The sequence below is a fragment of the Streptomyces sp. NPDC051051 genome, assembly GCF_040682975.1.
In the GTDB taxonomy this organism is placed as follows: Bacteria; Actinomycetota; Actinomycetes; order Streptomycetales; family Streptomycetaceae; genus Streptomyces.
Window position 1 is genome coordinate 1 of the sequence record NZ_JBFBCB010000047.1, and the last position, 57,671, is coordinate 57,671.

Below are 57,671 nucleotides of genomic sequence, written 5' to 3' on the forward strand. Positions count from 1 at the left end.
TCGGGGCGACCCTCCGCCTTGCGATCGCACGCACCAGACGCCGCCGGGCCTGCCCTTCGGGCAGACGACGCTACTTTCGAAACACGCCCTAGCCCCGCCCGGTCCCGCCCCAGTCGGTCCCGTCTCGTCCCGCATGCCGGCCCCAGCATGCGGGACGGAACCGTGCAAGAGTGCCTTCCCGGTCATCCGGCCCGCTCCGGTTCGTACCCGGCGGAGCCCTCCGGTTAGGCTCATGACATGCATGCCTGGCCCGCTTCCGAGGTCCCCGCCCTGCCTGGTCAGGGCCGCGACCTGAGGATCCACGACACCGCGACCGGCGGCCTCGTCACCCTCGACCCCGGTCCCGTCGCCCGTATCTACGTCTGCGGCATCACGCCGTACGACGCGACCCACATGGGTCACGCGGCGACCTACAACGCGTTCGACCTCGTTCAGCGCGTGTGGCTCGACACCAAGCGGCAGGTTCACTACGTCCAGAACGTCACCGACGTCGACGACCCGCTCCTGGAGCGCGCGGAGCGGGACGGCGTCGACTGGGTCGCCCTCGCCGAGAAGGAGACGGCGCTCTTCCGCGAGGACATGACGGCCCTGCGGATGCTGCCGCCGCGGCACTACATAGGCGCCGTCGAGGCCATACCCGGCATCGTCCCGCTCGTCGAGCGGCTGCGCGAGCTCGGCGCCGCCTACGAACTCGAGGGGGACGTCTACTTCTCCGTCGGGTCCGACCCGAACTTCGGCAAGGTCTCCGGCCTGGACGCCGCCGCCATGCGGCTGCTGTCCGCCGAGCGCGGTGGGGACCCGGACCGGCCCGGCAAGAAGAACCCGCTCGACCCGATGCTGTGGATGGCGGTCCGCGAGGGCGAGCCGAGCTGGGACGGCGGCTCGCTGGGCCGCGGCCGGCCGGGCTGGCACATCGAGTGCGTCGCCATCGCCCTGGACCACCTCGGCATGGGCTTCGACGTGCAGGGCGGCGGCTCCGACCTCGCCTTCCCGCACCACGAGATGGGAGCCTCGCACGCCCAGGTGCTCACCGGCGAGTTCCCCATGGCCAAGGCGTACGTCCACGCCGGCATGGTCGCGCTGGACGGCGAGAAGATGTCCAAGTCCAAGGGCAACCTCGTCTTCGTCTCGAAGCTGCGCCAGGACGGCGTCGACCCCGCCGCGATCCGGCTCACGCTCCTCGCCCACCACTACCGGGCCGACTGGGAATGGACCGACCAGGTCCTCCAGGACGCCGTGGACCGGCTCGGGCGCTGGCGCGCGGCCGTCTCCCGGCCCGACGGTCCGCCCGCCGAGGCCCTGGTGGACGAGATCCGCGCGGCCCTGGCGAACGACCTGGACGCCCCGGCCGCGCTGGCCGCCGTCGACCGCTGGGCCGCACTCCAGCAGGAGCGGGGCGGCACGGACATCGGGGCGCCCGGCGTGGTGTCGCGAGCGGTGGACGCGCTGCTGGGCGTGGCGCTGTAGCCCACCGGAGCCGTACGCCGGGGCGCCTCCTCCGCGCGGGGAGGCGCCCCGGCCGTGTGTCCGGCCCCGGGCGGTCCCCGTCGTGCGACGGGGCGGTGCGCCCCCGCACCGCCCCGTTCACATCCGTTCACATTTGTCCGGCCGCGCGCGGCAGCCGACTCCGCTCAGTTGGCCTCGTCCGTCCGGCCGCGCGCGGCCGATCCGCTCAGTCCTCCGACGAATCGTCCTCGTCGGCGCTGTCCCCGCTCGGCCTCGGCGGCTTCGGAGGCCGCGTCCGCTCCCCGGGGCCGGGCGGCCCGCCGCCGTCCCGGCGCCGCAGATACCGCTCGAACTCCCGGGCGATCGCCTCACCCGAGGCCTCCGGCAGCTCCGCGGTGTCACGGGCCTCCTCCAGCGTCTGGACGTACTCCGCGACCTCGCTGTCCTCCGCGGCCAGTTGGTCCACCCCCACCTGCCAGGCGCGCGCGTCCTCGGGCAGTTCACCCAGCGGGATGCGCACGTCGATCAGGTCCTCCAGCCGGTTGAGGAGAGCCAGCGTGGCCTTCGGGTTCGGCGGCTGCGACACGTAGTGCGGTACGGCGGCCCAGAGGCTGACCGCCGGCACGCCCGCGTGCGTGCACGCCTCCTGGAGGACACCGACGATGCCCGTGGGGCCCTCGTACTTCGTCTCCTCCAGGTCCATGCGCCGGGCCAGGTCCGCGTCGGACGTGGTCCCGCTGATCGGCACCGGACGGGTGTGCGGGGTGTCGCCCAGCAGGGCGCCCAGGATGACGACCAGTTCCACGCCCAGCTCGTGCGCGAAGCCGAGCAGCTCGTTGCAGAACGAGCGCCAGCGCATGGACGGTTCGATGCCGCGCACGAGCACCAGGTCGCGCGGCTTCTCGCCGCCGACGCGCACCACCGACAACCTTGTCGTCGGCCACGTGATCTTGCGTACTCCGGCGTCCATCCACACCGTGGGCCGGTTCACCTGGAAGTCGTAGTAGTCCTCGGCGTCCAGCGCCGCGAACACCTCGCCCTTCCACTCCCGCTCCAGATGCGCGACCGCGGTGGAAGCGGCGTCGCCGGCATCGTTCCAGCCCTCGAACGCGGCCACCATGACCGGGTCGATCAGCTCGGGAACCCCCTCGAGCTCGATCACCCAGCGCCTCCTTCCGACGTGCCCTCGCCTGACCACCCAACCTTACGGCGTCCGGCGGGGGCGCCCGCAGCCCCCTTGCGCGGGCCAGTGAACGGATCACTGCCCCGTTCACCACCCCCGGACACCCCTCGTAGGACGCCGCTCACAGGCTCGACCTCAGCCACTGTTCCACGCTCGCGATGTGCACCGTCGCCCACGATCCGGCCGCCTCCGCGTCCCGGTCGCGCAGCGCCGAGAGGATCGCCCGGTGCTCGCGCAGGGTGCCCGCGACCGCGTCCTCCTGGGTCAGACCGCGCCAGATCCGGGCCCGCGTGGTGGGCCCGGACAGACCGTCGAGGAGGGAGCACAGCACCGAGTTGCCGGCGCCGCGCACGATGCCCCGGTGGAACTCCACATCGCAGGCGACCAGTTCGGCCACCGAAGGCGTGCTGCCCAGTCCGTCCAACTGGGCTTCCAGGGAGTCCAGTTGCTGATCACTGAGACGCAGGGCGGCCATCGCCGTCGCGGCCGGCTCCAGAATGCGGCGCACGGCCAGGAACTCCAGGACCGTGTCGTCGCGGTGGAAGTCGACGACGAAGCTCATTGCCTCCAGCAGCAGTTGGGGATCGAGACTGGTCACGTACGTGCCGTCGCCCTGCCGCACGTCCAGGATCCGGATCAGCGACAGGGCGCGCACCGCCTCGCGCAGGGAGTTGCGGGACAGGCCCAGTTCGGCGGCCAGCTCGCTCTCCTTGGGAAGCCGGTCCCCGGGGCGCAGCGCACCGGAGACGATCATGCCCTTGATCTTCTCGATCGCCTCGTCGGTGACTGCCATGACCGGCCTCCCTGTCGCGCGTCGCCGCTGTCCCGTGCCCAGACATCGGATGTCTGGCAGACATTACGGTGTCGTGCGGTCGCGTCGGCAGTCGATCCGTCTCCTCCCGCCGCAGGAGCCACAGGAGCCACAGGAACACGGGGGGACACGAAAAAGGGACGGCCCCTCACTGGAGGGGCCGTCCCTTTCCCGCCGCAGCGGCTACTTCTTGTCGAGCAGGTCCTGCACCTTCGCGCGGACCTCGTCCGTGGCCAGGCCGCGGATCGTCAGGGTCGTGCGGCGGCGCAGCACGTCGTCCTGCGTCTCGGCCCACTCGTGGTCCCGGGCATACACGACCTGCGCCCAGATCTCCGGGGCGTCGGGGTGCACGCGCTCGCCCAGCTCCGGGTTCTCGTTCGCCAGCCGGGCGATGTCGAAGGCCAGTGAACCGTAGTGCGTGGCCAGGTGCCTGGCGGTGTCGGCCGCCATGCGCGGACCCGGCGCCGGGTGGTCGACGAGCAGCCGGTGGGCGACCGCGCGCGGGTTGGCGACTCCGGGCAGCGGCAGCTTCTTCGGCAGCGCGGAGATCGGCTCGAAGTCGTCACCGAGCGGGTGGCCCGGCAGCGCCTCCAGCTTCTGCATGACCGTCCGCCCGATGTGCCGGAAGGTCGTCCACTTGCCGCCCGCGACCGACAGCATGCCGCCCTTGCCCTCGGTCACCACCGTCTCCCGCTTGGCCTTCGCGGTGTCGCCGGGACCGCCCGGCAGCACCCGCAGACCGGCGAACGCGTACGTGATCAGATCACGGTCGAGCTGCTGGTCACGGATGGAGAACGCGGCCTCGTCGAGTATCTGCGCGGTGTCCTTCTCGGTGACCGAGACGTCCGCCGGGTCGCCCTCGTACACCTCGTCGGTCGTGCCGAGCAGCAGCATGTCCTCCCAGGGGAGGGCGAAGGTGATCCGGTACTTGTCGATGGGGGTCGCCAGCGCGGCCTTCCACGGGGACGTCCGCTTCAGGACCAGGTGCGCGCCCTTCGACAGCCGGATCGACGGCGCGGCCTGGGGGTCCTCCATCCGGCGCAGGTGGTCCACCCACGGCCCGGTCGCGTTGAGCACCAGCCGGGCGTTGACGCCGAACTCGTCGCCGGAGAGACGGTCGCGAAGCTCGGCGCCCGTCACCCGGCCCTTGGTGAAGCGCAGTCCGGTCACCTCGGCGTGGTTGAGCACCACCGCGCCCGCCTCGACGGCCGCGCGCACCGTCATCAGCGCCATCCGGGCGTCGTTCATCTGGTCGTCGCCGTACACGGCCACGGCCTTGAGGTTCTCGGTGCGCAGCTCGGGCACGTCCTGCCGGGCCTTGGCCGGCGACAGCAGGTGACCCACGCCGTCGCCGAAGGCCGACAGCGCGGAGTAGGCGAACACGCCCGCCCCGAGCTTCGCCGCGCCGTGCGGCCCGCCCTTGTACACGGGGAGGTAGAACGTGAGCGGGTTCGCCAGGTGGGGGGCCACCTGACGGGACACCGCACGGCGCTCGAAGTGGTTCTCCGCCACCAGCTTCACCGCGCCGGTCTGCAGGTAGCGCAGACCGCCGTGGAGCAGCTTGGAGGAGGCGGAGGACGTGGCGCCGGCGAAGTCGCCGGCATCGACCACTGCCACCCTGAGGCCGGACTGCGCGGCGTGCCAGGCGGTGGAGATGCCCAGGATGCCGCCGCCGATCACGAGGAGGTCGTACGACGCCTTGGCGAGCTGCTCCCGGGTCTCGGCACGGCTCGGGTTCGAGCCGGAGGCCGGGCGCGTACCGAGGGCAGGCACGGACTTCAGGGTGGACTCAGTGGTCATTGCGGTTCTTACTCCTCGTCAGTCTTCATCGGCGATCCAGCCCATGGTCCGCTCGACGGCCTTGAGCCAGCTCTTGTACTCACGGTCGCGGGTTTCCGCGTCCATGCGGGGGGTCCACTCGGCGGCCCGCCGCCAGTTGGCGCGCAGGTCGTCGGTGCTGGTCCAGAAGCCGACGGCGAGGCCGGCGGCGTAGGCGGCGCCGAGGCAGGTCGTCTCGGCGACCATCGGGCGCACGACCGGCGCGTCCAGGAAGTCCGAGAGGGTCTGCATCAGCAGGTTGTTGGAGGTCATGCCGCCGTCGACCTTGAGGGCCGCCAGCTCGACGCCGGAGTCCTTGGTCATGGCGTCGCTGATCTCACGGGTCTGCCAGGCGGTCGCCTCCAGGACGGCGCGCGCGAGGTGCGCCTTGGTGACGTACCGGGTGAGGCCGGCGATCACACCGCGGGCGTCGGGGCGCCAGTAGGGGGCGAACAGGCCGGAGAAGGCCGGCACGAAGTACGCGCCGCCGTTGTCCTCGACCGACAGCGCGAGGGTCTCGATCTCGGCGGCGGTGGAGATCAGGCCCATCTGGTCGCGCATCCACTGCACCAGCGAACCGGTGACGGCGATGGAGCCTTCCAGGGCGTAGACCGGCTTGTCGTCGCCGATGCGGTAGCCGACGGTGGTCAGCAGGCCGGAGTACGAGTTGATGATCTTGTCGCCGGTGTTCATCAGCATGAACGTGCCGGTGCCGTACGTCGACTTGGCCTCGCCCTCCGCGAAACAGGTCTGGCCGAACAGGGCCGCCTGCTGGTCGCCGAGCGCGGAGGCGACCGGGATGCCGCCTAGCAGATCGCCCAGCTTGCCGCTGGTGATCTCGCCGTAGACCTCGGCGGAGGAGCGGATCTCCGGGAGCATCGCCAGCGGAACGCCGATGGACTCGGCGATCTTCGGGTCCCACTCCAGGGTGTGCAGGTTCATCAGCATGGTGCGCGAGGCGTTGGTGACGTCGGTGACGTGCCGGCCGCCGTTGACGCCGCCGGTCAGGTTCCAGATGACCCAGCTGTCCATGGTGCCGAACAGGATGTCCCCGGCCTCGGCGCGCTCGCGCAGGCCCTCGACGTTGTCGAGCAGCCAGCGGGCCTTCGGGCCGGCGAAGTACGAGGCCAGCGGCAGGCCGGTCTCGCGGCGGAAGCGGTCCTGGCCGACGTTGCGGCCGAGTTCGCGGCAGAGGGCGTCGGTACGGGTGTCCTGCCAGACGATGGCGTTGTGGACGGGCTCACCGGTGTTCTTGTCCCACAGGAGAGTGGTCTCGCGCTGGTTGGTGATGCCGATGGCCTTGATGTCGTCGCGGGTGATGCCGGCCTTCGCGATGGCGGAGGCGACGACCTCCTCGACGTTGGCCCAGATCTCGGTGGCGTCGTGCTCGACCCAGCCCGGCTTCGGGAAGATCTGCTCGTGTTCCTTCTGGTCGACGGAGACGATCCGGCCGTCGCGGTCGAAGACGATGCAGCGCGAGGAGGTGGTGCCCTGGTCGATCGCGGCGATGAACGGGCCGGCGGTGTGGGCGTCGGTCACAGTGTGCTCCAGGAGATTCCGTGGTTGAGGGGCAGTACGTACGGCGCGCGCTCGGGGTGCGGCGTGAAGCTCATGTTCCTAAGCGAATGCGACGTTGTAGATACCTGCGGCGATCGCTCCGCCGATCAGCGGACCGACCACCGGGATCCAGGCGTAGCCCCAGTCGGAACCACCCTTGTTGGGCAGGGGCAGGAGGGCGTGCACGATGCGCGGACCCAGGTCACGGGCCGGGTTGATCGCGTAGCCGGTCGGGCCGCCGAGGGACAGGCCGATCGAGACGACCACGAGCGCGGTGATCAGCGCGCCCAGGGTGCCCAGGCCGTTGCCCTTGTCGTTCAGGCCCTGCGTGAGGACGGCGAGCACCAGCACGACGGTGCCGATGATCTCCGTGGCGAGGTTCTGCACCGTGTTGCGGATCTCCGGGCCCGTGGAGAAGACGCCGAGCACCGGGCCGGCACCCTTCTCCTGGGCCTCGACGGCCTTGGCCGTCGTGTCCTGCGCGCCGGGACCGCCGACGATCTCGCGGTCGGTGAGGTGCGCCTGGAACTGGCCGTAGTAGGCGACCCACACCAGGGCCGCGCCGATGGCGGCGCCGAGCAGCTGACCGGCCCAGTAGACCGGGACGTTGCCCCAGTCGCCGTCCTTGATCGCGAGCGCCAGGGTCACGGCCGGGTTCAGGTGGGCACCCGACAGCGGCGCCGAGGTGTAGACCGCCGTGAGGACGGCGAAGCCCCACCCGAAGGTGATGGCGAGCCAGCCGGCGTTCCGGGCCTTGGAGGCCTTCAGCGTCACGGCGGCGCAGACTCCACCGCCGAGCAGGATGAGTATGGCGGTACCGATGGTCTCGCCGATGAAGATGTCGGAGCTGGACACCCGCGACTCCTTTGTCCTTCGTCCAGGGGACCGAACCCCGGGTCCCTCCGGGAGTTCGAGCTGCCCTCGGGGTGAGAGCGATGTCGGCCCTTGGCGTTGTCACACTCTAACGCGTATTGCCGGTAGGTGTTCGACAATGCCGACCGATGGACGGGAGTCTCGCTCTGGCGTCGCGGGTGCGTCAAGAGTCCTGTTATCGAAAGCACGATCGTTATTGATCGCGGGTGCCTATCGGTCCGGGCGGCGGGACCTCGCCCACCGGAGCCGCACGGGGGCGACCGTCTCGCCCCGAATGTCCCTCATCGGGGACGGCGACGGCCGGAACGCCGTCCCGGCACCGGGTACGACGACGGCCGGAACGCCGTCCCGGCGTCCCGGTGCGCTTCTGCCCGGCCCTCAGAACCGCCCGGCGCCCAGGTCCCGCGACACGGCGCGGGCGCAGTCCCGCACGGCCGCGATCAGCTCGGGCCGCACCTCGCCGTCCCGGCACACGCGCTCCACGGCGCCGGTGATGTCGACCGCCCCCACCGGCATGCGCCGCCGGTCGTGGATGGGCGCGGCGACGGAGGCGACGCCCTCCCAGGTCTCCTCGACGTCCGCCGCGTACCCCCGCGCGCGCGTGAGGTCGAGGAGCTGCTCGAAGTCCTCCGGCTCGCACACCGTGCGTTCGGTGAACGGCTTGCGGTCGGCCTCCATGGCCTCGCTGTGCGCGACCGGGTCGTACGCCGACAGCACCTTGCCCAGGGCCGTCGAGTGCAGCGGCTGCATGGCCCCGATCTCCAGGACCTGCCGGCTGTCGTCGGGCCGGAAGACGTGGTGCACGATCAGCACGCCCTGCTGGTGCAGCACACCCAGGTGCACGCTCTCGCCGCTGGAGCGGGCCAGGTCGTCCGTCCACACCAGGGCACGCGCGCGCAGCTCGTGCACGTCCAGGTAGGTGGTGCCCAGGCGCAGCAGCTCCGCGCCCAGCTGGTAGCGGCCGGAGGCGTCGTCCTGTTCGACGAAACCCTCGTGCTGGAGCGTGCGCAGAATGCCGTGGGCGGTGCCCTTGGCCAGGCCCAGGGCCGAGGCGATGTCCGACAGGCCCAGCCGCCGCTCACCGCCCGCGAGCAGTCGCAGCATCGCGGCCGCCCTTTCGAGCGACTGGATGTTCCGTGCCATCGCCGTTCCGCCTCCGTCCCCTTCGGCCGTCCACGCGCAGCCAGTACTGCCGTCGTTCGGCATTGTCGAACATTACCGGTCCATGCCGACCTCCCGCTAATGGTCGGTCGCTATCCCGTCATCTCGTCGTCCCGTCGCACCACGCGTCCCCCGCCGGCAACAGCAGGGGCAGATCCCGGTCCGTCCCGTGGACGCCCTGACCATAAGCCCCCGGTCCCGGCTACCCTGGCGGCGAGCGCCCCGCACGGGAAACTCCCCGACCGTCCCGCGGGACGGTCCGGGAGTGACCACGGGGCGCCGTGAAGCCGACAGCCGTCGCACCCGAGGGAGCCCTTACATGGCCTCTGTGCCGCCGACCCCTTCCGCCGACAGCCGGACCCGTGCGTCCGAGCTCCGCGAGGCCTTCGCCACCCGAGTGGTGGTGGCCGACGGAGCGATGGGCACGATGCTCCAGGCCCAGGACCCCACCCTGGAGGACTTCCAGAACCTCGAGGGTTGCAACGAGATCCTGAACGTCACCCGGCCCGACATCGTGCGCTCGGTGCACGAGGAGTACTTCGCCGCCGGAGTGGACTGCGTGGAGACGAACACCTTCGGCGCGAACTTCGCCGCCATGGCCGAGTACGACATCCCCGAGCGGGTCCACGAACTGTCCGAGGCGGGCGCCCGCATCGCCCGCGAGACGGCCGACTCCTTCGCGGCACGCGACGGCCGGACCCGCTGGGTCCTCGGCTCGATCGGCCCCGGCACCAAGCTGCCCACCCTCGGGCACGTCGCCTACACCACCCTGCGCGACGCCTACCAGCAGAACGCGGAAGGCCTCCTCGCCGGCGGCGCCGACGCCCTGATCGTCGAGACCACCCAGGACCTGCTCCAGACCAAGGCCGCCGTGCTCGGCGCCCAGCGCGCCCGCCGCAACGCCGGACTGGACGTGCCGCTCATCGTCTCCGTCACCGTGGAGACCACCGGCACCATGCTGCTCGGTTCCGAGATCGGCGCCGCCCTGACGGCCCTGGAACCGCTCGGCATCGACATGATCGGCATGAACTGCGCCACCGGCCCCGCCGAGATGAGCGAACACCTGCGCTACCTGGCCCGCAACGCCCGCATCCCGCTCGCCTGCATGCCGAACGCGGGCCTGCCGGTGCTCGGCAAGGACGGTGCCAGCTATCCGCTCACCGCCCCCGAACTGGCGGACGCCCAGGAGAACTTCGTCCGCGACTACGGCCTCTCCCTGATCGGCGGCTGCTGCGGCACCACCCCCGAGCACCTGCGCCAGGTCGTCGAGCGCGTCCGCGGCCTCGCCCCCGCCGAGCGCGACCCCCGCCCCGAGCCCGGCGCCGCCTCGCTCTACCAGAACGTCCCCTTCCGCCAGGACACCGCCTACCTCGCCATCGGCGAGCGCACCAACGCCAACGGCTCCAAGAAGTTCCGCGAGGCCATGCTGGAGGGCCGCTGGGACGACTGTGTGGAGATCGCCCGCGAGCAGATCCGCGAAGGCGCCCACATGCTCGACCTGTGCGTGGACTACGTCGGCCGTGACGGCGTCGCCGACATGGAGGAACTCGCCGGCCGCTTCGCCACCGCCTCCACCCTGCCGATCGTCCTGGACTCCACCGAGGTCGAGGTCATCAGGGCCGGCCTGGAGAAGCTCGGCGGCCGCGCGGTCATCAACTCCGTCAACTACGAGGACGGCGACGGCCCCGAGTCCCGCTTCGCCAGGGTCACCCGGCTGGCCCAGGAGCACGGCGCCGCGCTGATCGCCCTCACCATCGACGAGGAGGGCCAGGCCCGCACCCCCGAGAAGAAGGTCGAGATCGCCGAACGGCTCATCGACGACCTCACCGGGAACTGGGGCATCCGCGAGGAGGACATCCTCATCGACACCCTGACCTTCACCATCTGCACCGGTCAGGAGGAGTCGCGCGGGGACGGCGTCGCCACCATCGAGGCGATCCGCGAGCTGAAGCGCCGCCACCCCGACGTCCAGACCACGCTGGGCCTGTCGAACATCTCCTTCGGCCTCAACCCGGCCGCCCGCGTCCTGCTCAACTCGGTCTTCCTCGACGAGTGCGTCAAGGCCGGCCTGGACTCGGCGATCGTGCACGCGTCCAAGATCCTCCCGATCGCCCGCTTCACCGAGGAGGAGGTCACCACCGCCCTCGACCTCATCCACGACCGCCGCAGCGAGGGCTACGACCCCCTCCAGAAGCTCATGGCCCTGTTCGAGGGCGCCACCACCAAGTCCCTCAAGGCGGGCCGCGCCGAGGAACTGGCCGCCCTGCCGCTGGACGAGCGCCTCAAGCGCCGCATCATCGACGGTGAGCGCAACGGCCTGGAGGCGGACCTCGACGAGGCCCTCGCGAGCCGCCCCGCCCTGGAGATCGTCAACGAGACCCTCCTGGACGGCATGAAGGTCGTCGGCGAGCTGTTCGGCTCCGGCCAGATGCAGCTGCCGTTCGTCCTGCAGTCGGCCGAGGTCATGAAGACCGCGGTCGCCCACCTCGAACCCCACATGGAGAAGGTCGAGGGCGAGGAGGGCAAGGGCACCATCGTGCTGGCCACCGTCCGCGGCGACGTCCACGACATCGGCAAGAACCTCGTCGACATCATCCTGTCCAACAACGGCTACACCGTCGTCAACCTCGGCATCAAGCAGCCGGTCTCCGCGATCCTCGAGGCCGCCGAGGAGCACCGCGCCGACGTCATCGGCATGTCCGGGCTCCTGGTCAAGTCCACGGTGATCATGAAGGAGAACCTGCAGGAGCTGAACCAGCGCGGCCTGGCGGCGAACTACCCCGTCATCCTCGGCGGCGCCGCCCTGACCCGCTCCTACGTCGAGCAGGACCTGCACGAGGTCTACGAGGGCGAGGTCCGCTACGCCCGCGACGCCTTCGAGGGCCTGCGCCTGATGGACGCCCTCATCGGCGTCAAGCGGGGCGTCCCCGGCGCCGCGCTGCCCGAGCTCAGGCAGCGCCGGGTCCGCCCGAGCGCCACCGCCGTCGAGGTCGACGAACGCCCGGAGGAGGGACACGTCCGCTCCGACGTCGCCACCGACAACCCCGTCCCCGAGCCGCCGTTCCGGGGCACCCGCGTCATCAAGGGCATCCAGCTGAAGGAGTACGCCTCCTGGCTCGACGAGGGCGCCCTCTTCAAGGGCCAGTGGGGTCTCAAGCAGGCCCGCACCGGCGACGGCCCGACGTACGAGGAACTCGTCGACACCGAGGGCCGGCCGCGGCTGCGCGGACTGCTGGACAGGCTCCAGACCGAGAACCTGCTCGAAGCCGCCGTCGTCTACGGCTACTTCCCCTGTGTGTCCAAGGACGACGACCTGATCATCCTGGACGAGCAGGGCAACGAGCGGACCCGCTTCACCTTCCCCCGCCAGCGCCGCGGCCGCCGGCTGTGCCTGGCGGACTTCTTCCGCCCGGAGGAGTCGGGGGAGACCGACGTGGTCGGCCTCCAGGTCGTCACCGTCGGCTCCCGCATCGGCGAGGAGACCGCCAAGCTCTTCGAGTCGAACTCCTACCGCGACTACCTCGAGCTGCACGGCCTGTCCGTCCAGCTGGCGGAGGCCCTCGCCGAGTACTGGCACGCGCGCGTGCGGTCGGAGCTGGGATTCGCCGGCGAGGACCCGGCCGACGTCGAGGAGATGTTCGCCCTCAAGTACCGCGGCGCCCGCTTCTCCCTCGGCTACGGCGCCTGCCCCGACCTGGAGGACCGCGCCAAGATCGCCGAGCTGCTGCGGCCCGAGCGGATCGGCGTCCACCTCTCCGAGGAGTTCCAGCTGCACCCCGAGCAGTCCACGGACGCCATCGTGATCCACCACCCGGAGGCGAAGTACTTCAACGCGCGGTGAGGCGTCGGACACCGTCCGGTGCATCTCGTTCTGCACATTGATCGGACAAGTCGTACACTGGTCGGTCCACTGCAGGCCGGTTCCCCCGAGGGAACCGGCCTGCTCGTCCCTCAAGGAGGTACGTGGATGACCAGCACGGTCCCCGCGCTCGGAACCCGCACGGCCGAAGGTTCGGCCCTCGAGGCGGTGCTCCTCGACATGGACGGCACCCTGGTGGACACCGAGGGCTTCTGGTGGGACGTCGAGGCCGAGGTCTTCGCCGGGCTCGGCCACACCCTCGACGACTCCTGGCGCCACGTCGTGGTCGGCGGCCCCATGAGCCGCAGCGCCGGGTTCCTGATCGAGGCGACCGGCGCCGACATCACCCTCGCCGAACTCAGCGTCCTGCTCAACGACGGCTTCGAGCGGCGCATCGGACGCCACCTGCCCCTGATGCCGGGAGCCGCACGGCTGCTGGCCGAGCTGGCGGCGCACGAGGTCCCGACGGCCCTCGTCTCCGCCTCGCACCGCCGCATCATCGACCGCGTCCTGGCCTCGCTGGGCCCCCAGCACTTCGCGCTGACGGTGGCCGGCGACGAGGTGTCGCGCACCAAGCCGCACCCCGACCCCTACCTGTTCGCCACCGCCGGCCTCGGCGTGGATCCGACCAGATGCGCCGTCGTCGAGGACACCGCGACCGGGGTCGCCGCGGCCGAGGCGGCGGGCTGCCACGTCGTCGCCGTGCCCTCCGTGGCGCCCATCGCCCCGGCCCGCCGGCGGACCGTCGTCTCCTCGCTGGAACAGGTCGACCTGACATTCCTGCGCGGCCTGATGCCGCTCGAATGATCGCCGGGAAGATCAACCGTGAACCCCGATGACGGAAATGCGAGAGCCCTTCACCCAGCGTGCACCGCTGATAGCAAGAGAATTCGGCGCATGTGTGCGCGGTGAATTCATCCCGCCACGGACGGCCGAATTCCACTGCGCGCGGCCGTTGCCGGGTCTGTGAGCTTCGCCACGTCCGGGGGTCTCGACAGGGTCGCGTCGGCATGCAGTCCACCCCCGTGCGGGGGGTGCGGGCGTGTCCTTGTGTCCCGATTCGTGTGACGCTGCACGAATCATTCCGCTGTCGGGTTTTCGGTGCGTCCACGCCCGGTTTCGCTCCGTGATGAGCTTTCAACTCCGGTGGCTGCGAACCCTCGTGCAGGCGCGGACTAATCTCGTCGCGAGAACCTCGCCCCTACCCCCGTGATCCGCCGCGACACCCCTGCATGCCGGGTACACGGACCTGACAGCTCTGGAGAAACTCGAGCATGAACCGCAAGACTTTGGTGCTGCCGGCCGTGGCAGGTCTGCTCGCGCCCGTGCTCGCCGCCTGTGGCGGGTCCGACAGCGGCAGCGGCAGCGGCGACGCCATCGTCGTGGGCACCACCGACCGGTTCACCGCCACCAAGGACGCCCCAGCGCCCCTCGACCCGGCGTACTCCTACGACGTCGGCACCTGGAACATCCTGCGCCAGACCGTGCAGACCCTGATGATCCAGCCCAAGGGGGAGGGCGAACCCGTCCCCGAGGCCGCCGAGAGCTGTGGTTTCACCGACACCGGCAACGAGCGCTACGCCTGCAAGCTCCGCAAGGACCTGAAGTTCGCCAACGGCGACGCCGTCACCGCCGAGGACGTCAAGTTCTCCATCGACCGGGCCCGCGCCATCAAGGCCGACTCCGGCGTCTTCGCCCTCCTGTCGACCGTCGACACCGTCGAGGCGAAGGGTGACAACGAAGTCATCTTCCACCTCAACACCGCCGACGCGACCTTCCCGTTCAAGCTGTCGACCCCGGTCGCCGGCATCGTCAACCCCGACGACTACGACAAGGGCAAGCTGCGCGACGGCTTCGAGGTCGACGGCTCCGGCCCGTACACCCTCAAGGCCGAGACCGACGGCGACGAGATGACCCGCGCCGTCTTCACCAAGAACCCCAACTACAAGGGGGCCCTCGAGGTGAAGAACGACAAGGTCGAGATGGTCTCCTTCGCGGACGCCGAGGAGATGGGCACCGCCATCGACAAGGGCGACATCGACGTGATGACCCGCACCATGTCGCCCGAGCAGATCCAGAAGCTCTCCGACGCCTCCTCCGACAGCAGCGTCGACATCGTCGAACTCGCCGGCCTCGAGATCCGCTACCTCGCCTTCAACACCACCGCCCCGACGGTGAAGGAGAAGGCGGTCCGCCAGGCCATGGCCCAGATCGTCGACCGCGGCGAGCTCGTCACCGACGTGTACGGCTCCCAGGCCGAGCCCCTCTACTCGCTGGTCCCGGCCTCCGTCACCGGCCACTCCAACTCGTTCTTCAACAAGTACGGCGACGCCAACGTCGGCAAGGCCAAGAACCTGCTGTCCAAGGCCGACATCACCACCCCGGTGAAGCTGACGCTGCACTACACGACCGACCACTACGGTCCGGCCACGAAGAAGGAGTTCGAGCTGCTGAAGAAGCAGCTCAACGACAGCGGCCTGTTCGACGTCTCCGTCGAGGGCGCCGCCTGGGACGCCTTCGTCCCGGCCGAGCGCAAGGGCGAGTACGACGTCTGGGGCATGGGCTGGTTCCCCGACTTCGCCGACGGCGACAGCTACATCGCGCCGTTCCTCGACAAGGACAACTTCCTCAAGTCGCCGTACCAGAACCGCAAGGTCATCGACGAGCTCATCCCCGAGTCCCGCCGCGAGGCCGACCGCCTGTCCGCCGGCAAGACGCTGACGGAGATTCAGGACATCGTCGCCGAGGACGTCCCGATCCTGCCGCTGTGGCAGGGCAAGCAGTACGTCGCCTCCCGCGACGACGTCACGGGCACCGCCTACGTGCTCAACTCCTCCGCCACCCTCCAGCTGTGGGAGCTCTCCCGCGGCGTCAGCGAGTGACGGAATCCTCGTCCCCGGGGCCGTCCACGACGGCCCCGGAAGCACCGGCACGGTGGCGGGACACCCGCACGTGAACACGCGCGACCAGTGGCCGGTCCCGTCCGTCGCGGCGGGGCCGGCCTCTGGCCTGTCGAACGCCGAAGGGCGGCCGCACCGTCGGTGACGGCGACGCCGCGGCCGAGAGGCCCGCACGAACGCGGAGGGCGCCCCTTGTCAGGAAGGGGCGCCCTCCGTGCCGTACGGGACGGGGCCCGCTCTACTGCGCTCCGGGACGCACCAGACCGCTCTCGTAGGCGTACACCGCGGCCTGCACCCGGTCGCGCAGACCCAGCTTGGTCAGCACGTGCCCGACATGTGTCTTCACGGTCGTCTCGCTGACGAACAGGTCCGCGGCGATCTCCGCGTTCGACAGCCCCCGCGCCACCAGCTTGAGCACCTCGACCTCGCGGTCGGTGAGCGTGTGCAGCGTGTCCGGCACCGGTTCGTCGCCCGAGGGCAGATGCGTGGCGTACTTGTCGAGCAGCCGCCGGGTGATGCTCGGCGCGAGCATCGCCTCGCCGCCCGCCACCACCCGGATCGCCTGCACCAGCTCGTTGGCGGGCGCGTCCTTGAGCAGGAACCCGCTCGCCCCGGCGCGCAGCGCCTCCACCACGTACTCGTCGAGGTCGAAGGTCGTCAGCACCAGCACCTTCGCCGGGCCGTCCCGGCCCGGCCCGGTGATCTGCCGCGTCGCCTCCACCCCGTCCATGCGGGGCATACGGATGTCCATCAGAACCACATCGGGCTGCAGGGCCCGCACCTGGTCGAGGGCCTGGAGGCCGTCGCCGGCCTCACCGACCACCGCGATGTCCTGCTCCGCCTCCAGAATCATCCGGAAGCCGGTACGCAGCAGAGGCTGGTCGTCGACCAGTAGGACGCGGATGGCCACGTAAGTCTCCTTCGGTAGTCCGGCCCCATTCTGCCCTGCGCGACAACGCCGGACTCGGCCGCCCTCACCGACGGCCTACGCCGATGCGGTCCCCCCGCCCGCGGCCGGAGGAGCCCCGGCCGGCCGCACCGGCAGCGGATACGGCGGGGGAGTGCCGCCGAACTCCGGGCAGTGCGCCTGGTGGTCGCACCACCCGCACAGCTTCGTCGGACGCGGCCGCCAGTCGCCCGTCTCCGTCGCGAGCCGGATCGCCTCCCACAACGCGAGCAGCTTGCGCTCGACCCCCTCCAGATCGGCGCGCACCGGGTCGTACGTCAGCACGTCACCGCTGCCCAGGTACACCAGCTGGAGCCGCCGGGGGATCACGTTCTTCAGCCGCCACACCACCAGCGCGTAGAACTTCATCTGGAACAGCGCGCCCTCGGCGTACTCGGGCCGGGGCGCCTTGCCCGTCTTGTAGTCGACGATCCGCACCTCACCGTTGGGGGCCACGTCGACCCGGTCGATGATCCCGCGCAGCCTCAGCCCCGACTCCAGCTCGGTCTCCACGAACATCTCCCGCTCGGCGGGCTCCAGCCGCGTCGGGTCCTCCAGCGTGAACCACCGCTCGACCAGCCGCTCGGCCTCGGCCAGCCAGCCGGCCAGTCGCTCGCCCCCGGGGTCGTCGGCGAACAGCTCCAGGACCTCCGGCCGGGACTCGCGCAGCCGCTCCCACTGACCGGGGACCAGCGACCTGGCCCGCGGCGCGGTCCGCTCCGCGGCCGGCGCGTCGAACAGACGCTCCAGCACCGCGTGCACCAGCGTGCCCCTGGTGGCCGCCGCGCTCGGCTTCTCCGGCAGCCGGTCGATCACCCGGAACCGGTACAGCAGCGGACACTGCATGAAGTCCCCGGCGCGCGACGGCGACAGCGAGGCGGGCGCCGCCGGGACGACGGCCTTCTCACCGGCGGCCCGCACCGCCGCCCCGGCCGCCACCCCCGGCGGGCCCCCCACGCCGTCCTCGTCGCCGGACCGGGCGACACCCTCGCTGCTGCTCTCCATGCCACAGACCTTACGGCCCGCCACCGACAGCGACCCCGCACCGCCGCCGACAGAGGCGACAGCCGTGAAAACACAGGGGGTGCCGGAGCCTGACGCGTCCCGACGGACGCATACCATCGGTCCCAGACCCTCCCGCCCGGCAGGAGCGGGAGTCGCAACCAACGAGGGGACACCGTGGTGGAAAGCGGCGGGAGCGGGCGGCCGCGGCCGGGCAGCGAGGAGTCGGCCGGGCACCACGTGACACCTGCGCCCCCGGCCGCCTCCGAGGAGACCGCCGCCGAGGTCGACGGCACCTCCGCGGAGCGGCGGGCCGGTCCCGCGAAAGAGACGGCGGACGAGACGACGGACGAGACGGCCCGGGAGGAGCGGCAGGGCCGTGAGGGCCGTGAGGGCCGCGAGGGCCAGGAAGGCCAGGAGGCGCAGGAGACCGAGCGTGCCGGGACGGACCGGCAGGCGACGGAGCCGGCCGGAAAGGCCGGGACGCGACCCGGGAGCACCCCGGACCCGACGGCCCGCCGGACCCCGGACGTCCACGACCCCCACGACCCCCACGACCTCCACCCGGACCGCCCCCACGCCCACAGCACCCCGGCCCTCGGCGACGCCCCCACCCCCGCCAAGGGCCGCCGCCCCCCGCGCCCCCCGGAGTCCCGCGGCGGCCTGCTGATGGGACGCCCCTTCGGCGTCCCCGTCTACGTGGCCCCCAGCTGGTTCCTGGTCGCCGCGCTGATCACCTGGGTGTTCGGCGGCCAGCTCGACCGCGTGCTGCCCGAGCTGGGCGCCGCCCGCTACCTCGTCGCCCTCTTCTTCGCGGTCGCCTTCTACGCCTCCGTCCTCGTCCACGAGCTGGCGCACACCATCGCCGCCCTCCGCTTCAAGCTCCCGGTCCGCCGCATCCAGCTCCAGTTCTTCGGCGGCGTCTCCGAGATCGAGAAGGAGGCCGAGACGCCCGGCCGGGAGTTCGTGCTGGCCTTCGTCGGCCCCCTGCTCTCCCTGGTGCTCGCCGGCCTCTTCTACCTCGCCATGCAGACCGTGGAGCCCGGCACCGTCCCCGGCGTCCTGCTGGCCGGGCTGATGGTCTCCAACCTCATCGTGGCGGTCTTCAACCTCCTGCCGGGACTCCCGCTCGACGGCGGCCGTATGCTCCGCGCCGTCGTCTGGAAGATCACCGGCAAGCCCATGACCGGCACCGTCGCCGCCGCCTGGGTCGGCCGCGCCCTCGCCGTGTCCGTCCTGATCGGCCTCCCGCTCCTCACCCAGTCCGGGGCGCTCGGCTCCCAGGCCGAGGACAGCGTCGGCATGGACACCGTCCTGGACGCCCTGCTCGCCGCCATCCTCGCCGCGATCATCTGGACCGGCGCCGGCAACAGCCTGCGCATGGCCCGCCTGCGCGAGCACCTCCCCGACCTGCGCGCCCGCAAGCTGACCCGCCGCGCGGTCCCGGTCGAGACGAACACCCCGCTCTCCGAGGCACTGCGCCGAGCCAACGACGCGGGCGCCCGCGCCCTCGTCGTCGTCGACGCCCACGGCGAACCCCTCTCCCTGGTCCGCGAGGCCGCCATCGTCGGCGTACCCGAACACCGCCGCCCCTGGGTCGCGGTCAGCGGCCTCGCCCAGGACCTCACCGAAGGCATGCGGGTCTCCGCCGAACTCGCCGGCGAGGACCTCCTGGACGCCCTGCGCGCCACCCCCGCCACCGAGTACCTGGTGGTCGAGGAGACCGGCGAGATCTACGGCGTCCTCTCCGCGGCCGACGTCGAGCGCGCCTTCGTGAAGGCCATGGCCAGGCCCTCCTAGCCGCGGCCCCGGTGGTCGGCGACCCCCGCAAATCCCGGTAGGCTGTTCACATGTCCGAACCGACCGGTGCCGCCCGCAGGCGCGGGCCCTTCAAGGTCGGGGACCAGGTTCAGCTGACCGACCCCAAGGGCCGCCACTACACGTTCACGCTCGAGGCCGGGAAGAATTTCCACACCCACAAGGGTTCCTTCCCGCACGACGAACTGATCGGTGCTCCCGAGGGCAGCGTCGTCCGCACCACCGGGAACGTCGCCTACCTCGCGCTGCGCCCCCTGCTCCCCGACTACGTCCTGTCCATGCCCCGCGGCGCCGCCGTGGTCTACCCCAAGGACGCGGGGCAGATCCTCGCCTTCGCCGACATCTTCCCCGGCGCGCGCGTCGTGGAGGCCGGCGTCGGCTCCGGCTCGCTCAGCAGCTTCCTGCTGCGTGCCATCGGCGACCAGGGCATGCTGCACAGCTACGAGCGCCGCGAGGACTTCGCGGAGATCGCCCAGCAGAACGTGGAGCGCTACTTCGGCGGCCCGCACCCCGCCTGGCAGCTCACCGTCGGCGACCTCCAGGACAACCTCAGCGACACCGACGTGGACCGCGTCATCCTCGACATGCTCGCCCCCTGGGAGTGCCTGGAGGCCGTCTCCAAGGCACTCGTCCCCGGCGGCATCCTGTGCTGCTACGTCGCGACCACCACCCAGCTCGCCCGGACCGTCGAGTCCATCCGCGAGATCGGCTCCTTCAACGAGCCGACCTCCTGGGAGACGATGATCCGCAACTGGCACGTCGAGGGCCTGGCCGTGCGCCCCGACCACCGCATGATCGGCCACACCGGCTTCCTCCTCACCGCCCGCCGCCTGGCCGACGGCGTCGAGCCGCCGATGCGCCGCCGCCGCCCCGCCAAGGGCGCCTACGGCGAGGACTACACCGGCCCCAACGCCGACGGCGGCACCCGCTAGCCGCCGCCCGGGGCGGGCGAACGCCGCACCAACGAACCGGCGCCGTGGCCCAGTTCCCGTGAACCTGCGGAACTGGGCCACGGCGTCGTCGGTTTGGCACCGCCCGGGATCCCCGACCCCCCTGTTCCCCGCACTGTGACGTGTGGCACGATGCAGACCCCCCACCGGCACAGCCCCTACCGGCACAGCCCTCACAGGAGACGCTCCTCGTGCAGCAATCCGCCGTCCCGGAACTGGCACACACTCACACCCGGCCGATCCACTGGGTCGCGACGGCCACCGCCGTCGCCGGCGTCGTGGCCCTGTCCTCGGTGCTCCAGCCCGGCCCCGCGACCGCCGCCCAGGCGAGCGGCCCCGGCGCGGCCCCCGCGCCCGTCACCGTGGCCGCCCCGGCCACCACGGGCGTCGACTTCCCCATCGAGTGCGGCCCGGTGAAGGCACTGGTGATGAAAAGGGCCTCCGGGGACCTGGACGGCGACGGCAGGCCGGAAACAGTCGCCGCGGTCCACTGCGACGCCCCCATGGGCACCCCGCCCGACGGCGTCTACGTCCTCACCCAGGCCGCCGGCGCGACCGGCCCCCGGGTCGTCGCCACACTCGTCGACCCCAAGGAACGCCGCACCGTCACCGCCCTGTCGGTCGGCGACGGCGCCGTCCTCGCCGACTACCTCGGCTATTCCTCGGCCGACGTGCCCAGTTGCTGCCCGGACGTCAAGGAGAGCGCCAAGTGGCGGTGGCAGGACCACGCGTTCGTCCGCTCGACCCCCGCCGCCACCCACAGCGTCTGAATCAGGCCACCGGCCGCCGTGAGAAACCAGACAGCCGTCACAGTCGGTGCCTGTCCGCTCACCCGGCGTCCGGGCCGTGGACCTCGACCCTGTCCGAAACCCTCCGGACATGGATGCAGTCGCCCGGACACTCCCGCGCCGAGTCCACCACGTCCGCCAGCAGCGGCAGCGGAACCGGCGCCGTGGCGCCCTTGTCCTGCAGAAGCTCGTCATCAGGGGTCTTGACGTACGCCAGACCGTCGATGTCCAGCTCGAACACCTCCGGCGCGTACTGCGCGCAGATGCCGTCGCCGGTACAGAGATCCTGGTCGATCCAGACCTCCAGCGCCTCGCCACCGACACCGGCTTCCTGCTGTACGCCCATAACTCCTGCCGATTGTTTGCCGAGCCGTACGGGAACGATGCAGGCTCTGACGGGTGTTGAACACTTCGACCCTACCTCCGGCAGCTTTCCAATCATGTTCGGTGGGTATTCCCCTGGCGTGAGGGAGAGCGCAAGGGTGAAGATCGGACACACCCCGACAGTCTTTGTGATCTAGGGGTTTCAATCGACACCCACCCAGGTAGGGTCTGGAAGCGTCCAGCTCCCCTTGGAGGAGGTGAGGACCGTGGCAGCCCACGACGACGACATGAACCGCGGCATCCGCCCGGGACGAGGGTCCGACGACCCCGACGGGCAGATTGCCTACCTTGAGCAGGAGATCGCCGTCCTGCGACGCAAGCTCGCCGACTCTCCGCGACACACGAGGATTCTCGAAGAGCGGATCGTCGAGCTGCAGACCAACCTGGCCGGCGTGTCCGCCCAGAACGAGAGACTGGCCAACACACTCCGTGAGGCCCGCGACCAGATCGTGGCCCTCAAGGAAGAAGTCGACCGGCTCGCACAGCCGCCCGCCGGCTTCGGTGTCTTCCTTCAGGCGAACGAGGACGGCACCGCCGACATCTTCACCGGGGGCCGCAAGCTCCGGGTGAACGTCAGCCCCAGCGTCGAGCTCGAGGAGCTCCGGCGCGGCCAGGAACTGATGCTCAACGAAGCACTCAACGTGGTCGAGGCCATGGAGTACGAGAGCGTCGGCGACATCGTCACCCTCAAGGAGATCCTCGAGGACGGCCAGCGCGCCCTGGTGGTCGGGCACACCGACGAAGAGCGGGTGGTGAGGCTCGCCGAGCCCCTGCTGGACGTCGTCATCCGGCCCGGCGACGCCCTGCTCCTCGAACCCCGCTCCGGGTACGTCTACGAAGTCGTCCCCAAGAGCGAGGTCGAAGAACTCGTCCTCGAAGAGGTCCCGGACATCGGGTACGAGCAGATCGGCGGTCTCGGCGGCCAGATCGAGGCCATCCGCGACGCGGTCGAGCTGCCCTACCTCTACCCGGACCTGTTCCGGGAGCACGAGCTGCGGCCGCCCAAGGGCGTCCTGCTCTACGGGCCCCCCGGATGCGGCAAGACGCTCATCGCCAAGGCCGTCGCCAACTCGCTGGCCAAGAAGGTCGCCGAGGTCACCGGCCAGGCCGCCGGCAAGAGCTTCTTCCTCAACATCAAGGGCCCCGAGCTGCTCAACAAGTACGTCGGCGAGACCGAGCGGCAGATCCGCCTGGTCTTCCAGCGCGCTCGTGAGAAGGCCAGCGAGGGCACCCCCGTCATCGTCTTCTTCGACGAGATGGAGTCCCTCTTCCGCACCCGCGGCTCCGGTGTCAGCTCGGACGTGGAGAACACCATCGTCCCGCAGCTGCTCGCCGAGATCGACGGCGTGGAAGGCCTGCAGAACGTGGTCGTGATCGGTGCCTCCAACCGCGAGGACATGATCGACCCGGCCATCCTGCGCCCCGGCCGGCTCGACGTGAAGATCAAGATCGAACGTCCGGACGCCGAAGCGGCCAAGGACATCTTCGGCAAGTACCTCACCGAACGTCTCCCGCTCCACTCGGACGACCTCGGCGAGCACGCCGGCGACCGCACCACCACCGTCGAAAGCATGATCCAGACGGCAGTGGAACACATGTACGCCGAATCCGAGGAGAACCGCTTCCTGGAAGTCACCTACGCCAACGGCGACAAGGAGGTCCTCTACTTCAAGGACTTCAACTCCGGAGCCATGATCGAGAACATCGTGGGCCGGGCCAAGAAAATGGCGATCAAGGACTTCCTGGAGAAGAACCAGAAGGGCCTTCGCGTCTCCCACCTCCTCCAGGCCTGCGTGGACGAGTTCAAGGAGAACGAGGACCTTCCCAACACCACCAACCCCGACGACTGGGCCCGCATCTCCGGAAAGAAGGGCGAGCGGATCGTCTACATCCGCACCCTGATCACCGGAAAGCAGGGCTCCGACACCGGACGCTCCATCGACACGGTGGCGAACACCGGACAGTACCTGTAGAACCAGGGCGGCTGCGGGTGCCCTTTCCGGGTACCCGCAGCCGACTGCTTTTCGGGCCACGGCTGGAGCAGGCAATGACGCAAATGATCTCCCCACCGGCGCAGAGGCGTTCTAGGCTCATCCGTACCGCCGGGCGCAGTGCGGGGACGGGCACCGCACACGCACCGGAGCACCCGCGGTACTTGAGCGGCGCCCACGACCGAGGGCGCCGCCGGGCAAGGAGGGCCGCATGACCGTACGGCGAGTAATGGGCATCGAGACGGAGTACGGGATCTCCGTCCCCGGTCACCCGAACGCCAATGCCATGCTCACCTCGTCCCAGATCGTCAACGCCTACGCGGCGGCGATGCACCGGGCCCGCCGGGCCCGCTGGGACTTCGAGGAGGAGAACCCGCTGCGGGACGCGCGAGGCTTCGACCTCGCCCGCGAGGTCGCCGACTCCAGCCAGCTCACCGACGAGGACATCGGCCTCGCCAACGTGATCCTCACCAACGGCGCCCGCCTCTACGTCGACCACGCCCACCCCGAGTACAGCTCGCCCGAGGTCACCAACCCGCGCGACGCCGTCCTGTGGGACAAGGCGGGCGAACGGATCATGGCCGAGGCGGCCGAACGGGCCGCGGCCCTGCCGGGCGCCCAGCCGATCCACCTCTACAAGAACAACACCGACAACAAGGGCGCCTCCTACGGCACGCACGAGAACTACCTGATGAAGCGGGAGACCGCCTTCTCGGACATCGTGCGCCACCTCACGCCCTTCTTCGTCTCCCGCCAGGTCTTCGCCGGGGCCGGCCGGGTGGGCATCGGTCAGGACGGGCACGAGCACGGCTTCCAGCTCAGCCAGCGCGCGGACTACTTCGAGGTCGAGGTCGGCCTCGAGACCACGCTCAAGCGCCCGATCATCAACACCCGCGACGAGCCGCACGCCGACGCCGAGAAGTACCGCCGCCTCCACGTGATCATCGGGGACGCCAACCTCTCGGAGATCTCCACCTACCTCAAGCTCGGCACCACGGCCCTGGTCCTGTCGATGATCGAGGACGGCTTCATCGCCGTCGACCTGGCGGTGGACCAGCCCGTCCGCACCCTCCACCAGGTCTCCCACGACCCCACCCTCAAGCGCCTGGTCACGCTGCGCAGCGGCCGCACGCTCACCGCGGTCCAGTTGCAGATGGAGTACTTCGAGCTGTCGCGCAAGTACGTGGAGGAGCGTTACGGGACGGACGCCGACGACCAGACCAAGGACGTCCTGGCGCGCTGGGAGGACACCCTCACGCGCCTGGAGAACGACCCCATGAGCCTGGCCGGCGAACTGGACTGGGTGGCCAAGCGTGAGCTGATGGAGGGCTACCGGCGCCGCGACAGCCTCGACTGGGACGCCGCCCGCCTCCACCTGGTCGACCTCCAGTACGCCGACGTACGGGCCGAGAAGGGCCTCTACAACCGCCTGGTGGCCCGCGGGCGCGTGAAGCGGCTCCTGGACGAGGCGGAGGTCCAGCGGGCCGTGGGCAAGCCCCCGGAGGACACGCGCGCGTACTTCCGCGGCCGCTGTCTGGAGCAGTACGCCGACGACGTGGCGGCGGCCTCCTGGGACTCGGTCATCTTCGACCTGCCGGGCCGCGACAGCCTTCAACGGGTTCCAACCCTGGAACCGCTTCGCGGAACGCGAAATCACGTCAAGGCGCTCCTGGACCGCTGTCGAACGGCAGAAGACCTGGTCAAGGTCTTGTCCGGGAACTGAACGGGTACTCGGCCGGACCCGGGCGCGCGGGGTGGAAACCCCCGCGCCCGGGAATCATCGAGGTGGCACCCGCACGTTGTGGCAACTGCGGGGCCGATGTCGGACCCGGCTTGTAGGGTCTGATCATCACCGATCGGCAGGAATGCCGACCTGTCGACCATGTCGGGCGAACTGAGCGGGGTGAGGGTTATGGCGACCAAGGACACCGGCGGCGGCCAGCAGAAGGCGACGCGCTCCACCGAGGAGACCGAGGAGCAGGCGGCGGAGGCGCAGGCCTCGGACGACCTCAAGGAGCGTCAGGAGAAGCTGAGCGACGACGTGGACTCGGTTCTTGACGAGATTGACGATGTACTCGAGGAGAACGCAGAGGATTTCGTTCGCTCATTTGTTCAAAAGGGAGGCCAGTAGGTAATTTTCCCTTCGAATCGAAGGCGGCTGGGGGCTCGGGGTTGTCGGAGGGTGAAGACGTGAAGCGCTGCTCGAGGTGCAAGCGACATAAGCCGCGAGCAGCGTTCGCGAGCAACAGGCCGATGAGTGATGGACTGCAGGCCTACTGCCGCGAGTGTGCGGCCGCCTACCGTCAGGAGCGGCAAGCGGCCAAGGGCCGGAATGTTCGCCCCGGAGTCGATGTGCCTGACGGGCACAAGTACCGCCGTACATGCGGTGAGATCGAACCGCACAGTGAGTGGACGCGGAATCGCAGTGCTTCTGATGGCCTGGCGACCCTTTGCAGGGTGTGTAAGGCGGTCAAGGGGCGCGCGGGACACCTGAAGCGCAACTATGGCCTCACTGAAGCCGAGCGGGACGCGATGGTTGCTTCGCGAAGAGGCCTCTGCGTGATCTGCCTCAAGGCTCCGGCCGCGCATGTGGATCACTGCCACAAGACGGGTAGGGTCCGTGGCGTACTGTGCTTCAACTGCAATTCGGCCATCGGCAAGTTGGGAGACGACCCCGACGCTGTTCGTCGGGCAGCCGCCTACCTGGAGGGAACTTCGTGGAAGCCAACACTCGTAGCACCGGGCGTCTACCAGCTGCCTTCCTGACGCCTGGGTCCTCGTCCTTCATGGACTTTCTCTCCGACCACCAGCCGGAGCTGCTGCCCGGCAACCGGCAGCTCCCCGCGATGCAGGGCGTGATCGAGGCGCCGCACGGCACGACGATCGTGGCCGTGACCTTCCCCGGTGGTGTGGTGCTCGCCGGTGACCGTCGCGCGACCATGGGCAACGTCATCGCGCAGCGCGACATCGAGAAGGTGTTCCCGGCCGACGAGTACTCGGCCGTCGGCATCGCGGGCACCGCCGGTCTGGCCGTCGAGATGGTCAAGCTCTTCCAGCTGGAGCTGGAGCACTTCGAGAAGGTCGAGGGCGCCCAGCTGTCGCTGGAGGGCAAGGCGAACCGGTTGTCGACGATGATCCGCTCCAACCTGGGCATGGCCATGCAGGGCCTGGCCGTGGTGCCGCTCTTCGCCGGGTTCGACGTGGACCGCGGCAAGGGCCGGATCTTCTCCTACGACGTCACCGGCGGCCGTTCCGAGGAGCACAATTTCGCGGCGACCGGCTCGGGCTCGGTCTTCGCGCGCGGCGCCATGAAGAAGCTCTACCGCCGCGACCTGAGCGAGGAGGACGCCACGACGCTCGTGGTCCAGGCCCTCTACGACGCGGCAGACGACGACTCGGCGACCGGTGGTCCCGATGTCGCCCGCCGGATCTACCCCATCGTCACCGTGATCACCGACGACGGTTTCCGCCGGCTCACCGACGACGAGTCCTCCGAGATCGCCCGCTCGGTGCTGGCACACCGTCTCGAGCAGCCCGACGGTCCCCGGGCCGCGCTGCTGTAGCCGGCCGGCCTCCTGGCAAGGTGATCGAGTGACTTCCACAGAAAGGGACGGATAACCGGTGTCGACGCCGTTCTATGTCTCACCCCAGCAGGCGATGGCGGACCGCGCGGAGTACGCGCGCAAGGGCATCGCCCGTGGTCGCAGCCTGGTCGTGCTCCAGTACGCCGACGGCATCGTGTTCGTCGGTGAGAACCCGTCCCGTGCGCTGCACAAGTTCAGCGAGATCTACGACCGGATCGGTTTCGCCGCCGCCGGCAAGTACAACGAGTACGAGAACCTCCGGATCGGCGGGGTGCGCTACGCGGACCTGCGCGGTTACACCTACGACCGGGACGACGTGACCGCCCGCGGTCTGGCCAACGTCTACGCGCAGACGCTCGGCACCATCTTCTCCTCGGCCGGCGAGAAGCCGTACGAGGTGGAGCTGGTGGTGGCGGAGGTCGGTGAGACGCCGGAGGGCGATCAGATCTACCGGCTGCCGCACGACGGGTCGATCGTGGACGAGCACGGTTCGGTCGCGGTCGGCGGCAATGCCGAGCAGATCGGCAGCTACCTGGACCAGCGCCACCGGGACGGCATGAGCCTCGCCGAGGCCCTGAAGCTCGCCGTGCAGGCCCTGTCGCGCGACACCAACGGCACGCAGCGGGAGATTCCCGCCGAGCGCCTGGAGGTCGCGGTGCTGGACCGCACGCGTCCCCAGTCGCGCAAGTTCAAGCGGATCGTGGGCCGGCAGCTGGGGCGGCTGCTGGAGACCGACGGGGCGTCGACGGAGGCGGAGAGCGCCGAGGAGCCCGAGGAGAAGTAGGGCGGGTCGTTCCTGGTGTGCCCCGGTCGGTTCCACGGCCGGGGCACAGGCGTTTGTGCGGGGGGCGTCCTCTCAGGCCCTGGGCGGGGCCGTGGAGCCCCGGACGACCAGATGGACGGGGATCTGCCCGGCCTCGGGTGTTCGGCCGTCCAGGACCGCCAGCAGGGCCCGCATGCCGTGCTCTCCGAAGAGCTCGGCGTCCAGGCGTACGGTCGTCAGCTCCGGGTCGAGCGCGGCGGCGAGCGCGATGTCGTCGACGCCGGTGACGGAGACGTCGTCGGGCACCCGCAGTCCGCGGCGCCGTACGGCCTTGTAGACGCCGGCGGCGAGTTTGTCGTCGTCGCAGACGACGGCGGTGGGCCGGGGGCCGGGGGAGTCCAGGGCGGCTTCCGTGGCCGTGCGGGCGCCGTCGATGGTCATCGGGGTGGGGGCGGTCCGCAGGGTGGTGCCGGGCACGGCGCCCACGCGTGCGGCCAGCTCGCGCGCGCGTACCTCGAACGTCCAGGAGGGCACGTCGGACGCCAGGTGCAGGAAGTGCCGGTGGCCGAGGTCCAGCAGGTGTTCGGCGACCTGGCGGGCGCCGTCGGCGATGTCGAGGTTGACGGTGGCGGCCCCGAGGCTGCCGTCGGGGTCGCTGTCGAGCATGACGAGGGGCAGCTGGTCGCCGCGGATGGCGGTGAGGGCGTCGGCGGCCATGGAGGAGGCCAGGACGCCGTCCAGGGCGGCGGGGGCGGACGCGAAGGGGTCGGGGGCGGGGCCGATGCCCTCGGGGGAGGGATAGAGCACGACGCCGAAGCCGTGGGCGGCGGCGAGCCGGGCCGCGCCGGTGTAGACGCCGGCGAAGAACTCGGTGGTCAGCTCCGGGACGACCAGCAGGACCGTGCGGGTGCGGCCCAGGCGCAGGTTGCGGGCGGCCAGGTTGGGGCGGTAGCCGAGGTCGCGGGCGGCCTGGCGCACCCGTTCCGCCGTGGTCTCGGAGACGCGGCCGCGCCACTTGTCGCCGAACACCAGGGAGACGGCGGCCTGGGACACGCCCGCGGCCCGGGCGACGTCACGGCTCGTCGGGCGCGTGCTGGCTCGTGCCACCGTGGGCCTGCTCTTTCGTCTGGACGGGTGAACAGCGCACATGGTACGTATGACCGGGAAACGTTATACGTAAAACCTTGGCGGGGCCGACCGCCTCGGGGGAGCCGACGGAGGCGGGACATGGCCGCGGGATACCTGGAGATCCTCAGGGCGCGACACGCGGCCCGGCTCCTCGCCGGCACCCTGGTGGGACGGCTGCCCAACGCCACGGGCGCCATCGCGATCGTGCTGTTCGTGCGCGCCGAGGGCGGCAGCTACACCCTCGCGGGCGTCCTGGCGGCCGTGTACGGCGTGGCCAACGCCGTCGGTCAGCCGCTGCTCGGCCGCCTGGTCGACCTGCACGGCCAGCCGCGCGTGCAGTTGCCCGCCGCGCTCGGCGCGGCCCTCGCCATGGGGGCCTTCGCCTTCACCGGCATCGCCCCGCTCCCGCTGGCCCACGCCCTCGTCGCGGCCGCCGGGCTGTTCACCCCGCCCCTGGAGGGCGGGCTGCGGGCGCTGTGGCCGTCGGTGCTGCGCCGGGAGGACCAGGTGCACACCGCGTACGCCATGGACGCGGTGGCCCAGGAGGTGATGTTCACCGTCGGGCCGCTGCTGGTGACCCTGTGCACCTCGCTCTGGTCGGCGCAGGCCGCCCTGCTGGTCCTGAACGCGCTCGGTGTGCTCGGGGCGCTGACCGTGGCCGTCTCGCCGCCCTCGCGCGCGTGGCGCTCAGCCCCGCGCGAGGCGCACTGGCTGGGCGCCCTGCGCTCGCCCGGTCTGCTCGCGCTGCTCGGCGCCTTCCTGTTCGTCGGCATCGCGCTGGGCTCCATCACGGTGGCCTCCGTGCCGTACGCCGACGACCACGGCGGTGACGTGGTGTACGGCTGGCTGATGGCCGCCCTCGGCCTCGGCGCGCTCGTCGGCGGGGTGGCCTACGGGGCGCGCCGGTGGGTGGGCGTGCCGGAGCGGCGACTGCGGGTCCTGGTGGCGTTCCTGGCGGTGTGTTACCTGCCGCTCGTGCTGATGCCGGGCGCGGTCGCCATGGTGGCGCTCACCGCGTTGGCCGGCGTGTTCCTCGCGCCCGCGCTCGCCTGCGCCTTCGTCCTCATCGACCGGCACGCGCCGCGTGGCACCGTCACCGAGGCGTTCTCCTGGCTGGTGACCACCTTCACGGTCGGTCACTCGCTCGGAACGGCCGTGGCGGGCCCGGTCGTCGAAGCGGGCGGTGCCCAGTGGGGCTTTGCCGTACCGAGCGTGGCGGGTGCCGTGGCATTGGTGGTTTTGCTGGCCACGGGGCGGGTACTCAGGGTTCCCGCCGGAAGTGGGGTGGTTGCGGCTTCACCGGAAAATGATCCGAACCGTGCCGTCGAACCCCGTTTCAGTTCAGGGGATCGGGCGTAATGTTCACTCATGGACCGCCGCATTTTCGGGCTGGAGAACGAGTACGGCGTCACGTGCACGTTCAGGGGACAGCGCCGCCTGTCGCCTGACGAGGTGGCGCGGTACCTCTTCCGCCGTGTCGTGTCATGGGGCCGTAGCAGCAATGTCTTTCTGCGGAACGGCGCCCGCCTCTATCTCGACGTGGGATCGCATCCGGAATACGCGACACCCGAATGTGACAACGTGACCGAACTGGTCACCCACGACAAGGCCGGCGAGCGCATTCTCGAGGGACTCCTGGTGGACGCGGAACGACGCCTGCACGAGGAAGGAATCGCGGGCGACGTCTACCTCTTCAAGAACAACACCGACTCGGCGGGCAACTCCTACGGTTGCCACGAGAACTACCTGGTGGCCCGGCACGGGGAGTTCTCCCGGCTCGCGGACATCCTCATCCCCTTCCTGGTGACCCGGCAGCTGCTGTGCGGGGCCGGCAAGGTGCTCCAGACGCCCCGCGGGGCCGTCTACTGCGTGAGCCAGCGGGCCGAGCACATCTGGGAGGGCGTCTCCTCGGCGACGACCCGTTCCCGGCCCATCATCAACACCCGCGACGAACCGCACGCCGACGCCGAGCGCTACCGTCGCCTGCACGTCATCGTGGGCGACTCGAACATGTCCGAGACGACCATGCTGCTGAAGGTCGGCGCCACCGACCTGGTGCTGCGCATGATCGAGGCGGGCACCGTGATGCGCGACCTCACCCTGGAGAACCCGATCCGGGCGATCCGCGAGGTCAGCCACGACATCACCGGCCGGCGCAAGGTGCGCCTGGCCAGCGGCCGTGAGGCCTCCGCCCTCGAGGTGCAGCGCGAGTACTACGAGAAGGCCGTGGACTTCGTCGAGCGCCGTGGCGTCCGCACCGGCACCGTCGACCAGGTCCTGGAGCTGTGGGGCCGCACGCTGGACGCGATCGAGGCCGAGGACCTCGACCGCATCGGCACCGAGATCGACTGGGTGATGAAGTACAAGCTCATCGAGCGGTACCGGGCCAAGCACAACATGACCATGTCGCACCCGCGCGTGGCGCAGATAGACCTCGCCTACCACGACATCCATCGCCGTCGTGGCCTCTACTACCTGCTGGAGCGCAAGGGCCAGGCCGCCCGGATCTGCAACGACCTGAAGATCTTCGAGGGCAAGTCGGTTCCCCCGCAGACCACTCGGGCGCGGTTGCGCGGCGACTTCATCCGCCGGGCGCAGGAACAGCGGCGGGACTTCACCGTCGACTGGGTCCACCTCAAGCTCAACGACCAGGCGCAACGCACTGTGTTGTGCAAGGACCCGTTCCGTTCGGTGGACGACCGGGTGGAGAAGCTGATCGCCGGAATGTGACCGGACAGCGCGTTTCCCGCTAATGCCGGAACGCAACACGGGCGCCGTACGTTTCCCGTACGGCGCCCTTCTCACGTCGACATGCCGTCCCGGGGGACGACCCCCGGAGCCCCGGCCGAAACGGAACCGGGCCGGAACCTGAATCGGCACGGAATCGTCAGTAAGGTAGCGCGCACGCCATCAGCAAGATCAACCGATTACGAGGCCCCCACCGTGCGCCGACGCTCACTCATTCTCGCCGCCGTACCCGCAGGACTGGTCACGCTCGCCGGATGCGGGGACGACGACTCGTCCGACTCGTCGGGCAAGGTGGACAGCAGCGCGTCGCCCTCCGCCTCGGCCCCCTCCGCCGCGCCCGCCCCCAAGATCGTCGACGGGCCGCTGCCGGCCATCACCGCGGGCACGAAGTTCGGGGAGAAGCCGACGGTCGCCAAGGGCAGCGGCGAGCCCTCCGACCAGCTCGCCGTGAAGACGGTCGTCGCGGGCGGCGGCCGGACCGTCGCGGAGGGCGACTACATCCAGGCCCAGTACCTCGGCCAGATCTGGGACACCGGCAAGGTCCTCGACAACTCCTACGACCGCGGGGCGCCGCTGCTCACCCAGCTCGCGCAGGGCAGCACCATGGAGGGCTGGCGCTACGCCCTGACCGGCAAGAAGGCCGGCAGCCGGGTGCAGTTCGCCGTCCCGCCCACCTGGGGCTTCGGCAAGGAGGGCAACGCGGAGGCGGGCATCAAGGGCACCGACACGCTGGTGTTCGTGTTCGACATCCAGGACACCTTCAACGCCAAGAGCTCGGCCAAGGGCAAGGAGGTCCCCCAGGACGACACCGCCCTGCCGAAGGTCGGCACCAACACCGACGGCAAGGCGCCCTCCGTCGAGATCCCCAAGACCGATCCGCCGAAGAAGCTCGTGTCGGGCTACGTCATCGAGGGCGACGGGGAGGCCGTCGCGGCCGACGACACCGTCCTCGTGCAGTACAAGGGCGTCGTCTGGGACACCGGCAAGGAGTTCGACTCGACGTACAAGCGGTCCGCGCTGACCTCCTTCTCCCTCCAGCAGGTCGTCAAGGGCTGGGCGCAGGGTCTGACCGGCAAGAAGGCCGGCAGCCGCGTCGTCATCGTCATCCCGCCCGACCTGGGGTACGGCGACCAGCCGCCGGCCGGCAGCGGCATCGAGAAGGACTCCACGATGGTCTTCACGGTGGACATCCTCGCGAAGATGTGACGCTGCCGTGATGTAAGACTGTGCTGTTGCCTTTCCGCGAACAAGCAGGAGCGTAAGACGTGAGCATCGAGAAGCCCGAGATCGACTTCCCGGGCGGCGAGCCCCCGGCGGACCTCGAGATCAAGGACATCTGGGAGGGCGACGGCGAGGTGGCGCAGGCGGGCCAGACCGTCTCCGTGCACTACGTCGGTGTCGCCTTCAGCACCGGTGAGGAGTTCGACGCCAGCTGGAACCGCGGCACCCCCTTCCGCTTCCCGCTCGGCGGCGGCCGGGTCATCAAGGGCTGGGACCAGGGCGTGCAGGGCATGAAGGTCGGCGGCCGTCGCCAGCTGACCATCCCGGCCCACCTCGCCTACGGCAACCAGAGCCCGACCCCGGCGATCAAGCCGGGCGAGACGCTGATCTTCGTGGTCGACCTGCTCGGGGTCTGATCGTCGTACGACCGGTCTCGACCAGCCGGGGCCCATGCCTGTCCGGGCGTGGGCCCTCGGCTTTTGCCCGGGCGCCGCGGAGCGGTACGGTCATCCGTCGGAAGCACCACAGGAGAGGCGAAGGGCGTCGATGGCCATTGCCAAGGCAGAGCGGCTGATGAACCTGGCGCTGTGTCTGCTCGGGACGCGGCGGCCGCTCAGCAAGCGCGAGCTGCGTGACTCCATCGAGGCCTACGTCGAGACGTTCGGTTCGGGCAGGGGCGGGGCCGGATCGGACGACTCCTTCAACCGGATGTTCGAGCGGGACAAGGACGACCTGCGCGAGCTGGGCCTCGTCATCGAGACCGTCGAGAGCCTGGACGGCGAGATCGGCTACCTCGCCCGCCGCGACAGCAACCGGCTGCCGGCCATCACCCTCGACGCCGAGGAGGCCGCCGCCCTGGGCCTGGCCGCCAAGGTGTGGCAGCAGGCCAGGCTCGCCGGCGCGGCCAGCGGCGCCCTCCAGAAACTGCGTGCGGCGGGCCTGCCCGAGGACGTCGACCCCTACGAGCCGCACAGTGCCCTGGAACCGCGCATCCCCGTCCACGAGGCCGCGTTCGAGCCGCTGATGCTGGCCTGCCGCGACCGCCGCCCCGTCGTCTTCGACTACCGCAAGGCCACCGCCGCCCGTCCCGAGCCCCGGCACGTCGAGCCGTGGGCCCTGGAGTGCTGGCGCGGCCACTGGTACCTCGCCGGCTGGGACCGCGACCGGGGTGCCGAGCGGGTCTTCCGGCTGTCCCGCATCACCGGCAAGGTGCGCTCGCGCGGTACGGCGTTCAGCGCGCCCGTGCCCGACGTCGTCACCGTCCGCGAGACCGTGGCCGGCTGGGCGGGGGAGACCGCCGACCGCAGCGCGCTGATCCGGCTGCGCGGCGGCTGCGGGTACCCCTTGCGGGCGAGGGCCACGGCGGTGCGGGAGCTGGGCGACGGCTGGGACGAGTTGGAGATTCCGTACGGGCACGGCCTGGACGCCTGGCTGGTGGAGTTCGGGCCGGACGTGGTGGTGCTGGAGCCCGCGGAGCTGCGGGCGGACGTGGTCGACCGGCTGCGCGCCGTGGCCAAGGGCTGAGGGGGAGCGAGCAACACAGTGGCAGGCAAACCGGTCAGGCCGGCGAACGCGATCGACCAGACCCGGCGGATGCTCTCCCTGGTGACGTATCTGCGGGAGCGCCCCGGAGCGCGCATCGAGGACGTCGCCCGCGCCTTCGGGATCACCGAGGACGAGCTGGTCTCCGACCTCGACGTGCTGCCCATGTGCGGCACCAGCTTCCGCGGCGGCGACCTGCTCGACATCGACACCGACGGCGAGCGGATCTGGTGGCACAACCCGGCCGCCCTCGGCGCGGACGCCGCCGAGCCGCTGCGGCTGGCCGCCGACGAGGCGACCGCGCTGCTGGTGGCCGCCCGCGCGGTGGCGACCCTGCCCGGCCTGCGCGAGAGCGACCGCCAGGCACTGCTGCGGGCCACCGCCAAGGTGGAGACCGCGGCCGGGGAGGCGGCGGGCGCCAGTTCCCGCCTGTCGGTGACCTTCGAGTCCGAGGGCGGGGTCTTCGCCGACGTCGACCGGGCGATCTCCGAGCGCCGCCGGCTGTGGATCCGCTACTACTCGCCCGCCCGCGACGAGGTCACCGAGCGCGAGATCGACCCGATCCGTCTCGTCAGCGTCGGGCACACGTACGTGGAGGCCTGGTGCCGCCGCTCCGAGGCGCGCCGCACCTTCCGTCTCGACCGGGTCGCCGAGATCAGGATCCTGGACGAGCCCGCCGCGCCGCCGGAGGTCGAACTGCGGGACCTGTCGGAGGGGCTGGTCCAGCCCGCCGCCGAGGACCCGGAGGTCGTCGTCGAGGTGGGACCCGGCGGACGCTGGGTCGCCGAGTACTACCCGCACGACAGCGCCGACGAACTCCCCGACGGCGGCCTGCGTATCACCCTGCGCACGCCCGAGCCGGCCTCGCTGCGGCGTCTGGCGCTGCGGCTCGGCCGCGACGGCCGCATCGTGGCACCGCAGGACCTCGCCGACAGCGCCCGCCGCGCCGCCCGTGAGGCGCTGGCGGCGTACGACGGAGTGGAGGCCGAGGGGACCGCGGTGGACGGCGGGGCCGCCGACCCCGTCGGCGGGCAGGGCGGCACGGAGCGGGCCGGGCAGGCGCGGGGGCGGATCGAGGGGCGGCAGCGGTGAGCGAGTCGGCGACGACGTCCGGTGTGCGGGGCATCTCGGTGGCCTCGGCGTTCTCGGGCATGACCAGCGTGGCCCCGGTGGTCTTCAGGGCCGGCTGCCCGGACTGCCGCGGTCGTTTCGAACTCGCCGCCGGCGCGCTGCGCCTGGTCGTCGGCGCCTCCAGCCGCACCACCTTCTACTCCTTCACCTGTCCCGACTGCGGCGCCGCCGTGCGCAAGCCGGCCGGGGACCGGGTGGTCGAGCTGCTCACCGGGGGCGGGGTCAGGACCCTGCGGCTGCACACGCCGTAGGAAGGTCTAGGCTCGGCGTCATGTTCTGGCCGATGTTCGCGGTAGCCATGGGTTTTCTGGGTCTCGCCGTCCTCGCGGTGTTCGCCGTCCGGGTCTTCCTGGAGGCGCAGCGTCTCGGCCGTCAGGTATCGGACTCCGCGCAGCGCATCAACCGGGCCGCGGAGGACCTGGAGCGGGCGTCCCTGAGCGCGGCCCGGGCCGTGGACACCCTGTGAGCGCCGCTGTGGCCCTCCTGTGAGTCCCGCGCGGAACACGTTTTGGGACACTTCGCCCTCCCGTCGCGGTGGTCCGGACAGGTACGCTGCTGGTCGCGGACCGGAGAACGAGGCCCGGATCGCGGACCGGGAGTACGCACGGGGATTGCCTCACGTTCACCCCTGAGCGTTACGATCGCTGCCAGCACGATCGTTCGGACAACTGTCCGACCGGTCGGACAGCAATCCCACCCAGCCGCCTCGGTGAGAAGGTAAAGACTTATGTTCGGAAGGCTCGGCGCTCCCGAGATCATTCTCATCCTCGTCGTCATCATCCTGCTGTTCGGCGCGAAGAAGCTTCCGGACATGGCGCGCTCGCTCGGCAAGTCCGCGCGCATCCTCAAGAGCGAGGCCAAGGCGATGAAGGACGACGGCAGCAGCACGGCCACCCCGGCCGGCCCGCCCAACGACGGCGAGCAGCCGCCGGCTCAGCGCACCATCCAGGCTTCCCCCGGTGACGTGACCAGCTCGCGCCCGGTCGGCGAGCCGACGGATTCGACCAAGCGCTGACGCAGGGCCGGTGACCTCCGGCCCGCCGCACGAGATGGGAACGTGGGTTGCTCAAGTCTGCCCGCAAGAAGGAGAAGGACCCAGAGGGGCGGATGCCCCTCGCGGAGCACCTTCGTGAGTTGCGCAACCGGCTCGCGAAGGCGCTGCTGGCCATCGTGGTCGTGACGATCGTCGCCGCCTTCTTCTACAAGGACATCATCGAGTTCTTCACGAACCCGATCCTGACCGCGGTGGGGTGCGACTCGACCTTCGCGGAGCTGGCGCAGCAGGGGAGCGGCAACTGCGCCCGCATCGTCCTGAACGGTCTGCTCACCCCGTTCACGCTCGCCCTGAAGGTCTCCCTGATGGCGGGTGTGATCTTCGCGTCGCCGGTCTGGCTCTACCAGCTGTGGGGCTTCGTCGCGCCGGGTCTGCACCAGCACGAGCGCAAGTACGCCTACGCGTTCGTCGGCACGGGCGTCCCGCTGTTCCTCGGCGGTGCCTTCTTCGCGTACAAGACGCTGCCGACGATGGCGAAGGTGCTCCTCGAGTTCTCCCCGGCGGACCTGGACAACCAGCTGCCGCTCGACGATCTGCTCGACCTCATCGTCCGCATGGTGCTCGTCTTCGGCCTCTCCTTCGAGCTGCCGCTGCTGCTGGTCATGCTCAACCTGACCGGGGCGCTGACCGGCCGGCGCATGATGAGCTGGTGGCGCGGCATGATCATCGGCATCACGGTCTTCGCCGCCGTGGCCACGCCCAGCACCGACCCGCTGACCATGCTGGCGCTCGCCGGGCCGATCTGGATCCTCTACTTCTTCGCGACCGCCTTCTCGCTGCTGAACGACCGCCGCAGGCGCCGCCGCGACGCCCTGGGCCCCGCCGACGACGAGGCCTCCGAGCTGGACCTCACCCCCGAGGCCATCGGTGAGGTCGAGGCGGTGGCCCCGAGCCGGACGCTGCCCGGGCAGACGACCGCGGAGCGGGTCAACGGCTACGACGACGTGACCTGAGCACCGGGACGGACCTCCTCGCGGCCGGCGCGCCCCTGCGGCGCCCGGCCGCGCCGTGTACCCGGGCGGCGACGCACCGTGAGTCCCCGAACTGCCCGGACACGGGCCCCGGGCAGTGGATCCGGATAATGATCGTCCTGTTGTCAGTGCAGCCCGGTACGGTGGAAAGCACGATGACAGAGGACCTCTCACCGGCCGAGCGGTACGCGGCAGCCCGTAAGCGTGCTGTCGAGCAGGCCACCGCGCTCGCCTCCTTCCGCGAGATGTACGACTTCGGTCTCGACCCCTTCCAGATCGAGGCCTGCCAGGCACTCGAGTCGGGCAAGGGTGTCCTGGTGGCCGCCCCGACCGGCTCGGGCAAGACGATCGTCGGCGAGTTCGCCGTCCACCTCGCCCTCCAGCAGGGCAAGAAGTGCTTCTACACGACACCCATCAAGGCGCTGTCCAACCAGAAGTACTCCGACCTGTGCCGTCGCTACGGCGTCGACAAGGTCGGCCTGCTGACCGGCGACAACAGCGTCAACTCCGACGCCCCGGTGATCGTGATGACCACCGAGGTCCTGCGGAACATGCTGTACGCCGGCTCGCAGACCCTCCTCGGCCTCGGCTACGTGGTGATGGACGAGGTGCACTACCTCTCCGACCGCTTCCGGGGCGCCGTGTGGGAGGAGGTGATCATCCACCTCCCCGAATCGGTGACCCTGGTCTCCCTGTCGGCGACCGTGTCCAACGCCGAGGAGTTCGGCGACTGGCTCGACACCGTGCGCGGCGACACCGAGGTGATCGTCTCCGAGCACCGGCCCGTGCCACTGTTCCAGCACGTGCTCGCCGGACGGCGGATGTACGACCTCTTCGAGGAGGGCGAGGGCCACCGCAGGGCCGTCAACCCCGACCTCGCGCGGCTGGCCCGCATGGAGGCGAGCCGGCCGTCGTACCAGGACCGCAGGCGCGGCCGGAACATGCGCGAGGCCGACCGGGAGCGCGAGCGCAGACAGCGGTCGCGGATGTGGACGCCCGGGCGCCCCGAGGTCATCGAACGGCTCGACGCCGAGGGCCTGCTGCCCGCGATCACCTTCATCTTCAGCCGTGCCGCCTGCGAGGCCGCCGTCCAGCAGTGCCTGTACGCCGGGCTGCGGCTCAACGACGAGGAGGCGCGCGAGCGGGTCCGCGCCCTGGTGGAGGAGCGCACCGCCGCCATCCCCCACGAGGACCTGCACGTCCTCGGCTACTACGAGTGGCTGGAGGGCCTGGAGCGCGGCATCGCCGCCCACCACGCGGGCATGCTGCCGACCTTCAAGGAGGTCGTCGAGGAACTGTTCGTCCGCGGCCTGGTCAAGGCCGTCTTCGCCACCGAGACCCTCGCCCTCGGCATCAACATGCCCGCCCGCTCGGTCGTGCTGGAGAAGCTCGTCAAGTGGAACGGCGAACAGCACGCCGACATCACCCCCGGCGAGTACACGCAGCTCACCGGCCGTGCGGGGCGCCGCGGCATCGATGTCGAGGGACACGCCGTCGTGCTGTGGCAGCGCGGCATGAACCCCGACCACCTGGCCGGTCTGGCCGGCACCCGCACCTACCCGCTGCGCTCCAGCTTCAAGCCGTCGTACAACATGGCGGTCAACCTGGTCCAGCAGTTCGGCCGGCACCGCTCGCGCGAGCTGCTGGAGACCTCCTTCGCGCAGTTCCAGGCCGACCGGTCGGTCGTCGGGATCTCCCGGCAGGTGCAGCGCAACGAGGAGGGCCTGGAGGGTTACAAGGCCTCCATGACCTGCCACCTCGGCGACTTCGAGGAGTACGCGCGGCTGCGCCGCGAACTCAAGGACCGTGAGACGGAGCTGGCCAAGCAGGGCGCGGCCCAGCGGCGGGCCGAGGCGGCGGTGGCGCTGGAGAAGCTGAAGCCGGGCGACGTCATCCACGTGCCCACCGGCAAGTACGCCGGGCTGGCCCTCGTCCTCGATCCGGGGCTGCCCGCCGGCCGGGCCAACGGCCATCGCGGCTTCGACCACCAGGACGGGCCGCGCCCGCTCGTGCTGACCGCCGAGCGGCAGGTCAAGCGGCTCGCCGCGATGGACTTTCCGGTGCCCGTCGAGGCGCTGGAGCGGATGCGCATCCCGAAGACGTTCAACCCGCGCTCGCCGCAGTCCCGCCGGGACCTCGCCTCCGCGCTGCGCACCAAGGCCGGGCACATCACGCCGGAGCGCGCCCGCAGGGGCCGGTCCCAGGCCGCCGACGACCGCGAGATCGCCCGCCTGCGCGCCGCGCTGCGCGCCCATCCCTGCCACGGTTGCTCCGACCGCGAGGACCACGCCCGCTGGGCCGAGCGCTATCACCGGCTGCTGCGCGACACCTCGCAGCTGGAGCGCCGGATCGAGGGCCGGACGAACACCATCGCCCGCACCTTCGACCGGATCGTGGCCCTGCTGACCGAACTGGACTACCTGCGCGGCAACGAGGTCACCGAACACGGCAGGCGGCTGGCCCGGCTCTACGGCGAGCTGGACCTGCTGGCGAGCGAATGCCTGCGGGCCGGCGTCTGGGAGGGCCTGGGGCCGGCCGAACTCGCCGCCTGCGTCTCGGCGCTGGTGTTCGAGGCCCGGTCCGGCGACGACGCGATGGCGCCGAAGCTGCCCGCGGGCAAGGCCAAGGCCGCGCTCGGCGAGATGGTGCGGATCTGGGGCCGGCTGGACGCCCTGGAGGAGGACTTCCGGATCAGCCAGACCGAGGGCGTCGGCCAGCGCGAGCCCGACCTCGGCTTCGCCTGGGCCGCCCACATGTGGGCCTCGGGCAAGGGCCTCGACGAGGTCCTGCGGGAGGTCGAGATGCCGGCCGGGGACTTCGTGCGCTGGTGCAAGCAGGTCATCGACGTCCTCGGGCAGATCGCGGCGGCCGCGCCCGCGGAGAGTTCGTCGGTGGCGAGGAACGCCCGCAAGGCGGTCGACGCACTGCTGCGGGGCGTCGTGGCGTACTCGTCGGTGGGCTGAGCGGACGGGGGGACCCCGGCCGAAGCGGTCGCTTCGGCCGGGCCCGGACGGGTGCCGCCGCCCGAGGGACGACGCCGGGTCCGTGAACGGGGCGGGGGCAGGGGTCTGCCGACGGTCCGTGGACGGGGCCGCACGGAGGGTGCGGGGCCCGGTTGCGGTGAGCGCCCTTCCGGCACCGGCGGCGTGCGGGGGCGCCGCCCGGGCCCGTCACCGGGAGGCGCGGCACCTCCGCCTCGGCCGGGCTGACGCACCCGCCCGCGGGGACGATGCGCCGGGTGCGGGGCTTCGGCGAGGCCGTCCGCAGGGCCCCCGGGGCGGTCCGCGTCGCGGACGAGCCGCTCCTCCGCGTACGCCGGGCGATCGACATTCCGTCCGAACGGCGGGTCCGGTTCCGCGCGCCCCGCCCCGCACCTCGCCCCGCGACACCGCCGGGGCGGCCTCGCGCACGGCGGGCGCCCGACGGCGGCCCCGCACTCCCTGGTTCACCTCTCCCGGCGAAGGTTTTCGCACGCTCGTACGCCATTACGCAAAGTGTTCGAATGAACTCCGAGTGTGCGAAACACTCGAGGTTACTCCAGGTGCAGGTGTGGTTTCAGGCGGTTGCGGAACATGGCACGACGGCGATCCGGTCGGATTAAGCTCGCCCGCGGCGCACCGAGTTGAGGCGTATTCGTGCGCTTGTTCCCGGATATCCCGATGATGCCGACAGATCCCCTACAGAGGGTGCCCACATGGTGAGTGTTCAGTCCCCACCCGGTCGCCGCGAACCGGCCCACGTCCGCACGGTGTTGCTGCCGGCGACAGTGATGGCCGCGGCGACCGGAGCGGCCGTCGCCCTGGTGGCGACCCCGGCCCGGACGGCCGTCGGCGTCTGCGGAGCCGTCGCCACCCTCCTGGTGGTCCTCGCCGGCACCGAGTCGGTGCGCCGCGGCCGTCAACTGAACGAACTGCGCGCGGAGAAGGACCGCCGGATCGGGAATCTGGAACGCCGGGTCTCCGCCCACGAGGAGCAGAACCTCCGGCTCGCCGACTACTTCGTCCCCCAGGCGGTGGCCTGGCTGCGCGCCGGCAACTCGCCCCGAGAGGTGATGCTCCACTTCGCCGACGTGGACGCCGGCTACCGCGACCTCGGCGAGGGCCAGCGCAAGGTGGTCAAGACGATCCTCGAGATCGTCGACCACGAGGAGGCCCTGCGCGACTCCGCCCAGCGCTCGTTCGTCAGCGTCGCCCGGCGCGTCCAGGCCATCGTGCACCAGCAGGCCGCGGAACTGCGGGAGATGGAGGAGGACCACGGCCGCAACCCCGAGGTCTTCGACGACCTGCTGCGCATCGACCACGGCACCGCCCTGATCGGCCGCCTCGCCGACTCCATCGGCGTGCTCGGCGGCGGCCGCCCCGGCCGCAACTGGCCCCAGCCCGTGCCGCTCTACAGCGTGCTGCGCGGCGCCATGTCCCGCATCCTGGAGTACCGCCGCATCCAGCTCGACTCCATCGCCAAGGTCAACATCCGCGGCCTGTCCGTCGAACCGCTGATCCACGCGCTCGCCGAACTCCTCGACAACTCGACCCGCTACTCGCCGCCCACCAGCAAGGTGCACGTCAACGCCGTCGAGGTGCAGACCGGTATCGCGATCGAGATCGAGGACGCCGGCGTCAGCCTCAGCGAGGAGGCCCGCGCCAAGGCCGAGCGCATGCTGGAACAGGCCATGGCCGGTGTCGACATCCAGGACGTAGGGGGCACCCCGCGCCTCGGGCTCGCGGTCGTCGGCCGGCTCTGCACGGCGTTCAACATGCAGGTCTCCCTGCGCACTTCGGCCTACGGCGGCGTCCGTGCCGTACTGATCGCGCCGAGCGAGATGGTCACCTCCGACCCCGCGCCCGGCTTCGCCCACGGCATCGGCGCCACCGCCGTACCACAGATCGACCTGGGCAACATCGAGAGCCCGAAGAGGCCTCCGAAGAAGCGCCGCCCCACCAATCCGAGGATTCCGGCGGGTGTCTCCCTGGACGACGACGAGGTACCCGAGGTCACCGAGTGGACCGACAAGGGCCTGCCGCAGCGCCGCAGCAAGACCACCATCCCGATCAGCCAGCGCTACCGCGAGGCGTACGCCGCCCAGGCGGCCGAACGCGCCGGTGAGCCGGACCCGTTCGCGCGACCCGAACCCGAGCTCGCCGTCAAGCGGCAGGAGCCCGGCGTCGCCTTCGAGGCGTTCTGGGAGGGACTGAAGAAGGAGGCCCCTCCCGGGCACCATCCGACGGACTTCACCCGCAATCCCACCGCCTACCTGCATCTGCTCAAGGACAAGGCCAAGTTCGAGGCCGACGATGAAGGGGACCTCACGTGATCCAGCAGCGCCAAAACTTCGACTGGCTGCTCAAGGAGCTGTACGACGGGGTTCCGGGCATCGAGATGATCGTCGTGCTCTCGGCCGACGGACTGCGCATCGCCCGCTACGCCGGTGATCCCGACGCCGCCGACCGGGTCGCGGCGGCCTGCGCCGGCCTCCAGAGCCTGGCCAACGCCGTCGCCCAGGAGATCCACTCCAGCGACGGCGAGATGAACCTGGTCATGATCGAGCTGAACGGCGGCTACTTCTACATGATGTCCGCCGGCGCCAACGCCTACCTCGCCGTTCTCGCCGACGTACGCTGCGAGGCCGGCCGGATGAGCGCCATGATGCGCGACCTCGTGGTGCGGATCGGTGCCCATCTGACCAGCCCGCCCCGGCGGAACGGGCAGAGCGTATGACGCCTCCGCAACGCCGGCGGCGCGCCCCCGTCCCGGAACCGCCGTCGCAGCCGTCGAAGGAGGGGGAGGGCAAGAACCCCGAACGGCTCTACATCATCACCGGCCCGGACGGCGAACGCGCCCCGCTCGACCTCGTCACCCTGATCGTGGCGCGCGCCGAACCGCCCTCCTCCGCCACCCCGGAGCAGTCGGCGGTGCTGCGGATGTGCCGGGCTCCGCTGTCGGTGGCCGAGGTGTCGGCCTACCTCGGCCTGCCGTTCAGCGTGGTGACGGTGCTGCTCACCGAGATGCTGGCGGCCGAACTCGTCCAGGCGCGCGCCCCGATCGTCCGGCAGCACCTCCCCGACCGTTCCCTCCTCGAAGCGGTGATGCATGGACTTCAACGGCTCTGACACCGTCCCCGGCCCACGCGCCGAGGACCATCTGCCGCAGACGACCACGGCGGCCGCCAAGATCGTCATCGTGGGCGGCTTCGGCGTCGGCAAGACGACCATGGTCGGGTCGGTCAGCGAGATCAAGCCGCTGACCACCGAGGAGACCATGACGCAGGCCGGTATCGGCATCGACGACAACTACGGCTCCGACACCAAGACCGCCACCACCGTCGCCATGGACTTCGGCCGCATCCGCATCACGGACCAGGTCGTGCTCTACCTCTTCGGCACCCCCGGCCAGGAGCGGTTCTGGTTCCTGTGGAACGGCCTGTTCGAGGGCGCCCTCGGCGCGGTCGTCCTGGTCGACACCCGTCGCCTGGAGGTCAGCTTCGAGGTCATGGGCCGGCTGGAGGAACGCGGCGTGCCCTTCGTGGTCGCCGTCAACACCTTCCCCGACGGCCCCCGTTACCCGCTGGAGGACCTGCGGGGCGCCCTCGACCTGCCGCCCGAGGTCCCGATCGTGGAGTGCGACGTGCGCCGCCGGGCCTCCAGCCGCGACGTGCTGATGACACTGACGCGCTTCCTGCACGACCTCGCGCGGACCGGCAGCCTGACCTGACACCCGCCCGCCCCCTACCTCCCGGACCCTCCCGGATCCCTTTCGGAGCGACCCAGTGACGCCTGACCACCCCATGACGACCGGCCCGCACGACCTCGCCCTCGACCCGCCGCCCGGCTGCCCCGCGCACGGCCGTGGCCCCGGCGGACTGCACCGGCTCTACGGGCCCGGCGCGGAGGACCTGGACGACCTCTACGAGCAACTGCGCGAGAAGCACGGACCGGTGGCGCCCGTACTGCTCCACGACGACGTGCCGATGTGGGTGGTCCTCGGCCACGCCGAGAACATGCACATGGTCCGCACGCCCTCCCAGTACAGCCGCGACAGCCGCATCTGGACGCCGCTGGTGGACGGCACGGTCAAGCCCGACCACCCGCTCATGCCGCACATCGCCTGGCAGCCCATCTGCTCCCACGCCGAGGGCGACGAGCACAAGCGGCTGCGCGGCGCGGTCACCGCCGCCATGGCCACCATCGACGACCGCAGCCTGCGCCGGTACATCTACCGGTCCACCCAGCGCCTGGTCAACCGCTTCTGCGAGCGGGGCCGGGCCGAGCTGGTCGGCCAGTTCGCCGAGCACCTCCCGATGGCCGTGATGTGCCACGTCCTCGGCATGCCCGAGGAGTACGACGACCGCATGGTCCACGCCGCCCGGGACGCGCTCAAGGGCACCGAGACCGCGATCGCCAGCCACACCCACGTCATGGAGGCGCTGAGCCGGCTCACCGCCCGCCGCCGCGCCGAACCCCAGGACGACTTCACCAGCCATCTCGTGCTGGACCCGGCGGAACTGACCGACGACGAGGTCCGGGAGCATCTGCGCCTGGTGCTCTTCGCCGCCTACGAGGCCACGGTCAACCTGCTCTCCAACGCCCTGCGGATGGTCCTCACCGACCCGCGGTTCCTCGCCCAGCTCAACGGCGGGCAGATGACGGTGCCGGAGGCGGTCGAGCAGTCCCTGTGGGACGAGCCGCCGTTCAGCACGGTCTTCGCCTACTTCGCCAAGCAGGACACCGAACTGGGCGGTCAGCGCATCCGCCGGGGCGACGGTCTCCTCTTCGCGCCCGCGCCCGGCAACGTGGACCCGCGGGTCCGTCCCGACCTGTCCGCCAGCATGCAGGGCAACCGCGCCCACCTCGCCTTCGGCGGCGGTCCCCACGAGTGCCCCGGCCAGGACATCGGGCGCGCCATCGCCGACGTCGGCGTCGACGCCCTGCTCACGCGCCTGCCGGACGTGCAGCTCGCCTGCGCGGAGGAGGACCTGCGCTGGACGACGTCGATCGCCTCGCGGCACCTCATGGAACTGCCGGTCCGCTTCGAGCCGAAGCCCCAGCAGGACGTCATGGTCAGGCCGGCCCACGGCGCGCTCCCGCCGCCGCGTCCGCTCGTCCCGGTGACCCCCGGCACCACGTCGGAGCCCGGCGCCGTGCCCGCCGTTCCGCCCCTGGCCACCCGTCTGCCGCCGCCCGCCGAGCCACGGCCGGCGACCGTCCCGCGGCCCCAGCCCCAGCCCGAGCCCCGGCCCGCGCCCGCACCGGCCGGCGCTCCCGAGCCGGCCCGTCGGGCGAGCGCCTGGCGGCGCTTCCTCGACTGGTGGCGCGGCTACTGATCCCAGGCGCGCCCGCCGCCCCGGCCGTCGTACGACGACCAGGCGGCCAGCGTCCGCCGGCTCCGCAGCCGGTGCTCCACCCCCGTCACCGGATCGGTGAACTCCAGCTCCCGCGCCAGCAGTTGCAGCGGGCGCCGGAAGTCGCCGGCCGGGCCGGGGGCGGTCACCTCGGGGTAGAGGGGATCGCCGAGTACGGGCACGCCCAGCGCGCTCATGTGCACCCGCAGCTGATGGGTCTGTCCGGTCCGCGGGACCAGCCGGTAGCGGGCGAGCCCGTCCGGCCGGTGCTCGACCAGTTCGACCCGGCTGACCGCGTTGGGCTCGCCCGGCACCTCACGGGCGGTCAGCGTCCCGCGTTCCTTCACGATCCGGCTGCGCACGGTCACCGGCAGGGCCAGCCCCGGATCGTACGGCGCGACGGCCTCGTACACCTTGCGGACCAGGCGGTCGCGGAAGAGGGTCTGGTAGGCGCCGCGCTCCTCGGGGCGCACGGTGAACAGCACCAGGCCCGCGGTGAGCCGGTCCAGGCGGTGGGCGGCGCCGAGCGCGGGCAGCCCCAGCTCCCGCCGCAGCCGGGCCAGCGCGGTCTCGGTGACATGGCTGCCGCGCGGTGTGGTGGCGAGGAAGTGGGGCTTGTCGGCCACGACGACGTGCTCGTCGCGGTACACGACCTCCAGCGGGAACGGCACCGGCTCCTCGGCGGGCAGGTCCCGGTGGAACCAGACGAACATCCCCGGCGCGTACGCCGTGTCCGCCGCCACCGCCCGCCCGTCGGCCCCGACGATCCGCCCCGCCGCGAACAGCGCGTCCACGGCCTCGGCCCGCTCCGGGCCGAACCGCTCCGCCAGATGCTCCCGCACGGTCGCCCAGGGGCCGTCGCCCGGCAGCCGTACCCGGACCGGATCGACCCCTTCGCGCTGCGGGAGGGGGGACGGCGGGGGAGCGGTGCGGCGTCTCATCGGGATCCACCCTACGGCCGCCGCGAAAACCTGCTGGCATGTTCCCGCCCGGTGGCCAGGCTTCCCGGCATGCCCTTCCTGACCGATCCCGTCCTCCCCGCCGGCACCCTCGCCACGTCCCCCCAACCGGTCGTCCCCACCGGCGACGGTCTCCTCCTGCGGCCCTGGCGGGCGACGGACGCGCCCGCCGTCCACGCCGCCTTCCAGGACCCGCTGCTGCACCGGTGGCACGTCCGGGCCGCCGACTCCGTCGCCGAGGTCACCGGCTGGATCGAGGAGTGGCCGGCCGATTGGGCCGAGGAGAGGACCGCCCAGTGGGCCGTCGTCGACGCGGACACCGGCGCGCTGCGCGGACGCGTGGCGCTGCGCGGCATCGAACTGGGCGACGGCACGGCCGAGGTGGCCTACTGGACCACGGCGGCCGCCCGAGGCCGGCGTGTCGCCGTACGTGCCACGACCGCCCTGTCCCGCTGGGCCCTCGACGAGATCGGCTTCCACCGCCTCGAACTGCTGCACGCCACGTCCAACGAGGCGTCCTGCCGGGTGGCCGCCAGGTCCGGCTTCCTCCTGGAGGGCACCAAGCGCAGCGCGGCCCTCCACCAGGACGGCTGGCACGACATGCACCTGCACGCCCGGGTGCGGGGCGACTGACCGGGCCGGGCACGCCCATGAAGCCCGCCTCGGATGCGGTGCTGCGGCGTCAGGGGGAGCGGCCCGCTCCGGTGCGGGCCGCCTGCCGCGGTGTCAGGCGGCCGGCGTGGCGTTCTCCTGCTCGGCCTCCACGCGCGCGTTCCACTCCCGCTTGCCGGCCTGCCAGCCGTCCTCGTCCTGGCCGAGCCGCCAGTACCCGGACACCGACAGGTCCTCGCGGGGGACCTGCAGCTCGACCCGCAGCAGCTTGCGCAGCTCCTTCACGAAGGTGGCCTCGCCGTGCACGAAGGCGTGCAGCCGGCCCTCGGGGAACTCCAGCGCGCGGACGGCCTCCACGAGCCGCTCGCCGACCGGACGATCGCCGCGGTGCAGCCAGACGACCTCCACATCGGAGTCGATCTTCTGCTCCTCCTCGGGCCCGGAGACCTCGATGAAGGCGTGCGCCACGGTACCGGCGGGCAGCGACTCCAGTGCCGCCGCGATGGCGGGCAGCGCGCTCTCGTCACCGGCCAGCAGATGCCAGTCGGCGGCCGGGTCGGGGGCGTAGGCGCCACCGGGGCCCATGAAGCGGACGGTCTCGCCCGGCCGGACGCGGGCCGCCCACGGCCCGGCGAGGCCCTCGTCGCCGTGCAGGACGAAGTCCAGGGTCAGCTCGCGGTGCTCGGTGTCCCAGTGGCGCACGGTGTACGTCCGCGTCACGGGCCACTGCTCGCGGGGGAACTCCGCGCGGATGCGCTCCAGGTCGAAGGGCTCCGGGTAGGTCACGCCCTCGGGCCCGAACAGCAGCTTCACGTAGTGGTCGGTGCAGGTGTCGGCGGTGAACCCGGCCAGCCCCTCCCCGCCGAGGACGACGCGCTGCATGTGGGGGGTGAGCCGTTCGGTGCGGACGACCTGCGCGGAACGGGGCTTCCGCGGTTTCCGTGCCGGACGTTCTGCCATGACGGCCTCCCAAGCCTTTATTGGTTAGGTTTGCCTAAGTTAGCATCTCGCGCCGCCGTGGTGCCCGGGCGCCGGCCGCCGCTCGCGGGGTCGACGCCTACGCGCCGAGGGTGGTCAGCAGCCGCTGCAGCGACCCGCCGAGCCCCCAGCGCTCCGCCAGCCCCTCCAGCACCGCCGGTTCCCGCGGGGCGCGCGGGAGCTCCGTCGACACCGCCGGCAGCGGCACGTCGTCGGCGACCCTGACCACCTTCGGTGCGACGGCGAGGTAGGGCCCGGCCTCGTCGAGCCGCTTGCGCTGAGCGGGAGTGAGCCTGGCCTCCGGGTCGTCGACGGCCGCCAGGATCCCGGCCAGGTCGCCGAACTCGGCCAGCAGCTTGGCCGCCGTCTTCTCACCGATGCCCGGAACGCCGGGCAGACCGTCGCTCGGGTCGCCGCGCAGCAGCGCCAGATCCGCGTACCCGCGCCCGTCGACGCCATACTTCTCGCGCAGCCACGCCTCGTCCGTGGTCTGCAGCGTGCCGACGCCCTTCAGCGGATACAGCACCCGCACCCCGCGCGCGTCGTCCACCAGCTGGTACAGGTCGCGGTCGCCGGTGACGATGTCGACCGGGCCCTTCGCGCGTGCGGTGAAGGTGCCGATCACGTCGTCCGCCTCGTAGCCGGCGACGCCGACGCGGGCGATGCCCAGCGCGTCCAGGACCGCCTCGATCACCGGCACCTGCGCTGAGAGCGTGTCCGGCACCTCCTCCTCGTCCGGGCCCGCCTCGTGTTCCTCGGCGACCCGGTGCGCCTTGTAGGAGGGGATGAGGTCGACCCGCCACCGCGGCCGCCAGTCGGCGTCCATGCAGGCGACCAGTTCGTCGGGCCGGTGGTCCTTGACCAGGCGGTCGATGAAGTCCAGCAGTCCGCGCACGGCGTTCACCGGCGTGCCGTCCGGGGCCCTCACGGAGTCCGGGACGCCGAAGTGGGCGCGGAAGTACAGCGAGGCGGTGTCGAGGAGCATCAGTCGTCCGGTCACGCCACGCATCATGCCGCACCGGCCCGGCGGGCAGCCGCCGGAATTCACTCCCGTGGCAGGTGTGAAGGGTCTGTGAACCGGCCCACTGGCGTGTTTGCCCATGCCGGACCGGGGCAGGTGCCGCGTCGGAGCGGTGCCGGTTGCACTTTCAACTGTTATGGACGTCCGGCGGGCCGCACCCCGGCCCCGCCACCGCTCCCGTCCTTGCCCCCGATCCGAGAAGGTACGTGTGTCCTCCAGGCTGGAAGCCGATCATCTGTACAAGGTGTTCGGCAGACGACAGGACGAGGCGGTCGAGCGGCTGCGCCGCGGCGCCGACCGGGACGAGCTGCGGGCCGACGGCACCACCGCCGCCGTGATCGACGCCTCCTTCACCGTGGACCCCGGTCAGATCTTCGTCGTCATGGGCCTGTCCGGCTCCGGGAAGTCCACCCTGCTGCGCATGCTCAACGGACTGCTGGAGCCCACCGCGGGACGCGTCCTCTTCGACGGCGAGGACCTGACCGCGCTCGGCGACCGCGAACTGCGCGAGGTCCGCGCCCGGAAGATCAGCATGGTCTTCCAGCACTTCGCGCTCTTCCCGCACCGCAGCGTCCTCGACAACGCCGGCTACGGCCTCGCCGTGCAGGGCGTCCCGCGCGCCGAACGCGAGGAGCGCGCCGGCGAGGCGCTGCGGCTGTGCGGCCTGGCCGGCTGGGAGAAGTCCTGGCCCGACGAGCTGTCCGGCGGCATGCAGCAGCGGGTGGGCCTCGCCCGCGCCCTCGCCACCGACGCCGACCTGCTCCTGATGGACGAGTCCTTCAGCGCGCTGGACCCGCTGATCCGCCGCGACATGCAGGACCAGCTGCTCACGCTCCAGCAGACCCTGAAGAAGACGATCGTCTTCATCACCCACGACCTCAACGAGGCCATGCGCCTGGGCGACCGCATCGCCGTCATGCGCGACGGCCGCATCGTGCAGAACGGCACCGCCGAGGACATCCTCGTCCGCCCGGCCGACGACTACGTCGCCTCCTTCATCAAGGACGTCGACCGCTCCCGCGTGCTGACCGCGTCCGCCGTCATGGACACCGACGTCCGCGGCGACGAGGCCGACTGCGGCTGCGCCACCGCGAACCCCGACACCCCCTTCACCGAGCTGTGCGCGCTCAGCGCCCGCGTGACGCACCCGGTCGCCGTCCTGGACGCGCGACGCGAACTCGTCGGAGTGGTCCCGCGCCGGCGCCTCGTCGGCTTCCTCGGTGACGAACACGGGGAGCCCGCCGCCTGCGCCGACCCGCGCGACGAGGGGAAGGTGACCGCCCGTGCCCAGGCTGCACCTCGGTGACTGGGTCGACTCCGGCGTCGACTGGCTCGTCACCCACATGTCCTGGCTGTTCGACGCCGTCAAGGCGGTCGTCGAAGGCATGTACGACGGCATCGACGCCGTCCTCACCGCCCCCGAGCCCCTGCTGCTCGCAGGCGTCCTCGCCCTCCTCGCCTGGTGGCTGCGCGGCCTGGTCGCGGGCGTCCTCGGCTTCGCCGGGTTCGCGCTCATCGACTCCCTCGACCTGTGGGGGGAGGCGATGTCCACGCTGTCGCTGGTGCTCGTCGCCACGCTGATCGCCCTGGTGGTCTCGGTCCCGCTGGGCATCTGGGCGGCCCGCTCCAAGGCCGTGAGCGCCGCCCTGCGGCCGGTCCTGGACCTGCTGCAGACCATGCCGTCGATGGTCCTGCTGATCCCCGCGATCCTCTTCTTCGGCATGGGCGTGCCCGCCGGTGTGGTCGCCACCCTGATCTTCGCGCTCGCCCCCGGCGTGCGCATGACCGAACTCGGCATACGGCAGGTCGACGCCGAACTCGTCGAGGCCGCGGAGGCCTTCGGCACGACGCCCCGCGACATCCTCCTGCGGGTCCAGCTGCCGCTCGCCCTGCCGACGATCATGGCGGGCGTCAACCAGGTCATCATGCTCGGCCTGTCGATGGTCGTCATCGCCGGCATGGTCGGCACCGGCGGCCTCGGCGGCTCCGTCAACGAGGCCATCGGCCGGCTCGACATCGGGCTCGGCTTCGAGGCCGGCCTCGGCATCGTCGTGCTCGCCATCTACCTGGACCGCATGACCGGCGCCCTCGGCACCCGCATCTCCCCCCTCGGCCGCCGTGCCGCCGCCAAGGCCCGCCCCACCGTGTGGAGCCACCGCCCCCGCCCGGCCGTGGCCGTGGTCGGCGTGGTCGTCCTCGCGCTCGTCGCCGGCGGCATGGGCGTCTTCGGCTCGAACTCCGGCACCGCCGAGGCCTCCGCCACGGACGTCGGCAAGGGCAAGGAGATCACCATCGGCTACATCCCCTGGGACGAGGGCATCGCCTCCACCTACCTGTGGAAGGAACTGCTGGAGGAGCGCGGCTTCGAGGTGAAGACCACCCAGTACGCCGCCGCCCCGCTCTACACCGGCCTCGCCACCGGCCGGATCGACTTCCAGACCGACTCCTGGCTGCCCACCACGCACGCCGAGTACTGGAAGAAGTACGGCGAGCGGCTCGACGACCTCGGCAAGTGGTACGGCCCCACGTCCCTGGAGCTGAGCGTCCCGGCGTACATGAAGGACGTGAACACCCTCGCCGACCTCAAGGCCAGGTCGGCCGAGTTCGGCGGCAGGATCACCGGCATCGAGCCCAGCGCCGGAATGATGGGCCTGCTCAAGGACAAGGTCGTCGAGGAGTACGGCCTCGACGGCTACCGGGTCGTCGACGGTTCGACCCCGGCCATGCTCGCCGAACTGAAGCGGGCGTACGCCAGGAAGGACCCGATCGTCGTCACGCTCTGGTCGCCGCACTGGGCCTACAGCGAGTACGACCTGAAGAAGCTGAAGGACCCCCGGGGCGCCTGGGGCGAGGGCGACGGCGTGCACACCCTGTCCCGCAAGGGCTTCGCCGCCGACCACCCCGAGGTCGGCGCCTGGCTGAAGGACTTCTCCATGACCGAGGCGCAGCTCACCGGTCTGGAGGCGCGCATCCAGAAGTCCGGCAAGGGCAAGGAGCAGGACGCCGTCCGCGCGTGGCTGAAGGACAACCCCGGCCTGCTCGACCGGTGGGTACCGGTCGACGGCGCGGGGGAGAAGAGCGGGGCGGCGGGGTGACCTGACAGCATCCGTGCCGTCCCGCGCGGGGCGGGCACCGGCGTACCTCCACGGGACGTACGCCGGGGCCCGCCCCGCGTCGCCGTTCGCACGGCACGGATCCGGCCAACCACGCAGCGCCACGTCCGGGCCCGGCCCGGCGGTCGGCCGTCCGTCGGCGCCGGCCGCTCGACCAGCCGGATCACGCCGTGCGAACGGCACGGGAACACCAGGAGGCCGCCGGGCATTGAACCGAAGGACACGAGGAAGCGACCCTGCCCGCGGATGATCGACTGGCGCGAACTGTGAGTTCCGGTGTGACACCGGATGTCCTCGATGTGACGGGCTCGTGAAACGGTTTGCCGAACATGCGTAGGGTGCAGGAGAACTCATCAGACGACGTGCGCCCGCGACGGGGCACTCGGCAGTCGGACCGACGAGCGTAGGAGGGAGCCGGAGCGATGGGCGACCACAAAGAACAGCCCCTGCGGGTGGGCGCGGCCGTCCGGCGGCGGCGCCGGTCCCTGGACCTCACGCTCGCCGTCGTGGCCGAGCGCAGCGGGCTGTCGGTCCCGTTCCTGAGCCAGATCGAGAACGACCGGGCGCGGCCCAGCACCGGCTCCCTGGAGAAGGTCGCCGACGCCCTGCGCACCACGGCCGTGGAACTCCTCGCCGCCGCCGACCCGGCGTGCAGCGTCGACGTCGTGCGCGCCGAGACCACCGAGCCCGGACCCGGTCCGCGCTCCCGCTCGCTGGTCCGCGGCCACCACCAGATGCACGCCTCGGAGTTCACCGGTGACCACGAGGCCGGCCGCGAGTTCCAGTACCGCAACGACCAGCTGATGTACGTCGCCGACGGCGCGGTGGAGATCGAGGCCGAGGGTCGGGCCTACCGTCTCGGCCGCGGCGACACCCTGTACCTCACCGGCGGGGTCCGGCACCGCTGGCGCGCGACCGTGCCGGACACCCGGGTCGTGGTCGTCGCCGTGGCGGAGCACATCGAGGCGGTCCGGGACCGCAAGCGGTAGTGAGGGCCGTCTCCCTGGTGCCCTCGCTCACGGAGGCGGTGGCCGTGACCCTGCCCGGCGTCCTGGTCGGCGCCACCGACTGGTGCACCCACCCGGCGGGTCTCGACGTCGTCCGGGTGGGCGGCACCAAGAACCCCGCGACCGACCGGATCGCCGCGCTCGCGCCCGATCTCGTGATCGCCAACGAGGAGGAGAACCGGGAGCCGGACCTCGCCGCCCTCCGGGACGCCGGGATCGAGGTCCTGGTCACCGAGGTCCGGGACGTGCCGCAGGCCCTCCGGGAGCTGGCCCGCGTGCTGTCGGCCTGCGGGGCCCGCACACGCCCCCGCTGGCTGGACGAGGCCGAGGAGGCCTGGAGCGCCCCGCGACCGCCCGACCGGCGCCGCACGGCCGTCGTACCGGTCTGGCGGCGGCCGTGGATGGTCCTGGGCCGCGACACCTTCGCCGGGGACGTCCTCGCCCGCCTCGGGGTGGACCACCTGTACACGGCCCACCGGGACCGCTACCCGAAGGTCACGGCGCAGGAGCTGCGGGCGGCCGCCCCGGACCTGGTCGTCCTCCCCGACGAGCCCTACCGCTTCACCGCCGGCGACGGCCCGGAGGCGTTCCCCGGCCTGCCGTGCGCCCTCGTCAGCGGACGCCACCTGACGTGGTACGGCCCGTCGCTCGCCGAGGCCCCCCGCGTGCTGAGCGGGGCGCTGCGAGCAGCCCGCCGCTGACCAGCCCCCGCACGGTGTGCGCGGTGACGACGACCCAGGCGGTCACGAGCACGACGTACAGCCCGGTGGCCAGCGCCCCGTACGCGACGAGCCCGGTGTGCCGGGCCAGCGCCTCGGCGCCGGTCACGCAGGTGCCGACCGGGAAGGTGAACGCCCACCACGTCATCGCGAAGCGCATTCCGTGCCTGCGGGCCCGCACCACATGGGCGCCGGCCAGGCACAGCCACAGCAGCGCGAACCCCATGACGGGCACCCCGTACAGGACGGCGAGGACCGCGAGACCCCGGCCGTCCGCGGCCGGGAGCACCGCGGGCGCGACCTCCGCGAACGCCCCGACGGCCGTCGTCGACTGCCCGAGCGGCCCCAGGACCAGGAACAGGGTCGGCGTGAGGGCGAGGGGCAGCGGTCCGCGCGTGACCAGCCGGGCGAAGACCAGCGGCAGCATCACCAGCGTGGCGAGCAGGCTCAGCCCGAACAGCGCGAAGCACGCGAACAGCAGCGTCTCGCGGGCCTGCCCGGCCGGCAGGTACGGCACCAGCCGCGGCCCCGCCGCGGCCGGCACCATCGGCGCGACGAGCGGCAGCAGCCACACCGGCGTGGCCTGCCCCGGCTCGACCCGATGGCGTACGGCCATCAGGTACGGCACGGCGACGGCCGCCGCGAGCCCCACCGCCGTACCGGCGCCGAACAGCACGGCGTCGAGGGCCACGGCCGCGCCGGTGCCGATCCAGTCCCGGCCGACGGAGAGCGCCCCGCCGCCGACCGCGACCAGCGCCATCGCCAGGCAGCCGTAGAACGGGACCGTCGCCGGGTCCAGGACGTGGGCGCGCGCCTGGTCGCGGTGGTGACGCCAGTGCAGGACCCGGGCGGTGAGCAGGGTCAGCAGCAGGACCAGGGAGAGCGCCCACACGGCCGCGCAGGCGGGGCGCAGTCCCGGAGGGCGGGCGGGCAGCGCGGCGCCCGCCGTCGCCACCACCGCGGTGCCCATGACGGTGGCGTACCAGTTGGGGCCGAGGTGACGGACGGCGGCGGCACGCGGGCGCGGCCGCGGGCTCGCGACGGGGACGGGCGGGACTGCGGTGACCATGACCTCACCGTCCCGTTCCGACGCCCCCGCGACCAGGGACGATGGCTCTATGGGGGCATAAGCTGACCTTATGAGCGGCGACGAGACGACCCACGAACCCCCGGGGGAGCGGCCCGGCGGCTCGATCGCGCACCGGGTCCCCGACCTCGGCGCCCTGGAGCTGCTGCTGGCCGTGGCCCGGCTCGGCAGTCTCGGGGCTGCCGCCCGCGAGCTGGGCATCACCCAGCCGGCCGCGAGCAGCCGCATCCGCACGATGGAACGCCAGCTCGGGGTGGCCCTGGTGGACCGTTCGCCGCGCGGTTCCCGGCTCACCGACGCGGGGGCGCTGGTCACCGACTGGGCGCGGCGGATCGTCGAGGCGGCGGCGGCCTTCGACGCGGGTGCGCAGGCGCTGCGCGACCGGCGCGATTCGCGGCTGCGGGTCGCGGCGAGCATGACCATCGCCGAGTACCTGCTGCCCGGCTGGCTCCTCGCGCTGCGCGCGCAGCGGCCGGACACGGCGGTGTCGCTGCTCGCGGGCAACTCGACGGCGGTGGCGGAACGACTGCTGTCCGGCGACGCCGACCTCGGTTTCGTCGAGGGGCTCAGCGTGCCGGCGGGCCTGGACTCGACGGTCATCGCCCACGACCGGCTGATCGTCGTCGCCGCGCCGGCGCATCCGTGGGCGCGGCGACGACGGGCGGTGTCCGCGCCGGAACTGGCCTCGACGCCGCTGATCCTGCGGGAGGAGGGTTCCGGGACGCGGCAGGTCCTCGACGCGGCCCTCGGCGGGCTGGCCCGCCCCCTGATCGAGCTGTCCTCGACGACGGCGGTGAAGGCGGCCGCGGTCAGCGGCGCGGGGCCGGCGGTCCTGAGCGAGCTGGCGGTGGGGGAGGAGCTGGGCCTGCGGCGCCTGGTGTCCGTCCCGGTGGACGGCGTCCGCCTGGCCCGGGACCTCCGGGCGGTCTGGCCCACGGGACACCGCCCCACGGGCCCGGCCCGAGACCTGCTGTCGCTGACGCGGAAGTAGGCGGCGGGCGGGGCTCCGGGCCGACCCGCGGCTCCCCCGGCTGCCGCGCCGCCTCACCCCGCCGCCGTCACCAGCCCCCGCATCACCCGCAGGTCCCGCCCCATCTCCGGATGCCACTGCACCCCCAGCGCCCACCGCCCGCCCGCGGAGGGAAGCTCGACGGCTTCCACCGTCCCGTCCTCCGCGTACGCGGACGCCACCAGTCCCGCCCCCAGCCGCTCCACCGCCTGGTGGTGGAACGTGGGCACCGACGTCTCCTCGGGCACCAGAGCGGCGTACCGGGTGCCCGGCACGGGCTTCACCGCATGCCGCCCGAACACACCGGGCGCCTCCGCGTGCCCGGGCAGGTGCTGCACGAGCGACCCCCCGAGCGCCACGTTCAGCAACTGCATCCCCCGGCAGACCCCCAGCAGCGGCACCCCCGCCCCCAGCGCCGCCTCGATCAACGCCAGCTCCCAGGCGTCCCGCTCCCGCGCCGGCGGCCCCGTCCGGGGATCGCGCTCGGCGCCGTAGCGCGCGGGCTCGACATCGGGCCCACCCGCGATCACCAGCCCGTCCAGCCGGGCCACGGCGGACGCCGCGTGCCCGGGCGCGTCCGGCGGCAGCATCACCGCCAGCGCGCCCGCCCGCTGCACGAGCCGCGGATACCCGGCCGGCAGCAGCACCGCCTCCAGCTCCCACACCCCCCACCGCGTACCGGCCTCCAGATAGGTGCTGACGCCGATCAGCGGCCTGCCCGTCCCGTTCGCCACGCCCCGCCCTCCGTCCCGCCGCCGACCACCGGCCACTGCCTCCGCATGGACCGAATGGATCAGAGGCGAACCATTGAACACGCCCGCGGGTCAGGCGAGGAAGCCCCGCAGCAGCGCGGCCGTCCCGGCGCAGTGCTCGCGCATGATCTCCCGCGCCCCGTCCGCGTCGCCGTCCAGCACCGCCCCCACCAGCGCCGTGTGCTGACGCTGCGAATGCTCCAGGTTGCGCACCAGCAGCGGGATGCAGTCCAGCAGGTCGTTGACCGTCGCCCGGACCGCCGCGTACTGCGCCGCCAGCGACGGAGAGCCGCACAGCTCGGCGAGGGTGAGGTGCAGCATCGTGTCGCGGCGGCGGTAGTCGACGAGAGGGGCGTCCTCGGTGCCTGCCAGCGCCGCCCGCAACCGGCCGGCCCGCTCCGCCGTCAGACCGTGCGCCGCGCACAGGCCCGCCGCGCCGACCTCCAGCAC

51 protein-coding genes (1 of these 51 running past the window's edge) are annotated in these 57,671 nt (G+C 71.6%); 35 read left to right on the forward strand and 16 right to left on the reverse strand.

Annotated elements, in window-relative coordinates; all coding sequences use genetic code 11:
• Positions 1-237: 237 nt before the first annotated feature.
• Complete coding sequence (gene mshC, locus AB0N31_RS28750) at positions 238-1,467, forward strand: cysteine--1-D-myo-inosityl 2-amino-2-deoxy-alpha-D-glucopyranoside ligase (RefSeq protein WP_366061354.1); 1,230 nt, start codon at positions 238-240, stop codon at positions 1,465-1,467.
• Between the two features lie 205 nt (positions 1,468-1,672).
• Here the strand turns inward: mshC and AB0N31_RS28755 are convergent, their stop codons facing one another.
• The 6 genes from AB0N31_RS28755 to AB0N31_RS28780 all read right to left on the reverse strand — a co-directional run bounded on the left by AB0N31_RS28755 (position 1,673) and on the right by AB0N31_RS28780 (position 8,831).
• Positions 1,673-2,608, reverse strand: a complete 936-nt coding sequence (locus tag AB0N31_RS28755; protein ID WP_366061355.1) for a PAC2 family protein — start codon at positions 2,606-2,608, stop codon at positions 1,673-1,675.
• 142 nt (positions 2,609-2,750) lie between these two features.
• On the reverse strand, positions 2,751-3,422 hold the full coding sequence (locus AB0N31_RS28760; protein WP_366061356.1) for a FadR/GntR family transcriptional regulator: 672 nt from the start codon (positions 3,420-3,422) through the stop codon (positions 2,751-2,753).
• 201 nt (positions 3,423-3,623) lie between these two features.
• On the reverse strand, positions 3,624-5,240 hold the full coding sequence (locus AB0N31_RS28765; RefSeq protein WP_366061357.1) for a glycerol-3-phosphate dehydrogenase/oxidase: 1,617 nt from the start codon (positions 5,238-5,240) through the stop codon (positions 3,624-3,626).
• An 18-nt stretch (positions 5,241-5,258) separates the two neighbouring features.
• Complete coding sequence (glpK, locus tag AB0N31_RS28770; RefSeq protein ID WP_366061358.1) at positions 5,259-6,797, reverse strand: glycerol kinase GlpK; 1,539 nt, start codon at positions 6,795-6,797, stop codon at positions 5,259-5,261.
• A gap of 78 nt (positions 6,798-6,875) precedes the next feature.
• Positions 6,876-7,670, reverse strand: a complete 795-nt coding sequence (locus AB0N31_RS28775; RefSeq protein WP_366061359.1) for an MIP/aquaporin family protein — start codon at positions 7,668-7,670, stop codon at positions 6,876-6,878.
• Between the two features lie 396 nt (positions 7,671-8,066).
• On the reverse strand, positions 8,067-8,831 hold the full coding sequence (locus AB0N31_RS28780; RefSeq protein WP_366061360.1) for an IclR family transcriptional regulator: 765 nt from the start codon (positions 8,829-8,831) through the stop codon (positions 8,067-8,069).
• A gap of 337 nt (positions 8,832-9,168) precedes the next feature.
• Here AB0N31_RS28780 and metH point away from each other — a divergent pair, with 337 nt between their 5' ends.
• From metH to AB0N31_RS28795, 3 genes are all read left to right on the forward strand, one after another.
• Positions 9,169-12,690 (forward strand): methionine synthase, encoded by a 3,522-nt coding sequence (gene metH, locus AB0N31_RS28785; RefSeq protein WP_366061361.1) that lies wholly within the window; start codon positions 9,169-9,171, stop codon positions 12,688-12,690.
• 126 nt (positions 12,691-12,816) lie between these two features.
• A complete protein-coding gene (locus AB0N31_RS28790) occupies positions 12,817-13,515 on the forward strand; it encodes an HAD family phosphatase (protein ID WP_366061362.1) in 699 nt (232 codons plus the stop codon).
• Positions 13,516-13,982: 467 nt separating this feature from the next.
• Positions 13,983-15,590 carry an ABC transporter substrate-binding protein gene (locus AB0N31_RS28795; protein ID WP_366061363.1) on the forward strand — a complete coding sequence of 536 codons (1,608 nt, stop codon included), beginning with the start codon at positions 13,983-13,985 and terminating at the stop codon, positions 15,588-15,590.
• Positions 15,591-15,846: 256 nt separating this feature from the next.
• Here AB0N31_RS28795 and AB0N31_RS28800 read toward each other — a convergent pair whose 3' ends face one another.
• Positions 15,847-16,518, reverse strand: coding sequence for a response regulator transcription factor (locus AB0N31_RS28800; protein ID WP_016434400.1), 672 nt, complete (start codon positions 16,516-16,518; stop codon positions 15,847-15,849).
• 75 nt (positions 16,519-16,593) lie between these two features.
• On the reverse strand, positions 16,594-17,559 hold the full coding sequence (locus tag AB0N31_RS28805) for a RecB family exonuclease (RefSeq protein WP_366061364.1): 966 nt from the start codon (positions 17,557-17,559) through the stop codon (positions 16,594-16,596).
• 174 nt (positions 17,560-17,733) lie between these two features.
• On the opposite strand from AB0N31_RS28805, the gene AB0N31_RS28810 reads away from it, so the two are divergent.
• From AB0N31_RS28810 to AB0N31_RS28820, 3 genes are all read left to right on the forward strand, one after another.
• Positions 17,734-19,356, forward strand: a complete 1,623-nt coding sequence (locus AB0N31_RS28810) for a site-2 protease family protein (RefSeq protein WP_366061365.1) — start codon at positions 17,734-17,736, stop codon at positions 19,354-19,356.
• 50 nt (positions 19,357-19,406) lie between these two features.
• A complete protein-coding gene (locus tag AB0N31_RS28815) occupies positions 19,407-20,306 on the forward strand; it encodes a tRNA (adenine-N1)-methyltransferase (protein ID WP_366061366.1) in 900 nt (299 codons plus the stop codon).
• Positions 20,307-20,515: 209 nt separating this feature from the next.
• Positions 20,516-21,094, forward strand: coding sequence for a hypothetical protein (locus AB0N31_RS28820; RefSeq protein WP_366061367.1), 579 nt, complete (start codon positions 20,516-20,518; stop codon positions 21,092-21,094).
• Positions 21,095-21,152: 58 nt separating this feature from the next.
• Here AB0N31_RS28820 and AB0N31_RS28825 read toward each other — a convergent pair whose 3' ends face one another.
• Positions 21,153-21,458, reverse strand: coding sequence for a ferredoxin (locus tag AB0N31_RS28825; protein WP_366061368.1), 306 nt, complete (start codon positions 21,456-21,458; stop codon positions 21,153-21,155).
• A gap of 244 nt (positions 21,459-21,702) precedes the next feature.
• Here AB0N31_RS28825 and arc point away from each other — a divergent pair, with 244 nt between their 5' ends.
• The 6 genes from arc to prcA all read left to right on the forward strand — a co-directional run bounded on the left by arc (position 21,703) and on the right by prcA (position 27,855).
• Positions 21,703-23,469: a proteasome ATPase gene (gene arc / locus AB0N31_RS28830; RefSeq protein WP_366061369.1), complete on the forward strand. Its 1,767-nt coding sequence runs from the start codon at positions 21,703-21,705 to the stop codon at positions 23,467-23,469.
• A 229-nt stretch (positions 23,470-23,698) separates the two neighbouring features.
• Positions 23,699-25,210 carry a depupylase/deamidase Dop gene (gene dop / locus AB0N31_RS28835; protein WP_366061370.1) on the forward strand — a complete coding sequence of 504 codons (1,512 nt, stop codon included), beginning with the start codon at positions 23,699-23,701 and terminating at the stop codon, positions 25,208-25,210.
• 189 nt (positions 25,211-25,399) lie between these two features.
• On the forward strand, positions 25,400-25,618 hold the full coding sequence (locus AB0N31_RS28840) for a ubiquitin-like protein Pup (RefSeq protein ID WP_366061371.1): 219 nt from the start codon (positions 25,400-25,402) through the stop codon (positions 25,616-25,618).
• A 122-nt stretch (positions 25,619-25,740) separates the two neighbouring features.
• Positions 25,741-26,253 carry an endonuclease VII domain-containing protein gene (locus tag AB0N31_RS28845; RefSeq protein ID WP_366061372.1) on the forward strand — a complete coding sequence of 171 codons (513 nt, stop codon included), beginning with the start codon at positions 25,741-25,743 and terminating at the stop codon, positions 26,251-26,253.
• Positions 26,205-27,050 carry a proteasome subunit beta gene (gene prcB / locus AB0N31_RS28850; RefSeq protein WP_366061373.1) on the forward strand — a complete coding sequence of 282 codons (846 nt, stop codon included), beginning with the start codon at positions 26,205-26,207 and terminating at the stop codon, positions 27,048-27,050. The genes AB0N31_RS28845 and prcB overlap by 49 nt, the downstream gene beginning before the upstream one ends.
• A 58-nt stretch (positions 27,051-27,108) precedes the next feature.
• Positions 27,109-27,855, forward strand: coding sequence for a proteasome subunit alpha (prcA, locus tag AB0N31_RS28855; protein WP_366061374.1), 747 nt, complete (start codon positions 27,109-27,111; stop codon positions 27,853-27,855).
• Between the two features lie 72 nt (positions 27,856-27,927).
• On the opposite strand, the gene AB0N31_RS28860 is transcribed toward prcA, so the two are convergent.
• Complete coding sequence (locus tag AB0N31_RS28860; RefSeq protein WP_366061375.1) at positions 27,928-28,941, reverse strand: LacI family DNA-binding transcriptional regulator; 1,014 nt, start codon at positions 28,939-28,941, stop codon at positions 27,928-27,930.
• 120 nt (positions 28,942-29,061) lie between these two features.
• Between AB0N31_RS28860 and AB0N31_RS28865 the strand changes: the two genes are divergently transcribed.
• The 16 genes from AB0N31_RS28865 (at position 29,062) to AB0N31_RS28940 (ending at position 45,946) form a co-directional block, all read left to right on the forward strand.
• Entirely contained in the window at positions 29,062-30,321 is a 1,260-nt protein-coding gene (locus AB0N31_RS28865) for an MFS transporter (protein WP_366061376.1), read from the forward strand.
• Positions 30,322-30,330: 9 nt separating this feature from the next.
• Positions 30,331-31,692, forward strand: a complete 1,362-nt coding sequence (gene pafA, locus AB0N31_RS28870; RefSeq protein WP_057607036.1) for a Pup--protein ligase — start codon at positions 30,331-30,333, stop codon at positions 31,690-31,692.
• 213 nt (positions 31,693-31,905) lie between these two features.
• Positions 31,906-32,916 carry an FKBP-type peptidyl-prolyl cis-trans isomerase gene (locus tag AB0N31_RS28875; protein ID WP_366061377.1) on the forward strand — a complete coding sequence of 337 codons (1,011 nt, stop codon included), beginning with the start codon at positions 31,906-31,908 and terminating at the stop codon, positions 32,914-32,916.
• A 59-nt stretch (positions 32,917-32,975) separates the two neighbouring features.
• Entirely contained in the window at positions 32,976-33,347 is a 372-nt protein-coding gene (locus AB0N31_RS28880) for an FKBP-type peptidyl-prolyl cis-trans isomerase (protein ID WP_073495330.1), read from the forward strand.
• A gap of 130 nt (positions 33,348-33,477) precedes the next feature.
• Positions 33,478-34,455, forward strand: a complete 978-nt coding sequence (locus AB0N31_RS28885) for a WYL domain-containing protein (RefSeq protein ID WP_366061378.1) — start codon at positions 33,478-33,480, stop codon at positions 34,453-34,455.
• 18 nt (positions 34,456-34,473) lie between these two features.
• Entirely contained in the window at positions 34,474-35,565 is a 1,092-nt protein-coding gene (locus tag AB0N31_RS28890) for a WYL domain-containing protein (protein ID WP_366061379.1), read from the forward strand.
• Positions 35,562-35,855, forward strand: a complete 294-nt coding sequence (locus AB0N31_RS28895; protein WP_366061380.1) for a hypothetical protein — start codon at positions 35,562-35,564, stop codon at positions 35,853-35,855. The genes AB0N31_RS28890 and AB0N31_RS28895 overlap by 4 nt, the downstream gene beginning before the upstream one ends.
• Positions 35,856-35,875: 20 nt before the next feature.
• Positions 35,876-36,070, forward strand: a complete 195-nt coding sequence (locus tag AB0N31_RS28900; RefSeq protein ID WP_366061381.1) for a hypothetical protein — start codon at positions 35,876-35,878, stop codon at positions 36,068-36,070.
• Between the two features lie 261 nt (positions 36,071-36,331).
• Positions 36,332-36,619, forward strand: a complete 288-nt coding sequence (gene tatA, locus AB0N31_RS28905; RefSeq protein WP_366061382.1) for a Sec-independent protein translocase subunit TatA — start codon at positions 36,332-36,334, stop codon at positions 36,617-36,619.
• A 47-nt stretch (positions 36,620-36,666) separates the two neighbouring features.
• Positions 36,667-37,611: a twin-arginine translocase subunit TatC gene (gene tatC, locus AB0N31_RS28910; RefSeq protein ID WP_366061383.1), complete on the forward strand. Its 945-nt coding sequence runs from the start codon at positions 36,667-36,669 to the stop codon at positions 37,609-37,611.
• 128 nt (positions 37,612-37,739) lie between these two features.
• On the forward strand, positions 37,740-40,592 hold the full coding sequence (locus AB0N31_RS28915) for a DEAD/DEAH box helicase (protein ID WP_366061384.1): 2,853 nt from the start codon (positions 37,740-37,742) through the stop codon (positions 40,590-40,592).
• A gap of 731 nt (positions 40,593-41,323) precedes the next feature.
• Positions 41,324-42,940 (forward strand): ATP-binding protein, encoded by a 1,617-nt coding sequence (locus AB0N31_RS28920; protein ID WP_366061385.1) that lies wholly within the window; start codon positions 41,324-41,326, stop codon positions 42,938-42,940.
• Complete coding sequence (locus AB0N31_RS28925) at positions 42,937-43,344, forward strand: roadblock/LC7 domain-containing protein (RefSeq protein WP_356563317.1); 408 nt, start codon at positions 42,937-42,939, stop codon at positions 43,342-43,344. The genes AB0N31_RS28920 and AB0N31_RS28925 overlap by 4 nt, the downstream gene beginning before the upstream one ends.
• Positions 43,341-43,736, forward strand: coding sequence for a DUF742 domain-containing protein (locus tag AB0N31_RS28930; protein WP_366061386.1), 396 nt, complete (start codon positions 43,341-43,343; stop codon positions 43,734-43,736). The genes AB0N31_RS28925 and AB0N31_RS28930 overlap by 4 nt, the downstream gene beginning before the upstream one ends.
• Entirely contained in the window at positions 43,717-44,337 is a 621-nt protein-coding gene (locus AB0N31_RS28935) for an ATP/GTP-binding protein (RefSeq protein ID WP_366061387.1), read from the forward strand. The genes AB0N31_RS28930 and AB0N31_RS28935 overlap by 20 nt, the downstream gene beginning before the upstream one ends.
• Before the next feature lie 73 nt (positions 44,338-44,410).
• Complete coding sequence (locus AB0N31_RS28940) at positions 44,411-45,946, forward strand: cytochrome P450 (RefSeq protein ID WP_366061400.1); 1,536 nt, start codon at positions 44,411-44,413, stop codon at positions 45,944-45,946.
• Here the strand turns inward: AB0N31_RS28940 and AB0N31_RS28945 are convergent.
• Entirely contained in the window at positions 45,940-46,905 is a 966-nt protein-coding gene (locus AB0N31_RS28945; protein ID WP_366061388.1) for an RluA family pseudouridine synthase, read from the reverse strand. The genes AB0N31_RS28940 and AB0N31_RS28945 overlap by 7 nt on opposite strands.
• A gap of 69 nt (positions 46,906-46,974) precedes the next feature.
• Between AB0N31_RS28945 and AB0N31_RS28950 the strand changes: the two genes are divergently transcribed.
• Entirely contained in the window at positions 46,975-47,556 is a 582-nt protein-coding gene (locus AB0N31_RS28950; protein ID WP_366061389.1) for a GNAT family N-acetyltransferase, read from the forward strand.
• Positions 47,557-47,649: 93 nt separating this feature from the next.
• Here the strand turns inward: AB0N31_RS28950 and AB0N31_RS28955 are convergent, their stop codons facing one another.
• Positions 47,650-48,495, reverse strand: coding sequence for a siderophore-interacting protein (locus AB0N31_RS28955; protein WP_366061390.1), 846 nt, complete (start codon positions 48,493-48,495; stop codon positions 47,650-47,652).
• Between the two features lie 97 nt (positions 48,496-48,592).
• Positions 48,593-49,522 (reverse strand): 5'-3' exonuclease, encoded by a 930-nt coding sequence (locus tag AB0N31_RS28960; RefSeq protein WP_366061401.1) that lies wholly within the window; start codon positions 49,520-49,522, stop codon positions 48,593-48,595.
• A gap of 220 nt (positions 49,523-49,742) precedes the next feature.
• Between AB0N31_RS28960 and AB0N31_RS28965 the strand changes: the two genes are divergently transcribed.
• From AB0N31_RS28965 to AB0N31_RS28980, 4 genes are all read left to right on the forward strand, one after another.
• The gene (locus AB0N31_RS28965) at positions 49,743-50,840 is read left to right on the forward strand and encodes a glycine betaine/L-proline ABC transporter ATP-binding protein (RefSeq protein WP_366061391.1); all 1,098 of its coding nucleotides are present in this window, start codon (positions 49,743-49,745) and stop codon (positions 50,838-50,840) included.
• Positions 50,818-52,629: an ABC transporter permease/substrate binding protein gene (locus tag AB0N31_RS28970; RefSeq protein ID WP_366061392.1), complete on the forward strand. Its 1,812-nt coding sequence runs from the start codon at positions 50,818-50,820 to the stop codon at positions 52,627-52,629. Before AB0N31_RS28965 ends, AB0N31_RS28970 begins: the two co-directional genes overlap by 23 nt.
• Positions 52,630-53,069: 440 nt before the next feature.
• The gene (locus AB0N31_RS28975) at positions 53,070-53,636 is read left to right on the forward strand and encodes an XRE family transcriptional regulator (RefSeq protein ID WP_366061393.1); all 567 of its coding nucleotides are present in this window, start codon (positions 53,070-53,072) and stop codon (positions 53,634-53,636) included.
• The gene (locus AB0N31_RS28980; RefSeq protein WP_366061394.1) at positions 53,636-54,355 is read left to right on the forward strand and encodes a helical backbone metal receptor; all 720 of its coding nucleotides are present in this window, start codon (positions 53,636-53,638) and stop codon (positions 54,353-54,355) included. The genes AB0N31_RS28975 and AB0N31_RS28980 overlap by 1 nt, the downstream gene beginning before the upstream one ends.
• Here AB0N31_RS28980 and AB0N31_RS28985 read toward each other — a convergent pair.
• Positions 54,267-55,442: a TDT family transporter gene (locus AB0N31_RS28985; RefSeq protein WP_366061395.1), complete on the reverse strand. Its 1,176-nt coding sequence runs from the start codon at positions 55,440-55,442 to the stop codon at positions 54,267-54,269. The genes AB0N31_RS28980 and AB0N31_RS28985 overlap by 89 nt on opposite strands.
• A 70-nt stretch (positions 55,443-55,512) precedes the next feature.
• On the opposite strand from AB0N31_RS28985, the gene AB0N31_RS28990 reads away from it, so the two are divergent.
• A complete protein-coding gene (locus tag AB0N31_RS28990) occupies positions 55,513-56,451 on the forward strand; it encodes a LysR family transcriptional regulator (RefSeq protein WP_366061396.1) in 939 nt (312 codons plus the stop codon).
• Positions 56,452-56,504: 53 nt separating this feature from the next.
• On the opposite strand, the gene AB0N31_RS28995 is transcribed toward AB0N31_RS28990, so the two are convergent.
• Together AB0N31_RS28995 and AB0N31_RS29000 are read right to left on the reverse strand one after the other, a co-directional pair.
• Complete coding sequence (locus tag AB0N31_RS28995) at positions 56,505-57,203, reverse strand: gamma-glutamyl-gamma-aminobutyrate hydrolase family protein (protein ID WP_366061397.1); 699 nt, start codon at positions 57,201-57,203, stop codon at positions 56,505-56,507.
• Positions 57,204-57,293: 90 nt separating this feature from the next.
• Positions 57,294-57,671, reverse strand: partial view of an FCD domain-containing protein gene (locus tag AB0N31_RS29000; RefSeq protein ID WP_366061402.1) — the 3' portion only. 357 nt of this gene lie beyond the right edge of the window; only the last 378 of its 735 coding nucleotides appear in the window; the start codon falls outside the window, past its right edge — the gene reads right to left on this strand; it ends in the stop codon at positions 57,294-57,296.

Bases quoted from the DNA above. Each gene is read 5' to 3' on its own strand.
- AB0N31_RS28930 (WP_366061386.1), top strand. From the start codon at position 43,341: ATGACGCCTCCGCAACGCCGGCGGCGCGCCCCCGTCCCGGAACCGCCG.
- mshC (WP_366061354.1), top strand. From the start codon at position 238: ATGCATGCCTGGCCCGCTTCCGAGGTCCCCGCCCTGCCTGGTCAGGGC.
- dop (WP_366061370.1), top strand. From the start codon at position 23,699: ATGACCGTACGGCGAGTAATGGGCATCGAGACGGAGTACGGGATCTCC.
- AB0N31_RS28795 (WP_366061363.1), top strand. From the start codon at position 13,983: ATGAACCGCAAGACTTTGGTGCTGCCGGCCGTGGCAGGTCTGCTCGCG.
- AB0N31_RS28780 (WP_366061360.1), bottom strand. From the start codon at position 8,831: ATGGCACGGAACATCCAGTCGCTCGAAAGGGCGGCCGCGATGCTGCGA.
- AB0N31_RS28975 (WP_366061393.1), top strand. From the start codon at position 53,070: ATGGGCGACCACAAAGAACAGCCCCTGCGGGTGGGCGCGGCCGTCCGG.
- tatA (WP_366061382.1), top strand. From the start codon at position 36,332: ATGTTCGGAAGGCTCGGCGCTCCCGAGATCATTCTCATCCTCGTCGTC.
- AB0N31_RS28790 (WP_366061362.1), top strand. From the start codon at position 12,817: ATGACCAGCACGGTCCCCGCGCTCGGAACCCGCACGGCCGAAGGTTCG.
- AB0N31_RS28865 (WP_366061376.1), top strand. From the start codon at position 29,062: ATGGCCGCGGGATACCTGGAGATCCTCAGGGCGCGACACGCGGCCCGG.
- AB0N31_RS28955 (WP_366061390.1), bottom strand. From the start codon at position 48,495: ATGGCAGAACGTCCGGCACGGAAACCGCGGAAGCCCCGTTCCGCGCAG.
- AB0N31_RS28920 (WP_366061385.1), top strand. From the start codon at position 41,324: ATGGTGAGTGTTCAGTCCCCACCCGGTCGCCGCGAACCGGCCCACGTC.
- AB0N31_RS28815 (WP_366061366.1), top strand. From the start codon at position 19,407: ATGTCCGAACCGACCGGTGCCGCCCGCAGGCGCGGGCCCTTCAAGGTC.
- AB0N31_RS28765 (WP_366061357.1), bottom strand. From the start codon at position 5,240: ATGACCACTGAGTCCACCCTGAAGTCCGTGCCTGCCCTCGGTACGCGC.
- AB0N31_RS28950 (WP_366061389.1), top strand. From the start codon at position 46,975: ATGCCCTTCCTGACCGATCCCGTCCTCCCCGCCGGCACCCTCGCCACG.
- AB0N31_RS28845 (WP_366061372.1), top strand. From the start codon at position 25,741: ATGAGTGATGGACTGCAGGCCTACTGCCGCGAGTGTGCGGCCGCCTAC.
- AB0N31_RS28960 (WP_366061401.1), bottom strand. From the start codon at position 49,522: ATGCGTGGCGTGACCGGACGACTGATGCTCCTCGACACCGCCTCGCTG.
- AB0N31_RS28935 (WP_366061387.1), top strand. From the start codon at position 43,717: ATGGACTTCAACGGCTCTGACACCGTCCCCGGCCCACGCGCCGAGGAC.
- AB0N31_RS28840 (WP_366061371.1), top strand. From the start codon at position 25,400: ATGGCGACCAAGGACACCGGCGGCGGCCAGCAGAAGGCGACGCGCTCC.
- metH (WP_366061361.1), top strand. From the start codon at position 9,169: ATGGCCTCTGTGCCGCCGACCCCTTCCGCCGACAGCCGGACCCGTGCG.
- AB0N31_RS28825 (WP_366061368.1), bottom strand. From the start codon at position 21,458: ATGGGCGTACAGCAGGAAGCCGGTGTCGGTGGCGAGGCGCTGGAGGTC.
- AB0N31_RS28900 (WP_366061381.1), top strand. From the start codon at position 35,876: ATGTTCTGGCCGATGTTCGCGGTAGCCATGGGTTTTCTGGGTCTCGCC.
- AB0N31_RS28760 (WP_366061356.1), bottom strand. From the start codon at position 3,422: ATGGCAGTCACCGACGAGGCGATCGAGAAGATCAAGGGCATGATCGTC.
- AB0N31_RS28940 (WP_366061400.1), top strand. From the start codon at position 44,411: ATGACGACCGGCCCGCACGACCTCGCCCTCGACCCGCCGCCCGGCTGC.
- AB0N31_RS28885 (WP_366061378.1), top strand. From the start codon at position 33,478: ATGGCCATTGCCAAGGCAGAGCGGCTGATGAACCTGGCGCTGTGTCTG.
- AB0N31_RS28990 (WP_366061396.1), top strand. From the start codon at position 55,513: ATGAGCGGCGACGAGACGACCCACGAACCCCCGGGGGAGCGGCCCGGC.
- AB0N31_RS28985 (WP_366061395.1), bottom strand. From the start codon at position 55,442: ATGGTCACCGCAGTCCCGCCCGTCCCCGTCGCGAGCCCGCGGCCGCGC.
- AB0N31_RS28945 (WP_366061388.1), bottom strand. From the start codon at position 46,905: ATGAGACGCCGCACCGCTCCCCCGCCGTCCCCCCTCCCGCAGCGCGAA.
- AB0N31_RS28805 (WP_366061364.1), bottom strand. From the start codon at position 17,559: ATGGAGAGCAGCAGCGAGGGTGTCGCCCGGTCCGGCGACGAGGACGGC.
- pafA (WP_057607036.1), top strand. From the start codon at position 30,331: ATGGACCGCCGCATTTTCGGGCTGGAGAACGAGTACGGCGTCACGTGC.
- AB0N31_RS28915 (WP_366061384.1), top strand. From the start codon at position 37,740: ATGATCGTCCTGTTGTCAGTGCAGCCCGGTACGGTGGAAAGCACGATG.